This window comes from Streptomyces sp. NPDC032472 (assembly GCF_040636955.1).
In the GTDB taxonomy this organism is placed as follows: domain Bacteria; phylum Actinomycetota; class Actinomycetes; order Streptomycetales; family Streptomycetaceae; genus Streptomyces.
This window is the reverse complement of record NZ_JBEZVK010000041.1, coordinates 1-44,436: the sequence shown is the minus strand read 5'-3', so window position 1 is coordinate 44,436 and position 44,436 is coordinate 1. Positions and strand designations below refer to the sequence as shown.

Here is a 44,436-nt window from a genome sequence, read left to right as displayed (position 1 = left end):
CCTGCGCCTCCCGGTCCGCCCGGGGCGCCGTCGATGGGGCGTGGGCTGGACCATGCCGCGACGATGCTGGCGGGTCCGGCCGTGACGGGTCAGCCTCCGGCTCCTCCCGGTCCGCCCGGTGCGCCTGGTGGTAGCGGTGCGGGTCAGCCGCCTGCGCCTCCCGGTCCGCCCGGGGCGCCGTCGATGGGGCGTGGGCTGGACCATGCCGCGACGATGCTGGCGGGTCCGGCCGTGACGGGTCAGCCCCCGGCTCCTCCCGGTCCGCCCGGGGCTCCGGGTGCGGGTCAGCCGCCTGCGCCTCCCGGCCCTCCCGGGGGCCCCGGCACGCCGCCGCACGGGCTGGACCACGCCGCGACGATGCTGGCCGGTCCCGCCGTGGTCGGCGCGGCCCCCGCGCCTCCCGGCCCGCCGCCCGGTGGCCCGCAGCCCGCGGCGCCCGCCGGTGTGCCCACCGTCGGACCCGGCTACCAGGCCGTCCTGCGCTACCGCGGACACGACGGCTCCGAGCAGCAGATCATCCGCCGCTCGGCGCCCGGCACCCCGCACCCGGAGTGGCAGATCCTGCACGAGCTGCGCGCCATGAACGTGCCGCCGCAGCAGGTCCTGGAGCTGCACACCGAGCTGGAGTCGTGTGAACTGCCCGGCGGCTACTGCGCCCGGATGATCCGGGAGACCTGGCCGCAGGTCCGGATCACCAGCGTGGCCCCGTACGGCAAGGACCACGCGGGCCGTCAGGCGGGCATGCAGCACCTGCTCACCCACCAGGGCGAGCTGCACCAGGTGGCCGACGCGCCGCCGCGCCCCGCCCCCGTACGGGCGCCGCTGCCGCAGGTGCCGCTGCAGCCGGCGATTCCGCTGGACGCGATCGGTGCGGAGCTGGCCGGGGCCTTCGGGCCGCAGGGCGTGTTCCGCTTCGACCAGCGGGCGGTATCCCGGCAGGGTGTGCCGGAGATCGTGGCGCAGACCCTGGTGTGGGCGGGCCTGCCGGCGGACTTCGGGCCGTTCTTCTGGGCGCAGGCCGTGCCGGGCCAGCCGGTGCCGACGCTGGCCGAGCTGGCCGCGCAGCGGCAGGTGCAGCCGGCGTCCGACGCGGGCTCGTACCTCGTGATCGGCAGCGACTTCGGCAAGGCGCTGTGCGTGCAGTACGGGACGGCGCACATCGTGGCCGTGCCGGTCGAGGGCGGTCCGGGCGGGGCGCCCGTACCGCCGCAGTTCGTGAACTCGAGCCTGCCGCAGTTCGCCCGGTCGATCGCGATGCTGGGTCATATGTGGCGGCTGCGCCAGCATCTGACGCCGGAGCAGGCCGGCCGGTGGACCGTCGATTTCCAGGCGAATCTGGCCGGTCTCGACAGTGCCGCGCTGGCCTCGCCGGAGAGCTGGTGGTCGGTGCTGTTGGAGCAGATGTGGGACGGACTGCTCTGATCGGATGATCGGATCATGGCCGGGTCGGGGCCCTCGTGCGGGGTCCCGGCCCGGCCATTGCGGCTTCTGCCCGCACATCACGCATCCTTGACAGGAATCCCCGCGAGAGAGGCGCTCCCAGGATGGCTGCACGCATGTCACCTCACGGACAGGGTTTCGCGATCGTGCGAGGTCGCGCCTACCGGGTGGAAGAGGTCGACCGGTACCTCGCCCGGCTCTCCGGCAGCCGCGACGAGGCGTGGGAGCGGGTCGCGCGGCTGACCGTCCTGGCCAAGCAGATGGAGGCCGAGGCCGCCCGGCTCCGCGAGGTGGTGGCCTCGCTGGCCCCGCAGCAGTACGAGGAGCTCAGCGAACGCGCCCGGCGGATCCTGCTGCTCGCCCAGGAGGAGGCCGAGGCGCTGCGCGGCGAGGCCCGGGCCGATGCGGCCGACGCCGTCGCCGCCGCCGAGGCGCACGCCGACCGGGTCGCCGAACTGGCCCGGCAGGACGCGCAGGCCGTGCGCGAGCAGACCGAAGTCCGGGCCCGGCAGGGGCTGCTGCGGGCGGAGCGCGAGGCGGACGGGCTGCGGGCGGCGGCGCGCGAGGACGCCGAGGGGTGGCGGGCCGAGGGGGAGGCCGCGCTCGCCGAGGCGCGGCGGCGGACGCAGGCGCTGCTGGCGGAGCACGAGCAGGAGCGGGTGGAGCGGTGGGATGCCGCCGGGCGGGAGCTCGCGCAGCGCACCGCCGAGCTGGAGGCGCGCCTCGCCGAGCAGGAGCGGCTCGCCGAGAGCCGCCTCGCGCAGGCGCGCCGCGGGTTCGCGGAGGCGGAGGAGGCCGCGCGGCACGGGCAGGAGGATGCCGAGGCGCAGGCCGCGGAGCTGTTGGCGCAGGCGCGGGTGCGGGAGGAGAGGGTGGGGCGGGAGACCGAGCGGGTGCTGCGGGAGCACGAGGCCGCGCAGGAGGAGATGCGGGCCCACATGGCCCACGTCCGCTCCAGCCTGGCCGCCCTGACGGGCCGCCCGGCCCCGGCCGAGGGCTAGCGCGCCTGCACCGCCGCTGCGGGGGCTCCGCCCCCGTGCCCCCGCGCCTCAAACGTCGGCGGGGCTGGAAGTGGCCCCGGCCGAGGGGGCGAGCCGGGGGCTCCGGCCGGGCTGTTGGTCTGCGGCGCCGTTGCGGGGGCGCTGCCCCCGTGCCCCCGCGCCTCAAACGCCTGCGGGGCTGGAAGTGGCCCCGGCCGGGCTGGGGCATCTCGAACGCCGGCGGTTGGGGGTGGGCGGTGGCCGGGGGCGGGCGAACGTGAGGTCAGGGGAGCTTCGTGAGGAGGAACTTGGAGATCAGGGGGGCGATGGACGGGAGGTGGGTTTCGAGGGCGAAGTGGCCTGCGCCCTCGAAGACGTGGACCTCGGCGCCGGGGGCGTCGCGCCGGTACGCCTCGGCCCCGGCCGGGGTGAAGAAGGGGTCGCCTGCGCCCCAGACGACCAGGACGGGGACGCCGGAGGCGCGGAGCCAGGCCTGCCAGGCCGGGTAGTGGCCGAAGTTGGAGGCGTAGTCGAAGGCAAGGTCCGCCTGCGCGTCCGCACGCCCCGGCAGCCCCAGGTAGTGCAGATCGAGCGTCCAGTTGGCGGGATCGATCAGGGAGGTGTCGGCGACGCCCGTCTCGTACTGGAAGCGGGTGCCGGCTTCGGTGAAGAGGCCGCGGACCCTTTCCTCCGCGCCGGGCTCGCTGCGCCGCAGGCCGGCGAACTCGCGGGCGGCGTCTGAGAGGCCCTCCTCGTAGGCGTTGCCGTTCTGGACGATGAGGCCCGTCACGCGGTCGGGCCGGCGGGCGGCGAGCCGTAGACCGATCGGGGCGCCGAAGTCGAAGGCGTAGAGCGCGTACCGGTCCAGTCCGAGGGCGTCGGTGAAGCCCTCCAGGACGTCCGCGAGCCGGTCGAAGGAGTACGTGAACCCGGCCGGGGCCTGTGTACGGCCGAAGCCGGGGTGGTCGGGGGCGATCAGGCGGTACGGGGTGTCGCCGAGGGCGTCCATCAGGCGGGTGAACTGGTGGGAGGAGGTCGGGAAGCCGTGTAGGAGGAGCAGGACCGGCCCGTCGGCCGGGCCGCTCTCCCGGTAGGCGACCGAGACCCCGTCGACGTCGATGGTGAGATGCCTCATCACATGCCTCCAGTCCCGTTGTTTCCATTAGTCTCACCCAGCCGTTGCTAACGGGTCAAGGGCCTGGCGTAGCATTAGCGGCATGACAGTGACGTTTCCGCTCACCGGGGAACCGCTGGCCCTGGACCTGCTCAACACCCGGCCGGCGGGCGGGGATCTGATCGCGGATCCCGCGGGGCTCGCGGCCTGGCTGGAGGTGCAGGCCGGGCGGCTGCAGCCGGTGGAGGTGGGCGCGGCCGAGGTCGCGGCCGTGCGGGCCGTACGGGAGGCGGCCGGGGCCGCGCTCGCGGCCGTACGGGTCGGGACGCGACCCCCTGCGGATGCGCTGCGCGCGCTGAACCAGGCCGCGGCGGGCGCCCCCGCCCACCGCGAGCTCGACTCCGCCCTGACGGTGGCCGTGCGGAGGACGGGGTCCCCGGCCCGGCGGCTGGCCGCGGAACTGGCCGAGGCCGCGATGGACCTGCTGGCCGACCCGCGGGTCGGGGAGGTGCGGGAATGCGAGGGCGCGGACTGCGTCCTGCTGTTCCTCCCGGCCCACCCCCGCCGCCGCTGGTGCGTGGCCTCGGCCTGCGGCAACCGCGCCCGCGTCGCCCGCTACTACGCCCGCCACAAGCCCTGAGGCCCGGCCCCGCGGCCCCTTCCCGACGGGGCGTCCGCCGAGGTTTCGCTCGGGCTGTGGAGCGAATCGCCCCCGCCCCCGGCACGGCCCCCCGCCGAAGCCGCCGGCCACCCCCCAGCCCCGCCGGCGTTTGAGGCGCAGGGGTTCGGGGGCAGCGCCCCCGCAACGGCGCCGCAGGTGGGCAGCCCGGGCGGAGCCGGCGGCGCCGCAGGGGGACAGCCCGGGGCGAAGCCTCCGGTCAGGCGGAGCCCGTCGGGTGGGCCGGGGCCGGGGCTGCGGGCGCGGTCGGGGGCGCCGCCGGGGTGTAGTGGAACGGGTCGCTGCGCAGGCCGCGGGCGGTGACGACCACCGTGAAGGCGGCGGGGCCCCCCGTCGGCAGGGCCGCGGTCAGGGCCCCCGACGCCGGGTCCGGCTGCGTCGGGAGGGCGACGGCGTCGACCTCGACCCGCGCATCCCCCGCGAACCCCCCACCCCGCACGGTGACGACCCCGTCGGCCACGGTCACGCCGGTGACCACCGGATTGGCCCGGGTGGCCATCTTGTTCACCAGGTACGCGCCGGCCGGAGCCCCCGTCAGCGCCCAGATCTCCTCCGGCAGCCGCGGCAGCCCGCCGCCCACGTCCGAGAGGAAGAACAGCACCACGTACAGCAGGGTGACCGCGCTCAGCGCGACGTACTGGAGGTCGACGAGGTCGGTGCGCCCGCTGTCGTTCGCGATGAGCTCCCGCAGCGGCCGCTGCCCGGAGCCGGTCGGCGGTGCGGCCGGCTTGGCGAGGCTGCCGTTCTCCAGCCGGATCCCGACCACCGCCTTGGCGGCGATCAGGGCGACGTACGGGCCGCCGAGCAGCGGCAGGTACACGGTGGTCAGGGAGGACAGCGGGCCCGGGTCGCCGGTGAAGTAGCGGATGCCGCCGCCCGCAGTCAGCCCGTACAGCAGGATCGTGGTCAGCAGCCACACCAGGATCACGGTCCAGGCCAGCGCGAGCGTGGTGGAGGTGGACAGGCGGCCGTCGCGGCCGGTGACCAGGCCCGGCCGGCGGCGCAGCCGTGCGGCGATCGGCCCGGCCATGGCGGCCAGCAGGGCCAGTGCTAAGAGTGCGGAAGCCATCTCGTCCCCCCGGAGCGGTTTCCTGGTCCCGATGCGGACCCGGACCCATGAGGTGTACTCCGCTGGCGGGGGTCATGACAAGTTGCCGGGGCGGGTGCCGCCCACCCCGCCGCGGTCTAGCCCTCCCGCTGCTCCGGCAGGACCGGGAACCGCCGCGGCGCCACCACCAGCAGCACCAGCAGCGCCACGACCGCCGCGGCCCCGGCGCACAGGAAGATGTGGTCGACGGCGGCGGCGACGGCCTGCCGCAGCCGGTCGGCGGCGGCCTGCGGCAGCAGCCCGGGCCGGTCGAGAGCCTCGGAGACCTCGTCGAGGCCGGCCGGCAGCCCGGGCACGGGGGAGCGCTCCAGCCGGGCGGCGACGGTGGCGTTGGCGACGGCTCCCAGCAGCGCGGCGCCCAGGCTCTGCCCGACCTGACGGCAGAACAGCACCGAGGCGGTGGTCGTACCCCGCTCGGCCCAGCCCACGGTGGACTGCACCCCGACGATCAGCGGCAGCTGGAACAGGCCGAGGGCCGCGCCGAGCAGCAGCATGACCAGCGTCGGCTGCCAGGCCCGGCCGGGGTAGGGCAGGAAGGCGAAGGAGAACAGGACCAGGGCGGCGAGGCCGATGCCGAGGACGGCGCAGTCGCGGAAGCCGATGCGCCGGTAGACGTGCTGGCTCAGGGCGGCGGAGACCGGCCAGCTCAGCGTCATCGCGGACATGACGAGCCCGGCGCTGACCGGGCCGAGCCCGAGCACGGACTGCGCGTACGTCGGCACGAACACCATCGGGGCGACCATGAGCAGCCCGAGCGCGCCCAGGGCGAGGTTGACGGCGGCGATGGTGCGCCGGTGCCACACCCAGCCGGGCAGGATCGGTTCCGCAGCCCGGCGTTCGATGCGGACGACGGCGGCGGCGAGGGCGGCCCCGGCGGCGAACAGCCCGAGGGAGGGCGGGGACAGCCAGGGCCAGGCGACGCCGCCCTGGACGAGGGCGAAGAGCAGGATGCCGCCGCAGGCGAAGATGCCGAGGGCGCCCGCCCAGTCGACGGGCCCGCGGCGGCCGCGGGAGCGGACGGGCTCGACGAGGTGGCGGCCGACGAGCCAGAGGGCGAGGGCGGCGGGCGGCAGGTTGACGAGGAAGATCCAGCGCCAGTCGGCGTACGCGGCGAGCAGTCCGCCGAGGGCGGGCCCGGCGACGGCGGAGGCGGCCCACACGGAGGACATCCGGGCCTGGATCCTGGGCCGGTCCTTGAGTGGGTAGAGGTCGGCGGCCAGGGTCTGGACGGTGCTCTGCAGGGCGCCGCCGCCGAGGCCCTGGACGATCCGGAAGGCGATCAGTGCGGCCATGTTCCAGGCGACGGTGCACAGGAGCGAGCCGACGAGGAAGAGGGCGATGCCGAAGAGGAGGACGGGCTTGCGGCCGAGGGTGTCGGACAGCTTGCCGTAGACGGGGAGGGTGACGGTGACGGCGAGGAGGTAGCCGGCGAAGAGCCAGGAGAAGACGGAGAAGCCGCCGAGGTCGCCGACGATCTGGGGGACGGCGGTGGAGACGATGGATCCGTCGAGGGCGACGAGCGCCATGCTCAGCATGAGCGCGGCGACCACTGCGGTACGAGGGCGACCGCCCCCGGCGGTGTCCCGGGCACCGGTGGCGCCCTCGACCGACCGGGCCCCGCCGCGGCCCGCCCCGCCGTCGCGGCCCGCGGGCCCGCCCGCCCTGCCTGCGGAGCCGTCCGCCGCGTCCGCCCCGTCCACCTCACCGGCCCCGCCCGCCCGGCCGGGATTGGCGGAAATCCTGCTCGCGGGTATGCCGTCGCCGCCGTCCGCGGCGGTGTCCCCGGCGTGGTCGTCGGTGCTCTCCTCCGTACCCACCAAGATCCTTTCACCGTGCACGCATCTCCGCGGAACACCTTCTCACCACGGCCTATCCGGCGGTACCCCCATCTCATATCCCCCAAAGGGTGGAGAACCCCTAGGGGTTGCTCCTCACCAGGGCCCAGGGTCCATTCGTCCCGGCGGAGGAGGAGAGCGGCCCGGAGTTGTCCTTAACTGGTTCCTACGTACGGGGGAGGGGTTGGTCCCCGGCGTACGCCACTTACGGCACCACGCACACGAACGAGGGGAAGCACGTGACAACGGCTATGACCGAAACCAGGCACGGGGGTACTGGAGGCGCAGCCGTCGCGGCCCGGGCACGTCAGGTCGTCAAGGCCTACGGCTCCGGCGAGACGCGCGTGGTGGCCCTCGACCACGTGGACGTGGACATCATGCGCGGCCAGTTCACCGCGATCATGGGCCCGTCGGGCTCCGGCAAGTCCACGCTGATGCACTGTCTGGCCGGCCTGGACACGGTGACCGGCGGCACGATCCACCTGGACGACACCGAGATCACCGGGCTGAAGGACAAGAAGCTCACCCAGCTGCGCCGCGACCGGATCGGCTTCATCTTCCAGGCGTTCAACCTGCTGCCGACGCTGAACGCCCTGGAGAACATCACGCTGCCGATGGACATAGCCGGGCGCAAGGCCGACCCCGAGTGGCTGAACCGGGTCGTGGAGACCGTCGGCCTCGCCGGCCGCCTCAAGCACCGGCCGACCCAGCTCTCCGGCGGCCAGCAGCAGCGCGTGGCGGTGGCCCGCGCCCTCGCGGCCCGCCCGCAGATCATCTTCGGTGACGAGCCGACCGGAAACCTGGACTCCCGGGCCGGCGCCGAGGTCCTCGGCTTCCTGCGCCGCTCGGTCGACGAGCTCGGCCAGACCATCGTGATGGTCACGCACGACCCGGTGGCGGCCTCGTACGCGGACCGCGTGATCTTCCTGGCCGACGGCCGGATCGTCGACGAGATGCGCGCGCCCAGCGCCGACCAGGTGCTGGACCGGATGAAGGACTTCGACGCGCGCGGGCGGACCTCGTGAGCGCCAACACCGTACTGAAGACCTCGCGGCGCAACTTCGTCGCGCACAAGGGGCGGATGGTGCTGTCGGCCATCGCCGTCATGCTGTCGGTGGCCTTCGTCTGCGGCACCCTCGTGTTCACGGACACGATGAACACGACGTTCGACAAGCTGTTCGCCGTCACCGGCTCCGACGTCACGGTCAGCCCCAAGCAGGCCGAGGACGAAGGGGAGAACCCCGACCGCGGCCGGCCGGAGGTGCTCCAGGCCTCCGTCGTCGAGCAGGTCAAGAAGGCCCAGGGCGTCAAGTCCGCCGAGGGCGGCGTCGTCTCGCTTTCCGTCACGGTGGTCAACGCCAAGAACGAGAACATGGGCTCGAGCACGGGCGCCCCGACGGTCGCGGGCAACTGGAACGACAACGAGCTCAAGTCGATGAAGATCACCTCGGGTGCGGCCCCGCACGGCCCCGCCGAGATCATGGTCGACGCCGACACCGCCGCCAAGCACCACCTGAAGCTGGGCGACGAGCTGCGCACGATCGCCGCCACCGGCGACATCCGCGCGAAGATCAGCGGTATCGCCACCTTCACCGTCACCAACCCCGGCGCGGCGATCGTCTACTTCGACACGCCCACCGCGCAGGAGAAGCTGCTCGGCGGCCCGAACCTGTTCACGCACGTCAGCGTCACCGCGCAGGACGGCGTCAGCAACGACCAGCTGAAGAAGAACATCGCCACGGCGGTCGGCGCGGACACCTACAAGCTGCAGACCGCCAAGGAGTCCGCGGACGCCAACCGCAAGGACGTCGGCTCCTTCCTGAAGGTCATGAAGTGGGTGATGCTCGGCTTCGCCGGGATCGCCTTCCTCGTCGGCATCTTCCTCATCTTCAACACGTTCTCCATGCTGGTCGCCCAGCGCACCCGCGAGATCGGCCTGATGCGCGCCATCGGCGCCGACCGCGGCCAGATCCTGAACTCGGTGATCGTCGAGGCCCTGCTGCTGGGCGTCGTCGGCTCGGTCCTCGGCATCGGTGCGGGCATCGGCCTGGCCGTCGGGCTGATGGGGCTCATGGGCCAGATGGGCATGCACCTGTCCACCGATGACCTGACCGTCGTGTGGACCACGCCCGTCGCCGGCCTCGTCCTCGGCATCGCCGTCACCCTCGTCTCCGCGTACGTCCCGGCGCGCCGGGCCGGCAAGGTCTCCCCGATGGCCGCCCTGCGCGAGGCGGGCACCCCGGGCGACAAGAAGGCCGGCCGGGTCCGGGCCGCCATCGGCCTGGTCCTCACCGCGATCGGCGGCGCCGCGCTGTTCGGCGCCGCGGGCGCCGACCAGGCCGGGCCGGGCGCGGGCCTGCTGGCCCTGGGCGTGCTGTTCACCCTGATCGGCTTCGTGGTGATCGGCCCGCTGCTCGCCGCCGTCGTCGTCCGGGTGCTCTCCGGTGTGGTGCTGCGGCCCTTCGGGTCCGTCGGCCGCCTGGCCGAGCGCAACGCGCTGCGCAACCCGCGCCGCACCGGCGCCACGGCCGCCGCGCTGATGATCGGCCTCGCGCTGGTCGCCTGCCTGTCGGTGGTCGGCTCCTCGATGGTGGCCTCCGCCACCGACGAGCTCGACAAGTCGGTCGGCGCGGACTACATCGTCCAGTCCCAGAACGGCCAGCCGATCGTGCCGCAGGCCGAGCAGGCGATGCGCGCCTCCAAGGGCCTGGACCACGTCACCGCCTACCGCATCCTGGGTGCGAAGGTCACCGCCCCCGACGGCTCCGTCAAGGAAGTGCGGATCAGCGCCACCGACCCGGGCTACGTCCAGGACGTGCGGCGCAAGACCACCGCCGGCGACTACGCGGCGGCGTACGGCAGCGGCGCCATGTCGGTGGGCTCCGACTACGCCAAGGAGCACAACGTCAAGGTCGGCGACGAGCTGACGGTCGCCTTCACCGAGGGCAAGCCGGCGAAGCTGAAGGTCGCCGCCATCACCTCCGACGAGGGCGGCATCGACAAGGGCGCCATGTACGTGGCGGCCAAGACGGTCGAGCAGTACGTGCCCGCCGACCGGATGTCGCAGCCCATCATGCTGCTGGGCAAGGCCGCGGACGGGCAGTCCGAGGCCGCGTACACCGCGCTGAAGTCGGCGCTGGCCGAGTACCCGCAGTACCAGGTGCGCAACCAGACCGACTACAAGAAGGCCCTCAAGGACCAGGTCGGCCAGCTGCTGAACATGGTCTACGGCCTCCTCGGCCTCGCGATCATCGTGGCGGTCCTGGGCGTCGTGAACACCCTGGCCCTCTCGGTGGTCGAGCGGACCCGCGAGATCGGCCTGATGCGCGCCATCGGCCTCTCCCGCCGCCAGCTGCGCCGCATGATCCGCCTGGAGTCGGTGGTCATCGCCCTCTTCGGCGCCCTCCTCGGCCTCGGCCTGGGCATGGGCTGGGGTGCCACCGCCCACCAGCTGCTCGCCCTGCAGGGGATGAAGGTGCTGGAGATCCCGTGGTCCACGATCGTCTCGGTCTTCATCGGATCGGCCTTCGTGGGTCTGTTCGCCGCACTGGTCCCGGCCTTCCGGGCGGGGCGGATGAACGTACTGAACGCGATCGCGAGCGAGTAGGGGCACCGGCTCCGGCGGTCGTGACGGGGGAGCGCAGGCCCCGGCAGCCCACACGGGCGGCCGGGGCCTGCGCCGCGTCGTAGCCGCGTCGTATACGGGGCCTGCCGGGCCGCGCGGCGCCGCGGCGCCGCGTGTCGCGCTGCGGCCCGTACGGGAGGTGGCGGGCGCGGGTGCGGGCGTAGGGTGGGAACCCCCGGCCCGCACGCGTGTCGGGCCCTTCGCGTTGCCCCCTCACCGGACGGAAAGCCTCCTTCATGAGCCTGCACGGACTGCTCGACGCCGTCACCCGGGACCCCGCCCTCGCCGAGGCGGTCACCGCGGCCGGGGACGGCAACCGCATGCACGTGGACCTCGTCGGCCCGCCCGCCGCGCGCCCCTTCGCGATCGCCGCGCTGGCCGCCCGTACCGGCCGGACCGTCCTCGCGGTCACCGCCACCGGGCGGGAGGCCGAGGACCTGGCGGCCGCGCTCAGGTCGTTCCTGCCGCCGGACGAGGTGGCGGAGTTCCCCTCCTGGGAGACGCTGCCGCACGAGCGGCTCTCGCCGCGCAGCGACACCATGGGCCGCCGCCTGGCCGTACTGCGCCGGCTGGTCCACCCGAGCAAGGACGACCCGGCCGCAGGCCCGGTCTCCGTGGTGGTGGCGCCGATCCGCTCCGTGCTCCAGCCGCAGGTCAAGGGGCTCGCCGACCTGGTGCCCGTGAGCCTGCGCCAGGGCGGCAGCGCCGACCTCGGCGAGGTCGTCGAGGCGCTTTCGGCCGCCGCGTACGCCCGGGTGGAGCTGGTGGAGAAGCGCGGCGAGTTCGCCGTGCGCGGCGGCATCCTCGACGTGTTCCCGCCGACCGAGGAGCACCCGCTGCGCATCGAGTTCTGGGGCGACGAGGTCGAGGAGATCCGCTACTTCAAGGTCGCCGACCAGCGTTCCCTGGAGGTCGCCGAGCACGGCCTGTGGGCTCCGCCCTGCCGCGAGCTGCTGCTGACGCCCGAGGTCCGCGAGCGGGCCGCCGCCCTGGCCGAGGTCCACCCCGAGCTCGGCGAACTCCTCGGGAAGATCGCCGAGGGGATCGCGGTGGAGGGCATGGAGTCCCTCGCCCCGGTCCTGGTCGACGACATGGAACTGCTGATCGACGTCCTGCCGGCCGGGTCCATGGCCGTGGTGTGCGACCCGGAGCGCGTCCGCACCCGGGCCGCCGACCTGGTGGCCACCAGCCAGGAGTTCCTCATGGCCTCCTGGGCGGCCACCGCGGGCGGCGGCGAGGCCCCCATCGACGTCGGCGCGGCCTCCCTGCGCGGTATCGCCGACGTCCGCGACCGGGCGCGCGAGCTCGGCATGATGTGGTGGTCGGTGTCCCCGTTCGCCGCCGACGAGGAGGTGGGCGCGGACACGTTGAAGCTCGGCATGCACGCCCCGGAGGCCTACCGCGGCGACACCGCCCGCGCGCTGGCCGACACCAAGGGCTGGCTCGCCGACGGCTGGCGCACCGTCTACCTCACCGAGGGCCACGGCCCGGCCGCCCGCACCGTCGAGGTGCTCGGCGGCGAGGGCATCGCCGCCCGCCTGGAGGCCGGCCTCGCCACCCTGGCGCCCCACGTCGTCCACGTGGCCTGCGGCTCCCTCGGCAACGGCTTCGTCGACCCGGCCCTGCGCATCGCCGTCCTCACCGAGACCGACCTGACCGGCCAGCGCACCGCCAGCAAGGACCTGGGGCGGATGCCGACCCGGCGCCGCAAGTCCATCGACCCCCTCACCCTGGAGGTCGGCGACTACATCGTCCACGAGCAGCACGGCGTCGGCCGCTACATCGAGATGGTGCAGCGCACCGTGCAGGGCGCGACCCGCGAGTACCTCCTGGTCGAGTACGCCCCCGCCAAGCGCGGCCAGCCCGGCGACCGGCTCTACATCCCCACCGACCAGCTGGAGCAGGTCACCAAGTACGTGGGCGGCGAGGCCCCGACGCTGCACCGGCTCGGGGGCGCCGACTGGACCAAGACCAAGGCCCGCGCCAAGAAGGCGGTCAAGGAGATCGCCGCCGACCTGATCAAGCTGTACAGCGCGCGCATGGCGGCGCCCGGCCACTCCTTCGGCCCGGACACGCCCTGGCAGCGCGAACTGGAGGACGCCTTCCCGTACGCGGAGACGCCCGACCAGCTCACCACGATCGCCGAGGTCAAGGAGGACATGGAGAAGACCGTGCCCATGGACCGCCTGATCTGCGGCGACGTCGGCTACGGCAAGACCGAGATCGCGGTGCGGGCGGCCTTCAAGGCGGTGCAGGACGGCAAGCAGGTGGCCGTCCTGGTCCCCACCACCCTCCTCGTGCAGCAGCACTTCGGGACTTTCTCCGAGCGCTACAGCCAGTTCCCGGTGAACGTGAAGGCGCTGTCGCGCTTCCAGAGCGACACCGAGGCCAAGGCCACCCTGGAGGGGCTGAAGGAGGGCGCGGTCGACGTGGTCATCGGCACGCACCGGCTCTTCTCGCAGGAGACCAAGTTCAAGGACCTGGGCCTGGTCATCGTCGACGAGGAGCAGCGGTTCGGCGTCGAGCACAAGGAGCAGCTGAAGAAGCTGCGGGCCAACGTCGACGTGCTGACCATGTCCGCGACGCCGATCCCGCGCACCCTGGAGATGGCGGTGACCGGCATCCGCGAGATGTCGACCATCACCACCCCGCCGGAGGAGCGCCACCCGGTGCTCACCTTCGTCGGCCCGTACGAGGAGAAGCAGATCGGCGCGGCCATCCGGCGGGAGCTGCTGCGCGAGGGCCAGTGCTTCTACATCCACAACCGGGTCGAGTCCATCGACCGGGCGGCGGCGCGGCTGCGCGAGATCGTGCCCGAGGCGCGGATCGCGACGGCCCACGGCCAGATGTCGGAACAGGCCCTGGAGCAGGTGGTCGTGGACTTCTGGGAGAAGAAGTTCGACGTCCTGGTCTCCACCACGATCGTCGAGTCCGGCATCGACATCTCCAACGCCAACACCCTCATCGTGGAGCGCGGCGACAACTTCGGCCTCTCCCAGCTGCACCAGCTGCGCGGCCGCGTCGGACGCGGCCGCGAGCGCGGGTACGCGTACTTCCTGTACCCGCCGGAGAAGCCGCTGACCGAGACCGCCCACGAGCGCCTGGCCACCATCGCCCAGCACACCGAGATGGGCGCGGGCATGTACGTGGCGATGAAGGACCTGGAGATCCGCGGCGCGGGCAACCTGCTCGGCGGCGAGCAGTCCGGCCACATCGCGGGCGTCGGCTTCGACCTGTACATCCGGATGGTCGGCGAGGCGGTGGCCGACTACCGGGCCGCGGTCGAGGGCGGGGCGGAGGAGGAGCCGCCGCTGGAGGTGAAGATCGAGCTGCCGGTCGACGCGCACGTCCCGCACGACTACGCGCCCGGCGAGCGGCTGCGCCTGCAGGCGTACCGGTCGATCGCGTCGGCGAACTCCGAGGAGGACGTCAAGGCCGTACGGGAGGAGCTCACCGACCGCTACGGCAAGCTGCCGGAGCCGGTGGAGAACCTGCTGCTGGTGGCGGGCCTGCGGATGCTGGCGCGGGCGTGCGGGGTCGGCGACATCACCCTGCAGGGGCCGAACGTCCGCTTCGGGCCGGTGGAGTTGCGCGAGTCGCAGGAGCTGCGCCTCAAGCGCCTGTACCCGGGCTCGGTGCTCAAGCCGGCCACCTCTCAGGTGCTGATCCCGCGGCCGAAGACGGCCCGGGTGGGCGGCAAGCCGCTGGTCGGCCGGGAACTGCTGGCCTGGACGGGCGAGTTCCTGACCACGATCCTCGGCTCGTGAGCTCGTGAGCTCGTGAGCTCGTGAGCTCGTGAGCTCGTGAGCTCGTGAGCTCGTGAATGCCTCGGCAGGGAGCCGGTTTCTTCGGCTCCCGGCCGGGGCGGCGGTCAGAGCGGAATCGACATCTCCGGAGGCTTCGGGAGCCTGTTGTGCGGTGTGGGGGGCACCACGGTGTACGACACCCTGTCGTACACCGTGCCGGTCTGCTGGTAACGCTCGAGCAGGCTGGGCGCGGTCCCCGTCAGCAGGACCCGGTCGGTGATCCTGGCGCCGTTCGCGTCCGTGGAGGTGAAGACGGCCACCGGCCGGCCGTCGGACCAGGTGTCCGGCTCCCGCCGGATGTCGGTGCGGTCCATGGAGTACGCCTTCGCCGGGGCGCCGCCCGCCGTGCACAGCTCGATGAGGCGTGCGGTCGAGGGCTCGTCGGCGGGCAGGGCGACCCACCGGTCCGCCGCACGGTCCACCGCCCGCTTCGCGGCGTCGGCCGGCCGGTCCTTGAAGTGGTCCTCCAGGAAGCCCCTGTCGGCCTTGAGCAGAAGCGACCCGTCGTACAGGTACATTTCCGCCGCGCTGGCCAGGATGGTCGTGACGCTGCCCTCGCAGGTTCCGTCGCCGACCGTCAGATAGGCCTCGAACTTCCGCCCGCCGACGGTCGCGGACACCAAGGACTGCTTGGTGCCGGCCCGCTGCGTCTCCTCGTACGCACGGCGCAGGACCGCCGCGGGGTCCTGGCCCGCGAGCCGGTCGGCGGTCGCGGTGGGGGACGGCGCGGCGGTCGCCGCCGGGATGCCGCCCCTCCGGACAGAGGCGCGCAGGCCGCGGTGGTGAGGAGGACCGCGCCGGCGAGTGCGGCAGCGGCGGCGGACGTGGTGGTGCGCATGCGAAAGGCCCCGGGGAACTGGTGTTCCCGGGAGCCTGGCGGCCGGTGCGCGAGGGCGCGTCGGGGTTTGCGCGCGCCGGTGCGGTACGTCTGTGCGGCGAGCCTGCAACGGTTGCGCGGATCCCCTCGATGGCGGCCGGAAACGCTGTATACCCTCAGACCCTGAACTTCTTCGACACGGTCCGTCAGGAGCAGCGATGCACGGCCCCGGCCTTCCGCCGCAGCATGGCCCCCAGCCCAGTTCCGGGGGTGTGGTGGCACTGCGCGTGCTGTTCGCCCTGCTGCCCGTCCTGAGCTGCGGCTTCCTGGGGTGGGCCACGATGCTGCGGCTCGCGATCGTCACCCGCAAGTCCGCCGACTGGATCCTGCTGGCGGTCAACTTCGCGCTGACCGTCGCCTGGATCGCGCTGATCGGCGCCGACCCGACCCCGAACACCGACGGCTGGCAGGGCAACACCGGCGCCTTCGGCACCATCCTGACCGGCGTCGCGACCTGCGTGTACTTCCTGGTGGCCGATATCCGCCACTACGAGAGGAAGGCGGCGGCCCGGACCGCGGCCTGGTACCCGGGGCAGCCCGCCCCGTACGTGCCGCCGCAGGCGCAGGCCGCCGGCCCGGCGTACGGCTACCCGCAGCCGCAGGTCCAGCCGCAGGTCCAACCCCAGCCGCAGCCGCAGACGCCCGCCCATGGCCCGGTCACCCCGCCGCGGATCGGCCAGGTCCGCGCCGAGCTCGACGAACTGAGCGAGCTGCTGCGCCAGCAGACCCCGCCCCAGAACCCGAGCCCGAACCAGAACCCCAACGGTGAGGGCACGGGTCGGTGAGCGACGACGGCCGGATCATCGGCGAGCGCTACCGGCTGGCCTCCCTGCTGGGCCAGGGCGGCATGGGCCAGGTGTGGACCGCGTACGACCAGCGCCTGGACCGACGCGTCGCCGTCAAGCTGCTGCGCCCCGACAAGGTGGCCGGCCCCGGCTCCGTCGCCGACGAGCTGCGCCGCCGCTTCGTGCGCGAGTGCCGGGTCACCGCCCAGGTCGACCACCCGGGCCTGGTCACCGTCCACGACGCGGGCAGCGACGGCGACGAGCTGTTCCTCGTCATGGGCTACGTCGAGGGCACCAACCTCGCCGACCACCTCGCCGCCCACGACCCCTACCCGTGGCCGTGGGCCGTGTCGGTGGTGGCGCAGTTGTGCGGGGTGCTGTCGGCCGTGCACGCGGTGCCGATCGTGCACCGCGACCTCAAGCCGCGGAACGTGATGGTCCGCCCCGACGGCACCGTCCTGGTCCTCGACCTCGGCGTCGCCTCGGTGATGGACACCGACACCACCCGCCTCACCAGCACCGGCTCCCCGATCGGCAGCCCCGCGTACATGGCGCCCGAGCAGGCCATGGGCGGCGCGGTGGGCCCGTACACCGACCTGTACGCGCTCGGCGTGCTGCTGTACGAACTGCTCTCCGGCAACGTGCCCTTCGCCGGCTCCACCGCGCTCGGCGTGCTCCACCGCCACCTGTACGAGCCGCCGGTGCCCGTGCGCCGGGTGCGCCCGGAGATCCCGCACCAGCTGGAGGCGACCCTGCTCCACCTGCTGGCCAAGGACCCGCAGGACCGGCCCTCCTCAGCCCAGCAGGTGTACGAGGCCCTCGTCCCGCTGCTGCCCAAGCAGGGCGCGGGCACCCCGGCGGCCTCCCTCGACCCCACCCGCCCGTTCCTGCGCCCGCACGCGCCCTGGCCGGACCGGGCCGCCGCCATCCCGCCGCAGCCGACCGCGCCGCCGTCCCGGCCGGACATCCCGGCCGCCGTGGACGAGGCCCGCAAGCTCCTCGACCAGGGCCGTCTGACCCAGGCGGTGGACATCCTCGGCGGCATCCTGCCCGCCGCGGCCGCCCAGCACGGCGAGCACTCCACCATCGTCCGCAGCCTGCGCAAGCAGTACGCCGCCACGCTCATGGACGACGGCCAGTACCGCCGTGCCCTGCCGGAACTGCACCGCCTCGCCGAGGAGTTCCCGGCCGGCGACCCGCAGTCCCTGCGGTTCCGCTACGACGCGGCGCAGTGCCTGGAGCAGCTCGGCGAGCCGGCCGCGGCGCTGGCCGAGTACCGCGCGCTGCTGCCGCTCTTCGAGAACCACTACGCGAACCCGGACCCGGGCCTGCCGCTGGAGGTCCGCCGCCGGATCGCGCAGCTGCTGCTCTCCCTCGGCGACCGCCCCGCGGCTCACGACACGCTGGCGCGCCTGCTCTTCGACGCCGAGCGCGTCCACGGCCCCGGCCACCCCTTCTCCGCTGAGGTGCGCCGCACCCTCCAGTGGCTCAGCCGCGTCCACTGACGCCGCCGCAGCTCCCGTACCGCCACCAGCAGCAGCGCGCCCGCCGCGGCTGCCGCGCCCGGCAGCAGGCCCGGTGGGCGGAAGGTGCAGGCCACGGTGCGGGTGGCGGGGGTCACCGGGGTGGCGACCAGGCCCAGGTAGGCCGTGGCGGGGCGGCCGTTGCAGCTCCAGCCGGCGATCGCGGGCGCGGCGAGGACCGCCGTGCCCGAGCTGCCCGGCGGGAGGGCGGCGCTGACCGACGAGGCCCCGACCCGCACCGAGGCCGCATCCGGGGCCGCCGCGCGCAGGGCCGCCACCGCCGCGTCGAGGCGGCCGCGGTCGAGGCAGGACAGCTCCCGGCGGGGCGGCGCGGGGCCGTCGAGGAGCAGGGCGGAGGATGCGCCGCGGGAGACACCGAGCGGCTGGAGGGCGGCCCGGTTGCGCGGCGGGTTGCCGTTCAGCCGGAAGGCGGGCCCGTCGGCGAGGCGGGCGGTCGCGTTGTACTCCGGGGCCCACAGGAAGGCCTCCGTGCCCGCGCGGCAGACCCCGGGCGCGACCGGGTCCTCGTACACGCGCGCGCCCAGCAGGAGTTCCTGGTTGGCGAAGGGCGGGCCGTCGCCGTAGGAGGGGGCCGGGCCTGAGGGGCCTGAGGGACTTGCGGGGCCTGCGGGGCGCAGGGTGATCAGGGGCAGGGGGCGGCTTCGGGTGACCGTGCCGTCCGGCTGCAGGCGGGCGCCGACCGCGAAGAGGGCGTCGGTGACCGGGTTGTCGATGCTCTGCACGTTGCGGCCGCGCGAGGTCCAGCCGGCGCCGAGGGCGACCATCGTCCGCGTGTACACGTCCGGGGTGTGGCTGCTGTAGTACGCGCCGCCCTCCCCGCCCAGCAGCAGCGGATCGTTGCCCGACAGGGCCGGGCGGCTCGGGTCGGTGCGGTACGCCGGCCAGCCCTCGGCCCCCGCCAGGGCCGCGGCCCGCGCGGTGTGGGCGGCCCCCCAGGACGGGTAGTCGTCCAGGCCGCCCAGCTTGCCGCGGTGGCCGAAGGCCGTGGTCGCCGCCGCCTGCCCGGCCAGCACCACGGCCAGCAGGGCCGCCGCCGGGAGCGCGAGCCGTCGCCGGGCCGGCCCCGGGCCGAGCGTCCACCAGGCCGCGCCGGCCAGGACGAGCCCGCCGCCGAACAGCGCGAACCCCCAGGCGGTGGCCAGCGGGCTGCCGCCCGCCGCGAGGCCCGCCGCGCCCAGCAGGGCCGCGCCGGCCGCGAGGGCCCGCGGCCCGGGCACCCCGTGGGTGAGGGCGGCCCACGCCGCGATGACGGCCACGCCCGCCAGGACGAAGGTCTGCCGGTACGGGCTGCCGTTCGGGGTGGCGAAGAGGTGCCAGGCCAGGTGGGACGGCGTCCACTGGAAGGACAGCAGCACGGCCGCGGTCAGCCCGCTCCACGCCAGCCGGGTGCGCGGCGGCACGGCCCGGTGGAACGGCAGCGCCGCCACCAGCAGCAGGGTCCCGGTCCCGACGAACAGCGCCGGGGAGGAGAAGGAGTACGTGCCGGGCAGCATCCGCGCGAACACGTCCGCCCAGGGCGCCGGCCGGAACTCCCGGGTCCACCCCGGGTAGGCCTGCCGGGAGCTGAGGAAGAGCGGCACCAGCACCGGCGCGGACACGGCGATGCCCAGCAGCACCGCCCCGGCCGCCCGGGCCGCCGCGCCGACCCGCTCCCGTACCGGCCGCCGCTGCAGCACCAGCCGTACCAGCAGCACCAGCGCCGCCCCCAGGGTGGCCATGTACGCGGTGTAGAAGTTCGCCGTCCAGCAGACCGCCGCAACCAGGACGGCGGCGGTGAACCGGCGCCCGCGCAGCGCCCATTCGCCCGTCAGGCACAGCAGCGGGAAGGCGATCAGCCCGTCCAGCCACATCGGGTTGTACGAGGCCTCGATCACCGACCAGCCGCACAGCGCGTACGAGGCCCCCAGCAGCCCCGCCGCCCACCACCGCCCGCGGGCCTGCGTGCGCAGCAGCCAGGCCATCGCCGCCGCCGCGGCCGCGGTCTTGAGCACGGAGACCACGTACACCGCGAGGTCGATGTCCTGACGCGGGAACAGGGCGACGAGCGGGGCGAACGGGCTGGTCAGATAGGTGCCGAGGTCGGGCAGGAAGCTGGTGCCGTAGCCGGACTGCCAGTTGAGCAGCAGCCCGCCGCGGGCCCGCCCGTGCAGCAGGTCCCACAGGTGGGCGTGGAAGGGGACGAACTGGTTGCCGAGGTCGTTGACGCTGCGGTGCCGGTGTCCGTACGGGAACACGCGCGCGGCCGCGTCCCCCGAGCAGACGGCCGCGGCCGTGACCAGGGCGGCGAGCACCGAGGCCGCCAGGCTCGCACGGCGCGGGGAACGGCCCGGCAGGCGGATCGGGGAGCGGCGCGGCGGACGGGGCGGGGCGGGCCGCGGCGACGGGGGAGGTGGGGTGCGCGCCGGGAGGGGCGGCAGCGCGGCCGGCGACGGGTGCGGTGTCGACATGGTGGGCCGACCTTGGCAGCGCCGGTGGACCGGGCGGTGGCCGCCGGGTGAACACGTACCCCAACACCCCGGGAATCGTTGGTCGAACCGGTGGCCCGTACCACCCTGACTGCATACCATCGATCACCGCACGGCCTTTGTGCACCGACGCACAATCTCCCGGCCCTGGAGGCTCCTTTGCACCGTCGCACAGCGCTCTCCGTCTCCGCCGCCCTGCTCGTGGCGGCCCCCCTGCTGTCCGCCTGCTCGGGCCAGGCCCGCCCGGGCACCGCGGCCGTCGTCGGCGGCGAGCGGATCACCACCTCCGCCCTCCAGGCCCAGGTCAACGACGTCCGCACCGCGCAGAACCGCACCGGGCAGTCCGCCGCCCAGCTCATCCAGGCCTCGCCCGGCCTGGAGCGGGTCAAGCTCAACAAGATGATCCAGACCGCCGTGCTGGAGCGCGCCGCCAAGGACGCGGGCGTGGTCGTCAGCCCGCGCGAGGTCGGGGAGTTCCGCAAGGCCCAGCTGGAGAAGGCCGGCGGCCCCGACAAGCTGGAGGCCGCCGCCCTGGAGCAGGCCCACCTGGCCCCCGGCCAGCTGGAGGCCGACGCCCGCTTCAAGCTGCTGCGCGACAAGCTCTTCGAGCACTACGGCAGCCAGGACAAGGCCCTGGAGAAGCTCGCGGCCGCGGCGAAGGCCCTGCACATCGAGGTCAACCCCCGCTACGGGGCCTGGGACGCGCAGCAGATCGTCCTCGGGGACCAGGAGACGCCGTGGATCGCCCAGCGGACCCGGCCCGAGCAGGTACCCGCCGGAGCCTGAGGCGCGCCGCCGGAGGTAGGTTCGGAGGGTGAACGCCCACGCCGCCGAACCCGCCCGCCCCTCCGGCCCCGTCTCCGGTCCGGTCTCCGGCCCCGTCTCCGGTCCGGCCTCCGGCCCGGCCGACGAGGACGCCGTCGGCCGGATCGTCCTGCTCACCGCCAGCCACCGGGTCGCCCCCGGCCTGCTGTCCTGGCCGGCCTGGCAGACCCTGCACGCCGCGGACCGGGTGCTGTGCGCCGACCCCGGCCACCCGCAGCTGCCGTACCTGCGGGAGGCCGGCGTCGAGGTGGACCTGGAGGCCCCGGACGCGCACGCCCTCGTCGACGCCTGCGCGGGCGGCCGCACCGTCGTGGTCATCCCGTCCGGCGAGGGCGACCAGCGGCTCACCGACGGCCTGGCCCGGCTCGCCGGCTCCGGCCGCGTCGCCATGCCCGACCTCGAGCTGCTGCCCGGCTCGTACGACCTGCCCGGCGCCCGGCTGCTCGACCTGGTCCAGGTGATGGACCGGGTCCGCCGGGAATGCCCGTGGACCTCCCGCCAGACCCACCGCGGACTGGTGAAGTACGCCATCGAGGAGGCGTACGAGCTGGTCGAGGCCATCGAGGACGGCGACCGGGAGGAGCTGCGCGAGGAGCTGGGCGACGTCCTGCTCCAGGTGGTCTTCCACGCGCGGATCGCCGAGGAGGACACCGACGAGCCGTTCTCCGTCGACGACGTGGCCGGCAGCCTCGTCGAGAAGCTGATCCGCCGCCACCCGCACGTCTTCGGCGACGCCGAGGCGCAGACCGCGGAGGACGTCAGCGCGCACTGGCAGCGCACCAAGGCGGTGGAGAAGCAGCGCGCCTCGGTCACCGACGGGATCCCGCTGGGCCAGCCCGGCCTCGCGCTCGCGGCCAAGCTGGCCGGCCGGGCCCGCGCGGGCGGGCTCGCCGTGGAGCTGCCGGGCGGCGAGGGCATCGGGTACGAGCTGCTGCGGCTGGCGGCGCGGGCCGAGGCCGAGGGCGTCGACCCGGAGACCGCCCTGCGCGCCGCGGCCCGCACCTACCGCGACGCGATCCGCGCCGCGGAGGGCGTCGAGGCGTAGCCGCCGCACGGACGAGGCCGCCGCCCGGCCGGCCCGCCCCGCCGCCGGGCGGCAGGGTGGGCCGCCGCGCGGAGCCTCTCCCCGCCCCGCCCTTTCACCGTTTCCCGGGGCTTCGCGCCGGGCCCCGCCGTGGGCGGCGGGCCCGGTGGACGGCGTCCCGCGCTCACCCGTCCCGCGCTCGGCCGCCCGCGTTCAGCCGTTCCGCGGTGCGCGGCCGGAGGGGTTGAGCCAGTGCGGGTCCGGGCGGTGCAGGAACCACTCGCCGAAGCCCAGGGGCCGGCCGTCCGGGCCGTGGCCGGTGCCGTCGGCGGGTACGGAGTCGTGGAAGATCCGGGCGGGGCGGGCGCCGAGCTCCTGCAGGACGTGCGCGGTCTCGCCGACGAACGCCGGCGGCCCGCTGAGGTAGACGTCCTGGTCGGGCCACAGGCCCCGGTTGCCCATCGCGGTCGCGAGCCGGGCGGTGGCCTCGTTGCGGTGCTGCCCGGGTGCGGGCGTGATGTAGGTGACGGCGAGCCGGCGGAAGGCGGCCGCGTACTCCTCGATCAGCGGCCGGTCGTACAGGTGCGCGGCGTCGCGGGCGACGACGAAGAGCCGCACGTCCAGGTCGGGCGGATGCGCGGCGAGCTGCTCCAGCAGGGCCCGGATCGGCGCCCAGCCGGTGCCGGCGGCGATGAGGCTGACCGGGCGGTCGTCGCGGCGCAGCGTCAGTGCGCCGCCGGCGGCGCCGATCCGCAGGACCTCGCCGGGCCCGGCCTCGCGGACCAGAGCGGTGCTGAGCCGGCCGCGCTCGATGCGGCTGACGTGCAGGTCCAGGGTGCCGTCGGGGCGCGGGGCGTTGCCGATGGAGTAGGTGCGCCAGGTCCGCGGGACCCGCTCGCTGCTCACGCTCGTGTACTGGCCCGGTAGATAGGGGAAGGGGGCGTGGGGCCGCAGGGTCAGCACGCCTATGTCCTGCCCGTACCGCAGGTGGCGCACGATCTCCGCGTCCCACCAGGGCGGGTCCTGGCTCGCGGCGGCGCCGGCCGTCATCGCGTCGGCTATCGCCTGGTACGCCTCCGACCAGGCCTTTTCCACCTCGGGGGTCCAGGCGCTGCCGGATGCCTCGGCGAGGGCGGCGAGCAGGCTGGCGCCGACGGCGGCGTAGTGCTCGGGGCCGGCGAGGAACTTGCGGTGGTCGCGGCCGAGGTCGTGGAGGTAGGAGGCCAGGCCCTCGTGCTCGAGGTGGGCGATCACGTGGGTCAGGGAGGCGAAGAGCCGGTCCCGCTGGCGCTGCATGTCCTCGGCGGAGGTCGGGAAGAGCGCGCGGATCGCGGGGTTGTGCCAGAAGAGGTGGGAGTAGAAGTACTTGACCGCGTGCTCGGCCCGTCTCTCCACCACCGCGAAACTGCTTTTCAAGATCCTCACATCCACAGGACCGAAAGTAGGAGCGGCGGCCACCGCGGCGTCAAGTGACGGCCGATCTGCGGACAGCCGTGGCGAACCCCCCATAAGGGGTGCGGCGTGCCGCCCGGGATACGGTCGACCCGTGCACGAGCCGACCCCCGCCGCCCCCGAAGACGCCGCCGCCTCCGCTGCCGCAGACGCCTCGGCCGCCCCGGCCGCCCCGGCCCCGACCCTGTTCGACTGGGAGTTCGCGACCGACCCCTATCCCGCGTACGCCTGGCTGCGCGAGCACGCCCCCGTGCACCGCACCCGGCTCCCCAGCGGGGTCGAGGCCTGGCTGGTGACCCGGTACGCCGATGCCCGCCAGGCCCTCGCCGACCAGCGGCTCAGCAAGAACCCGGCGCACCACGCGGAGCCGGCGCACGCCAAGGGCAAGACCGGGATCCCGGGGGAGCGCAAGGCGGAGCTGATGACGCACCTGCTGAACATCGACCCACCGGACCACACCCGGCTGCGGCGCCTGGTGTCGAAGGCGTTCACGCCGCGCAGGGTGGCGGAGTTCACGCCGCGGGTGCAGGAGCTGACCGACCACCTCATCGACGGCTTCGCCGGGCGGGGCGAGGCGGACCTCATCCACGAGTTCGCCTTCCCGCTGCCCATCTACGCCATCTGCGAGATGCTCGGCGTGCCGCGCGAGGACCAGGACGACTTCCGCGACTGGGCCGGGATGATGATCCGCCACGGCGGCGGCCCGCGCGGCGGAGTGGCCCGTTCCGTCAAGCAGATGCGGACGTACCTCGGTGAACTCATCCTCCGCAAAAGGGATGATCTGGGCGATGATCTGATCTCGGACCTGATCCGGGCGAGCGACCACGGCGACCACCTCACCGAGGCCGAGGCCACGGCCATGGCGTTCATCCTGCTCTTCGCGGGTTTCGAGACCACCGTGAACCTCATCGGCAACGGCGTCCACTCCCTCTTCATGAACCCCGGGCAACGCGCGCGGCTGCAGGCCTCCCTCGCCGCCGGGGAGCGCGGGCTGCTCCAGACCGGGGTGGAGGAGCTGCTGCGCTACGACGGCCCCGTCGAGCTCGCCACCTGGCGCTTCGCCACCCGGCCGCTGACGCTCGGCGGACAGGACATCGCGGTCGGCGACCCGGTGCTGGTGGTCCTCGCCGCCGCCGACCGGGACCCGGCGCGGTTCGCCGACCCCGACACCCTGGACCTCGGACGCGCCGACAACCAGCACCTCGGGTACGGCCACGGGATCCACTACTGCCTGGGCGCTCCGCTCGCCCGACTCGAAGGACAGACGGCGCTTGCGACTTTGCTGACGCGTCTGCCGGATCTGGAACTCGCCGTTCCGTCAACTGACCTGCGTTGGCGCGGGGGTCTGATCATGCGTGGCCTGCGCACGCTTCCCGTGCGCTTCACACCCCGAAACAACTGAACGTTTTCTGAGAGAAAGTCAACTCCTTGCTCAACTTGTGACAATCGTTCGAAGGGGGCTAGGTTCTGCCGTTACCCAGCCGTTATGCGAAAGGTGCAGCACATGCGTTCCGGGAACGGCCGCCACAGACGCCCCCGCCAGGTACCCGCGATTGTCGTCACCGCCGGAGTCACGGGCTCCGCGCTGGCCCTGCCACTGCTCGCCGCCACCGGCGCGAGCGCGGCCGACGCCTCGACGTGGGACAAGGTCGCCGAGTGCGAGAGCGGAGGCACCTGGAGCGCCAACACCGGCAGCGGTGCGTACGGCGGGCTGGCCTTCACCCAGGAGCAGTGGCAGAACGCGGGAGGCCTGGAGTTCGCCGAGCGCCCCGACCTCGCCAGCCGGTCCCAGCAGATCGCCGTCGCCGACCGCATGCTCGGCGCCCAGGGCCCCGAGGCATGGCAGAACTGCGCGGCCTCGGCCGGGCTGACCAAGGACGCCCCCGCGGCGGACGTGGACCCGGGCGCCACCGGCAAGCACCGCGCCGTCGGCGCCACCCCGAGCCGCCCGGACGACAAGGTCCCGGCCGGCCGCAACGGGGAGCGGGCCACCGACTTCGGCGCCCCGACGCCCGGACCCACCTTCACCCTCCCGCCCGCGCCGCAGGCCCCCGTCAGCGACCTGCCCGTCATGCCCGACCCGGACCTGCCGTCCCCGACGCCGCTGCCGGGCACCCCGAGCACCGACCCGGGCGCCCCGACGGCCCCGACGGCGCCCACCGCGCCCGGTACGGCGCCCACGGCCCCGGTGAACCCGGCGGACCCCACCGCCCCGGTGAACCCGGGCGCACCCACGGCCCCGGGTGCCACCCCCTCCGCCCCGTCGGCCGCGCCCACCCCGGGCGCCTCCGCCGACCCGGCCGCCATACCGGACACCACCGCCACCGGCAAGCACCGTGGCGCCCCCGCCGCGGAGGGCGCGGCCCCCTCGTACACCGTGAAGGAGGGCGACAGCCTCGCCACCATCGCGGACGCCAAGGGGGTCAAGGGCGGCTGGAGCGCCCTGTACCAGGCCAACGAGCAGGTCATCGGCGGCGACGCCAACCTGATCAAGCCGGGCCAGAACCTGGATCTAAGCCAGAAATAACGGCACTTCGGGCACCCGGAAAGAGTTGAATGTCCGGTTCGTTCAAATGAGACATGTGTCTCTTCCGGTCAACTGGCGTGTCCTGTCCGTAACCTTGGGCAAACCACCCGCTCACCTGCGCAAACACCCTTGCGGAGAGCGCAAGTAGGGGCCCTCCCCCGCCGAAGTTCCTCGGTTGAACATCGGCGGGGGACCTGTCTACCTTCTGAATCGCCCGCCACCGCGGGCCCCTTCGACCGCATCGCCGAGTCCTGCCGGCGGCCGGGGGAACACACGTCGCGTCAAGCGCCGAAGGCAGGAGCGGGGGAACCAACGAAGGCGCCGGGAAGGACCGTTGGAAGACGGTCACGAACGGCTAGGGGTGAAGACGCGCCACGTGCGCGGCCGGGCAACTCATCCGCCCGAACCCGACAGCTCACCTCGCAGGCGTCGGTGAGGAGAACTCCATGCTGCTTTCCGGCAAGGGCAAGCACCGCCGCGCCACGGCCATCGAGCGGACCACCCGTATCGTCACGCTCGCCGGCGTCGCCGGTGTCGCCGTCGCGGCCCCGCTGATGACCGCGGGCTCCGCGTCCGCCGCCACCGCCTCCGAGTGGGACCGCGTCGCGCAGTGCGAGTCCGGCGGCAACTGGTCCATCAACACGGGCAACGGCTACTACGGCGGCCTGCAGTTCTCCGCCTCCACCTGGGCCGCCTACGGCGGCAAGACCTACGCCGCGCAGGCCAACCAGGCCTCCAAGTCGCAGCAGATAGCCATCGCGGAGAAGGTCCTCAAGGGCCAGGGCAAGGGCGCCTGGCCGGTCTGCGGCAAGGGCCTGTCGAACTCCTCGTACTCCGGCGGCGGCTCGAGCGACACCCCGAAGCAGACGCCGAAGACCGAGACGAAGAAGACCGAGACCAAGAAGGCCGAGACGCCGAAGACGCAGCCGAAGAAGGAGACGCCGCGCGCCGAGGCGCCGGTGACCCGCTCCGAGCGCGGCGACTCCTCGGTCATCAAGACCGGCAACGGCTCCTACGAGGTCAAGTCCGGCGACACCCTGGGCTCCATCGCCGAGGCCAACGGCGTCAAGGGCGGCTGGCAGAAGCTGTTCGAGCTGAACAAGGACATCGTCTCGGACGCCGACCTGATCTACCCGGGCCAGATGCTGAAGCTCAGCTGAATTCCCCGGCAACTCTCGCGCGTGCCGTGACAGCACGCACACCCCCCACCGCCCGGCGCGTATCCCCCCACGCGCCGGGCGGCGGTGCGTCCGGCCCGCGCAGCGACCGTACGACAGGCCGGTAGCGGCTGGGCAGCGGCCGACAGGGCCCGACAGCCCCGTAATCAAGGGGCCTATGTCCCGGAAGCGGGGTATTCGGGCCCTTTTTCGTCCCAGGACCCGGGCGGTCGGCTGGCCGACTGCCCGGAGGCGGTTAGGCTCTAGGCGGCAAGGCCATCCCACGGCCGTACCCGCCACCGCACACCCAGCGTCACATCCCAGAAGGAGATGCTCGTGCCGTCCATCGACGTCGTCGTAGCCCGGGAAATCCTGGACTCCCGAGGCAACCCCACGGTCGAGGTCGAGGTGGGCCTCGACGACGGCAGCACCGGCCGTGCTGCCGTTCCGTCCGGCGCCTCCACCGGTGCCTTCGAGGCCATTGAGCTCCGCGACGGCGACCCCAACCGCTACATGGGCAAGGGCGTGGAGAAGGCCGTCCTCGCGGTCATCGAGCAGATCGGCCCGGAGCTCGTCGGCTACGACGCCACCGAGCAGCGCCTGATCGACCAGGCCATGTTCGACCTGGACGCCACCGACAACAAGGGCTCGCTCGGCGCCAACGCCATCCTCGGCGTCTCCCTGGCCGTGGCCCACGCCGCCTCCGAGGCCTCGGACCTGCCGCTCTTCCGCTACCTCGGCGGCCCGAACGCGCACCTGCTGCCCGTTCCGATGATGAACATCCTCAACGGCGGCTCGCACGCCGACTCCAACGTGGACATCCAGGAGTTCATGATCGCGCCGATCGGCGCGGAGTCCTTCTCCGAGGCCCTGCGCTGGGGCACCGAGGTCTACCACACCCTCAAGTCCGTGCTGAAGGGCAAGGGCCTGTCCACCGGTCTGGGCGACGAGGGCGGCTTCGCCCCGAACCTCGGCTCCAACCGCGAGGCCCTGGACCTCATCCTCGAGGCCATCAAGCAGGCCGGCTACACCCCCGGCAAGGACATCGCTCTCGCGCTCGACGTCGCCGCGTCCGAGTTCTACAAGGACGGCAAGTACAACTTCGAGGGCCAGGCCCGCTCGGCCGCCGAGATGACCGAGTACTACGAGGAGCTCGTCTCCGCGTACCCGCTGGTCTCCATCGAGGACCCGCTGTTCGAGGACGACTGGGCCGGCTGGAAGGTCATCACCGAGAAGCTCGGCGCCAAGGTCCAGCTCGTCGGTGACGACCTGTTCGTCACCAACCCGGAGCGCCTGGCCCGCGGCATCGAGGAGGGCACCGCCAACGCCCTGCTCGTGAAGGTCAACCAGATCGGCTCGCTGACCGAGACCCTTGACGCCGTCGAGCTCGCCCAGCGCAACGGCTTCAAGTGCATGATGTCGCACCGCTCCGGCGAGACCGAGGACGTCACCATCGCCGACCTCGCCGTCGCCACCAACTGCGGCCAGATCAAGACCGGCGCCCCGGCCCGTTCCGAGCGCGTCGCCAAGTACAACCAGCTGCTGCGCATCGAGGAGATCCTCGACGACGCCGCGGTGTACGCGGGCCGCAGCGCGTTCCCGCGCTTCAAGGGCTGACGGTCCCTGAGCCTCCGTACGTCCCCGCACTCGGTCCCGTACCGTGTGCGGGGACGTATTGCGTAGTACGGACAGAGGGGAGGCGGGAGCAATGGCCGGGAACCGGGATCGGTTCTCCACCTTCTCCACCGCGACCAGGCTCAAGCAGCTCGGCGAGCGGACCGCCGCCCACGTCTACCGCTCGCAGAGCCGCCGCCAGGTCCGCCGCAGCCGGCTCACCGGCCGGGCCGCCCTGCTCGTGCTCGTCCTCTGTACGCTGGTCGTCGCCCTGGCGTACCCGATGCGCCAGTACGTCTCCCAGCGCTCGGAGATCGCGGAGCAGCAGCGGGCCGCCGCGGCGGCGAGCAAGCGCCTCGAACGCCTGCGCGACGAGAAGGCCCGCTGGCAGGACAACGCCTACGCGGAGCAGCAGGCGCGCAAACACCTGCACTTCGTGCGGCCGGGCGAGATCGGCTACATCATGAACGACCCCGGCGCCGAGGCGGCGGAGCACCGCCGCACCGGCCAGGCCGGATCCGACCGGCCCTGGTACTCCAACGTCTGGGACGGCGTGGACAAGGCCGACCGCCCCGGCGACTGAGCCGCGACCGACCACCAGCAGCACCCATCCACGAGAACGAAGAGACTCCTTCCAGGCATGCAGACGCCCCCGCCCCAGACCGAACGGACCGAGCCGACCGACGCGGACATCGAGGCGTTCGAGCAGCAGCTCGGACGCCCGCCGCGCGGGCTGCGCGCCATCGCCCACCGCTGCCCGTGCGGTCAGCCGGACGTGGTGGAGACCGCCCCCCGCCTCCCCGACGGCACGCCGTTCCCCACCCTCTACTACCTGACCTGCCCGCGCGCGGCCTCCGCGATCGGCACGCTCGAGGCCAACGGCGTGATGAAGGAGATGCAGGCCCGGCTCGCCGAGGACCCCGAGCTCGCCGCCGCCTACCGGGCCGCGCACGAGGACTACATCCGGCGCCGCGACGCCATCGAGGTGCTCCAGGGCTTCCCGAGCGCCGGCGGCATGCCGGACCGGGTCAAGTGCCTGCACGTGCTGGTCGGCCACTCGCTGGCCGCCGGCCCGGGCGTGAACCCGTTCGGCGACGAGGCCCTGGCCATGCTGCCCGAGTGGTGGGCCAAGGGCCCGTGCGTCACCCCGTGCGGGGAGAAGAAGGACGGGGACGCGCAGAAGGAAGCGCAGAAGGAAGCGGAGGGGGACGCATGACCCGGGTCGCCGGCATCGACTGCGGTACGAACTCCATCCGCCTCCTCGTCGCGGACTGCGACCCTGCCACCGGCGAGCTGGTCGAGCTGGACCGGCGGATGACGATCGTCCGCCTCGGCCAGGGCGTGGACAAGACCGGCCGGCTGGCCCCGGAGGCGCTGGAGCGCACCTTCGCGGCCTGCCGCGAGTACGCGGAGGTCATCAAGGAGCTCGGCGCCGAGCGGCTGCGCTTCGTGGCCACCTCGGCCTCCCGCGACGCCGAGAACCGCGACGAGTTCGTCCGCGGTGTCGTCGACATCCTGGGCGTCGAGCCCGAGGTGATCTCCGGCGACCAGGAGGCCGAGTTCTCCTTCACCGGCGCCACCAAGGAGCTGGTGGGCACGGACCACATGGACAAGCCGTTCCTGGTGGTGGACATCGGCGGCGGCTCCACCGAGTTCGTCGTCGGCGAGGAGCACGTCCGGGCCGCCCGCTCGGTCGACGTGGGCTGCGTCCGGATGACCGAGCGCCACCTGGTCGTCGACGGCGTGGTCACCGACCCGCCGACCGAGGCGCAGGTCGCCGCCATACGGGCCGACATCGAGGCGGCCCTGGACCTGGCCGAGCAGACGGTGCCGCTGCGCGAGGCCCGCACCCTGGTCGGCCTGGCCGGCTCGGTGACCACCATCGCCGGGATCGCGCTCGACCTGCCGGAGTACCTCTCCTCGGAGATCCACCACTCCCGGATCCCGTATGCGCAGGTCCGCGAGATCACCGAGCGGATGCTGACCACGACCCACGCCGAGCGCGCCGCCATCCCGGTCCTGCACCCGGGCCGGGTCGACGTGATCGGCGCCGGCGCCCTGGTCCTCCTCGCGATCATGGACCGCATCGGCGCCGAGGAGGTCGTGGTCTCGGAGCACGACATCCTGGACGGCATCGCGATCAAGACCGCGGAAGAGGTCGAGACCGACAAGCAGCGGTCCTGACCTGCTGAGGCGGCGCTTCGATGAGCCGATCGGAGCGTCGCCCCCGTGTTTCAGATGTTGCGGTGGACGTCGCGGCGGTCACCGACCTTGACGACGAGGATGACGAGCTCGCCATCGAGTACCTGGTAGGCGATCCGGTAGCTGCCGACCCGAAGCCGGTAGAGGCCGGAGGGCCCGGTCAGCTTCTTGATGTCTGCGTCCTCGCGGAAGGGATCGTCACCCAGAGTGGTGAGCGCGGCGAGGATGCGCATCGCGGCCGGTTTGTCGATCGCACGAAGCTGCCGTTGCGCCGAGGTGGTGAACCGGAAGGCGTACTTCACGCCGCGCCATCACCCCGCTCGCTGAACAGGTCGGCCAGCAGCTCGGCCATGGTCACGGTCGGGCCGCCTTCGGCAAGGACTGCCTCAGCCTCGCGTGCGAGCAGTTCGTCGGCCGCCTCTTCGAGGGCGTTGAAGTCCGCGATGGGCACCAGAGCGGCCACTGGGGCGCCGTTTCGCGTGATGACGGTCGGTGCGCCCTGTTCGGCACGGTTGATGTGGTCCGCGAGGTGGGCGCGGGCTTCGCGCACGGTCACTGCGTTCTCACTCATGTCGGCAGTGTACGCGGTGGAGTGTACACGCGCCGCCGGGGCGGCAACGGCGTGTGGGTTCACCGGAGATGGTGGACGGCATCGCCTGGTCCGTCGCCTGACGAGGACCCGGAGACACTTCCGCACGGCTGTGGAGCCCGTGACCGGAGGGTTGTGGGGGTCGGGGAGGGGCTGGAGGAACCTTTCTGGGGGTCTTTCGGCCCTCTCCCCGAAGAAAGTTCGTGAAGTTCTTCACAAGGAAAAGAGGCCTACGGGGCCAAGTCGGAGGCCCTTCGGGGTCTTTCGGGGACCCGCAGGCCCGTTTTGTTCGTGCGTTCGTGTGATTCACGGAGGGGGCGGGGCCGGGCCGGTAGGTATCGACGAACCCGGTGGTCTACTCCGGTTTCAAGCCTGGAGGCCAGTTCAGAACGGGTGAACAACGAGTCCCGTTACACCGTGGTTCCCGTTTCGCGCCATGACCTCCGTCACGTGGGCCGCGCAGTGTAGCAGAGGCCCCGACGGTTCTTGTGAAGGGGCTCACGAGCATCACCCCTGAGGGTGCTGGATACTCGTTCCATGAGCACCACGGAGCGTCCCAGGATCCTCGTTGTAGGAGGTGGGTACGTAGGCCTGTACGCAGCCAAGCGCATCATGAAGAAGATGCGCTACGGCGAGGCGACCGTCACGGTCGTCGACCCGCGCTCGTACATGACCTACCAGCCCTTCCTCCCCGAAGTGGCCGCAGGCAGCATCTCGCCGCGGCACGTCGTCGTCCCGCTGCGACGCGTGCTGCCCAAGGCTGAGGTTCTCACCGGCCGGGTCACCACCATCGACCAGGACCGCAAGGTCGCCGTCGTCACGCCGCTGGTCGGCGAGGCGTACGAGCTGCCCTTCGACTACCTGGTGATCGCGCTCGGCGCCATCTCCCGCACCTTCCCGATCCCCGGCCTCGCCGAGCAGGGCATCGGCATGAAGGGCGTCGAGGAGGGCATCGGCCTGCGCAACCACGTCCTCGAGCAGCTCGACAAGGCCGAGTCCACGACGGACGAGAACGTCCGCCGCAAGGCCCTCACCTTCGTCTTCATCGGCGGCGGCTTCGCCGGCGCCGAGACGATCGGCGAGGTCGAGGACATGGCCCGCGACGCCGCGAAGTACTACTCCACGATCAAGCGCGAGGACATGCGCTTCATCCTGGTCGACGCGGCCGACAAGATCCTCCCCGAGGTCGGGCCCAAGCTCGGCACCTGGGGCAAGGAGCACCTCGAGTCCCGCGGCATCGAGATCTACCTCGGCACCTCGATGGACTCCTGCGTCGACGGCCACGTCGTGCTGAAGAACGGCCTCGAGGTCGACTCCAACACGATCGTGTGGACCGCGGGCGTCAAGCCCAACCCGGCGCTGGCCCGCTACGGCCTGCCGCTCGGCCCGCGCGGCCACGTCGACACCGCCCCGACCCTCCAGGTCCAGGGCACCGACTACATCTGGGCCGCCGGCGACAACGCCCAGGTCCCGGACGTCGCCGCCCGCAAGGCCGGCGTCGAGAACGCCTGGTGCCCGCCGAACGCCCAGCACGCGCTGCGCCAGGCCAAGGTCCTCGGCGACAACGTGGTCTCCGGCATGCGGGGCTTCCCGCAGAAGGAGTACTCGCACGCCAACAAGGGTGCGGTGGCGGGCCTCGGCCTCCACAAGGGCGTGGCGATGATCGTCATGGGCAAGATGAAGATCAAGCTCAAGGGCCGCCTCGCGTGGTACATGCACCGCGGCTACCACGGCATGGCCATGCCGACCTGGAACCGTAAGATCCGCGTCTTCGCGGACTGGACCCTCGGCATGTTCCTCAAGCGCGAGGTCGTCTCCCTCGGTGCTCTGGAGACCCCGCGCGAGGAGTTCTACGAGGCCGCCAAGCCGGCCCCGGCTCCGGCCGCCGCGGCCGCGCCCGCCGAGAAGGCCAAGGCCTCCTGACCCGGGCCTGACCGACCGGCACGCAGTACGCCCCGAAGGGGCCGCCCGCCATCCGTGGTGCGGGCGGCCCCTTCGGCGTTCCCGGGCGGCGGCCGGCGGGGGTTCCTCCCCGCCCCGGCCGGCGGCTCCTCCTCCCGCAGATTGGCCGGGGACGGATCTGGGTAGTCCGTTGCGCCGGATCGTTTCAGGAGGTGCCGAGATGACCGACGCCGCGCCGCGGCTGGCCGCTGTGGCCGAGACCCTGCTGGGCGCCCCGCTGCCCGTCCGGATCCGGGCCTGGGACGGCAGTGAGGCCGGGCCGCCCACCGGCCCCGTGCTGGTGCTGGCCCACCGGCGCGCCCTGCGCCGGATGCTGTGGCGGCCGGGTGAACTGGGCCTGGCCCGCGCCTGGGTGGCCGGGGACCTCACCGTCGACGGGGACCTGTACGCCCTACTGGACCGGATCTCCGGCCTGCTGTGGGACCGCGGGTCCGACAGCCACGGCCCCGATCCCCGACCCGACCCCCGCCCCGGCTCCACCGGCCTCGCCAAGCTCGCCGCCCTGCGCCCGCACCTGCACGCGCGCGCCCCCGGCGCCTCCGGGACCGCCGCGCTGCTGCGCGACCCCGCCGCGCGGGCCGCCGTACGCGAGCTCGTCGCGCTGGCCCGGCCGCTGCCGCCGCCCGCGCCGCCCGCCGAGGAGGCCGTCCGCCGCGGCGGCCCCATGCACACGCGCAGCCGTGACAGGCAGGCGATCAGCCACCACTACGACGTGGGCAACGAGTTCTACGAGCGGGTCCTCGGCCCGTCGATGGTGTACTCCTGCGCCTACTGGAGCCCCGGCGGCACCCTGGAGGAGGCCCAGCGCGACAAACTCGACCTGGTCTGCCGCAAGCTGGGCCTCGCGCCGGGCGCCCGGCTCCTCGACGTCGGCTGCGGCTGGGGCTCCATGGCGCTGCACGCCGCCCGCGAGTACGGGGCGAGGGTGACCGGCATCACGCTCTCGCGCGAGCAGGCGGCGTACGCCCTCAAGCAGGCCGCGGAGGAGGGACTGGCCGACCGGGTCGAGATCCGCGTCCAGGACTACCGGGACGTCAAGGACGGTCCGTACGACGCGATTTCGTCCATCGGGATGGCCGAACACGTCGGCGCGGACCGCTACCGCGAGTACGCCCGTCTCCTGTACGGGCTGCTGCGGCCCGGCGGCCGGCTGCTGAACCACCAGATCGCCCGCCGACCCGAGCCGGACGAAGAGGCCTACCGCATCGACGAGTTCATCGACGCCTACGTCTTCCCCGACGGCGAGCTCTCGCCGCTCGGCACGACCGTCGGCGAGCTGGAGCGGGCCGGGTTCGAGGTCCGCGACGTGGAGGCGCTGCGCGAGCACTACGCGCTGACCCTGCGGGCCTGGGTGGAGCGGCTGGAGGAGCACTGGGAGGACGCCGTACGGCTGACCTCGCCCGGGCGGGCCCGGGTGTGGCTGCTGTACATGGCCGCCTCGGCGCTGGGCTTCGAGCGCGGCCGCCTCGGCGTCAACCAGATCCTCGCCGTCCGGCCCGGGCAGGGCGGGGCGTCGGACCTGCCGCTGCGGCTGCGCACCTGGGGCGCGTAGCCCCCTGGGGCGCGCGCGTGCGCGCACAGGGAAGGGCCCCGGGGCTGCCCCGGGGCCCTTCCCTGCTTCCCGCGTATCTCCCGTGTCCCCGTACTACTCGGTCTTGATGGCCGTCAGCATGTTCAGCCTCGCCGCGCTGCGCGCCGGCCACAGGGCGGCCAGGACGCCGACCACGGCGGCCAGCAGCAGGAAGACGCCGATCCGGTCGAACGGGATCACCAGCTCGTAGTTCGGGATCGAGGCCTTGAAGGTGCGGCCCAGCGCCCAGGCGAGGAAGGTGCCGAGGCCGACGCCGAGCACCGCGCCGAAGAGGGAGATGACCACGGCCTCCAGGCGGATCATGTTCTTGACCCGGCCCCGGTCGAGGCCGACCGCGCGGAGCATGCCGATCTCCTGGGTCCGCTCGAAGACCGACATCGCGAGGGTGTTGACGACGCCGAGCACCGAGATGACCAGGGCCATGCCGAGCAGGCCGTACATCAGGTTCAGCATCGTGCTGATGATGCCGCCCATCTCGTTGCGGATGTCCTGCTTGTCCTCGATCTTGATGGCGGGGTTGTCGCCGAGGGCGTCGATGACCTTCTGCTCGTTGGCCTGGGACTCGCCGCCCGCCATCTTCACGAAGACCTGGCGGATCTGCGGCTTCTCACCGGTCTCGACCGGGATCTGCCGGGCGTCCAGGACGTACGGGGAGACCAGCTCGCTCTCCTCGAAGATCGCGGCGACCTTCAGGGACTTCTTGGCGCCGCCGTCGAAGGAGGCCTCGACCGTGCTGCCGACCGACAGGCCGGCCTTCTTCGCGGTCTTGTCGGCGACGGCGACCTGGCCCTGGGCGAGGCCGGCGACGGAGCCGCTGACCACCTTGAAGTTGACCACCTTGTCCAGGGCGGCCGGGTTCACGCCGGAGGCGGAGTGGAAGGTGCCGTCGGCGCCCTTGAAGTACGCGGACTGCTGGGCTGAGACGGCCGAGACGCCGGGGGTCTTCTCCAGCGCGGTCAGGACCGAGGGGTCCAGGTCGCCGCCGCCGGCCATGGAGAGCATGTAGTCGGCGCGGATCTGGTCCGTGGTGGAGCGGTCGACGGCCTTGCCGACGGTCACGCCGAGCACCGTCAGGCCGGTGACCAGGGTGAGGCCGATGGTCAGCATGCCGGCGGTGACACCGGTGCGGCGCGGGTTGCGGACCGCGTTGCGGGCGGCCAGGTTGCCGGCGACGCCGAAGACGCGGGTCAGCAGCGGCCGTACGACGGCGATCAGCGGGCGCGACAGCATCGGGATCAGCACGGCCACGCCGATGAGGGTGAAGAACGCACCGCCGCCGATGATCCAGCGGCCGGTCTCGCCGCCCTTCGAGGAGCCCATCAGGATCAGGCCGAAGCCGATCGCGGTCAGTACGCCGCCGAAGCTGTTCAGCACCACCAGGGACTTGGCGCTCTGCGGCAGGTGCGCGCTGCCCATGGCCGCGACCGGCGGGATCTTGGCGGTGCGCCGGGCGGGCAGCCAGGCGGCGAGCACGGTGACGACCAGGCCGACGACGAGCGCGGTGATCACGGCGGCGGGGGAGACGACCAGGGGGCCGGCCGGGATCTTGGCCCCGAAGCCGTCCATGGCGGAGCGCAGGGCGACGGCGAGGGCCACGCCGAGGCCGAGGCCGAGGACGGAGGCGACGACGCCGACGAGCAGGGACTCGCTCAGGACCGAGCGGCGGACCTGGCTGCGGGTGGCGCCGACGGCGCGCAGCAGGGCCAGTTCCTTGGTGCGCTGGGCGACCAGCATGGTGAAGGTGTTGTAGATGAGGAAGATGCTGACGAAGAGCGCGATGAAGCCGAAGCCGAGCAGGCCGGTCTTCATGCCGTCCATGCCCTTCTCGATGTCCTTGGCGTTGCGCTCGGCCAGGGCGGCGCCGGTCTCGGCCTTGGCGTGCTTGCCGACGACCGGGGTGACCTCGGCGAGCAGCTTCGCGGCGTCGGCGCCGGGCTTGGCGGCGACGGCGAGTTCGGAGTAGTAGCCGGGGGCGAGGTAGAGCTCCTGGGCGACCTTGGCCTCGAAGAGCACGAGCGAGCCGCCGGCGTTGACCGCGCCGTCCTCGGTGCCGAAGACACCGGTGAGGGTGTACTCCTTGACCGGGCCGTTGGTGGCCACGCGGACCTTGTCGCCGATGGAGTAGCCGCCGGTCTTGGCGGAGGCCTTGTCCAGGGCGATCTCGTCGGCCTTCGCCGGGCCGTGGCCGGCGGTGAAGGCGTAGCGGGGGTCCTTGCCGTCCTTGACGGGGGCGAAGTTGGCGCCCTGGTTGGCCCAGCCGGTGCCGATCAGCTTGCCGCGCCGGTCGGGGACGCCGGCGAAGCCGGAGACCCGGCCGGCGACGGAGTCGACCCCGTTCAGCCGGGCGACCTTGTCGAGGGTCTGCTGGCTGATGCCGGGCTCGCCCTCCTCCTTCGTCCCGTCCTCGGTGCGGCCGGGACCGAACTGGGTGACGGAGACGGCGACCCCGTCGTAGCTCTTGCGGGACTGGTCGGACAGCGCCTTGCTGACGGTGTCGGTGAAGACGAACGTGCCGGAGACGAAGGCGACGCCGAGCATGACGGCGAGGACCGTCATCAGCAGCCTGGCCTTGTGCGCGAGCACGTTGCGCAGGGCGGTACGGAACATGGGAATCCAGAAGTCGTGGTGGTCCGCCGGGTCGGCGGGGCGCGGGGCGGTCTACGGTTCGGCGCGGCCGAGGTCAGGGCCTCAGCTGGTGCGGCCCTTGGCGTCGAAGGCCTTCATGCGGTCGAGCACCCCGTCGGCGCTGGGGCGGAGCATCTCGTCGACGATGCGGCCGTCGGCGAGGAAGATGACGCGGTCGGCGTAGGAGGCGGCCACGGGGTCGTGGGTGACCATGACGACGGTCTGGCCGAGCTCGCGCACGGAGTTGCGCAGGAAGCCGAGGACCTCCGCGCCCGAGCGGGAGTCGAGGTTTCCGGTGGGCTCGTCACCGAAGATGATCTCGGGGCGGGAGGCCAGGGCGCGCGCGACGGCCACGCGCTGCTGCTGGCCGCCGGAGAGCTGGGTGGGGCGGTGGCCGAGGCGGCCGGAGAGGCCGACCATCTCGATGACGGTGTCGAGCCACTGCCGGTCGGGCTTGCGGCCGGCGATGTCCATCGGGAGGGTGATGTTCTCCAGGGCCGTGAGGGTCGGCAGCAGGTTGAACGCCTGGAAGATGAAGCCGATCTTGTCGCGGCGCAGCTGGGTCAGCTGCTTGTCCTTCAGGCTGCCGAGCTCGGTGTCGCCGATGCGGACCGAGCCGGAGGAGAAGGTGTCCAGGCCGGCGACGCAGTGCATGAGCGTGGACTTGCCGGAACCGGAGGGGCCCATGATCGCGGTGAACTGGCCCTGGCCGAAGTCCACGGACACGTTGTCGAGGGCGACCACCTGGGTCTCGCCCTGGCCGTACACCTTGGAGAGGCCGGTGGCCCGGGCGGCCACGGCCTGGGCGGTGTGCGGGGCGTAGTTCATGGTGGTCACGGGGGGACTCCTCGGGCTGCGGACGGCCACTGCGGTCTGCGGATCGGCGGGACCCTTCCATCGTCACCGCGCCCACCGGGGCGGGGGATCAGCCGAGGTGCCCGTTCGTCGGCCCACTGGAGTCTGACCGCGGGGCGGTGCGCATACGCCTCTGGTATGACACCGCCCCGGAGAAGGGGTGGGGGCCGGGCGGGGCGGACCGGGGGTGTCCCGGGGTGGCGGACAGGGTGGCGGGCGGGGTGGCGCGGGCCATCGAAATCCCGTCATTCCCGTTTCGGGGGTGATCGCCGCCGACAGGGTGCCGACCGTGCCTTCTCGTCCCTGACGGTCCCTCAATCGCCAATAAAATCAGACAACATCGGATCCAGGACCCGCCCCCGACCTGGGCCTTCCCGATAGGCTCGACATAGCGTCCAGTGCTTTTCCACGGGAGCCGCCACGCCCTGCCCGGATGGTGGAATGCAGACACGGCGAGCTTAAACCTCGCTGGCCTTCAGGTCGTGCCGGTTCAAGTCCGGCTCCGGGCACTCTTCACCACGGCCGATCTGCCTGGGGACCCAGGGAGTTCGGCCTTCTCCGTGTCTGCGCCCGGTGTCTGCTCCCGGTGTCGCTTCCGGTGTCGCTTCCGGTGTCTGCTCCTCGCGCCTGCTCCCGCCGAACGTCCTTGACCTCAAGCGAGGTTGAGTTCCTAACGTCGCTCCCTGTCGCCCCGCACGGCAGCGGGCGCACCGGAACGGACGAAAGGCACCGGTCATGGAGTACACGCACGACGACGCGGGACTGCTCCGGCAGCCCATCGGCTACTGGAGCTGGGCCGCCTACAAGGCCGTCGTCGGCCGCACCCGCACCGCCCTCGCCGGGATCGGCACCACCCAGCCGCAGTGGTGGGTCCTCGCCCAGGTCGCCGGCGCCGACACCGGCCGGCCGCGCGCCGAGGTGTCCCGGATGCTGCGCAACTACCTCGACACCGGCGCCGAGGCCATGGAGGAGGAGATCGACACGACGGTCTCCCGCGGGTGGATCACCGAGGACGCCGCCGGGAACCTCGCCATCACCGCCGCGGGCCGGGCCTTCTTCGACGAGGCCGCCGCCCTCCAGCGCGACCTGTGGACCGAGCGGCACGAGGGCATCTCCGACGAGGAGTACCTGACCACCCTCAAGGTGCTCCAGCGCTTCATCCACAACACCGGCGGACAGGCCTGGCACCACTAGGGCCCGTCGGCGGATCATGGCCGGGTCAGTCCGGCCCTCGGCGCGCCCGTCGATTACCCCCTGCGCTTCCGCCGGGGTTCTCCTAAGATCCTCCTCCAGCAGTAGGGTGCTTTTTTTGCTAACCCATTACCCTTGACGCAAGGCCGCGCCCGGTGGCCATGGAGGAGTGAGATGAGGAGCAGTAACCCGGTCTTCTCGCGACGGGGGTTCAGCCGCGACAACGGTGCCTACGCGGGCTTCGACGCGCAGTACCAGCAGGCCGGGGCCAACCCGTACGCGACGAATCCTTACGCCACCGCCCCGGACACCGGGATGCCGCAGGCTCCGGCGCGCGCCGGTGTGATGACGATCGACGACGTCGTGAGCCGTACGGCCATGACGCTCGGCACCGTCATCCTGACCGCGACGCTCGCCTGGATCGCCCTGCCCGTCGACCCGGCCAACATCAACAAGTCGTACGGCATCGCGGTCGCCGCCGCGCTCGTCGCGATGGTCCTGGGCCTCGTCCAGACCTTCAAGCGCAAGGCCTCCCCGGCGATCATCCTCGCCTACGCGGCCTTCGAGGGCCTCTTCCTCGGCGTCATCAGCTCGGCGACCAGCACCTACATCGGCGCCGGCGTCGTCGTCCAGGCCGTGCTCGGCACCATGTGCGTCTTCGCCGCGGTGCTGTTCGCGTACAAGATGCGCTGGATCCGCGTCACGCGCCGCTTCTACGGCTTCGTGATGGCCGCCGCCATGGGCTTCATGCTGCTCATGGTCGCGAACCTGCTGTTCTCGCTCTTCGCGGGCGGTGACGGCCTCGGCTTCCGCAGCGGCGGCCTCGGCATCCTGTTCGGCGTCATCGGCGTGGTCCTCGGCGCCGCCTTCCTCGCCCTGGACTTCAAGCAGGTCGAGGACGGCGTCACCTACGGCGCCCCGCGCGAGGAGGCCTGGCTGGCGGCCTTCGGCCTCACGATGACCCTCGTGTGGATCTACCTGGAGCTGCTGCGCCTGTTCCAGATCCTCTCCGGCGACGACTAGTCCCCGGCCGAGTCAGGGGAAGGCCCCGCGAGCACACCGCTCGCGGGGCCTTCCCGCGTTCGTGGACGGGTACGGATCGGGGGCAGGTGTCGGGGGCAGGGGTCGGGGTCGGAACAGGGCGCGGGGTGTGCGCGTGTGGGGGGCGGGCTCAGCCGAACTTGCGGGCGGCCCTGCGCAGGTCGTACTCGTGGATGATCGCCTTGGCCTGGCCGTACGACAGCTCGTGCGCGCCGCGCAGCCAGCTGACCTTCTCCTCGAACCGGATGAGGGAGGGGCCCTCGTCCACGGTGCGGAGCCAGTCGGCGAGGTCACGACCGGTGGTCAGGGGGATTCTGTCGATCATGTTGCGGTGCGTCTGCTCCGAGAACTCTACGGACATGGGCGCCTCCGGAGGTATCGCCGTGCTGTTCTCTTCACGTCACCGTGCCGGAGAGTTCGCCCGTTGGCAATGGTGCCGGGGCGGCGCGTAAGGTCGGCCGGGTGCTCGATACCTCACCCCTGACTGCCGTCGTGGAGCGTTTCGCCGACCGGCTGCGGGCCATGCCGCAGAGCCGTCTCCAGCAGGGTGCCGCCGCCGAGGCGCTCCAGCTGGCCCGGGAGCTGTCGGCGCGAGCGCAGCGGCTGGAATCGCCCCCGGGGGCGGCTCCGGCGCGCACCATGCCCGACGCGGGGGTCTTCGTCGTCGGGGACCAGGTCGCGGTCGCCGGAGCCGACCTCGCCGAGGCGCTGCGCGCCGCGGACGCCACGGCCGCCCCGGACACGGCGACGGCCCCGTCCGAGATGCTGGACGAGGCCGTGGCGCTGGTGGAGCAGGCGGAAGTCAGAGCGACGCGATGACGCGGTCCGCGAGGATGTAGACGTTGTTGTCGGGGTCCTGGGCGTCCCCGCCGCAGGAGAACGTCAGCGCGTACGCACCCGAGATGCCCGAGCCGCCCAGCAGGACCGGCGCGGTGCCCGAGCGCAGGGCCTCTGCGAGGCGCTCCGCGGTCTCCCGGTGGCCCGGCGTCATGCACAGCGTGGTGCCGTCGGTGAAGACGTAGACGTCGAGCGTGCCCAGCGGTCCGGGGCGGACGTCCGCGAGGGCCGTACGGGCCTCCGCGAGCTCCTCCAGCCGGCTCACCGTGCGCTCGTGGTCCACCCCGGCGGGGGCGGACTGGGCCGGAACGAAGTCGGGGTGCGACGGGTGGCGCCGGCGGGCCGCGGCCAGCTCGGGGGAGTCCTCGGGGTACTCGTCGGCGACCTCCTCGCCGAGCACCGGCTCCAGACCCACCAGGTCCGCCTGCCGGGGCAGGAAGACGGCCGGGCCGTCCTCGCCCATGCCGGGCAGCCCGCCCAACAGGGACGGGGCGTCGGCGGCGTCGCGGGCCTCCTGGGCCGCCCAGAAGGCGCGCGCCTCGGCCAGCTCGCGCTCGCGCTCCTCGGCGAGGGCCTCGGCCACGGCGGCCCGTATCTCGGCGGCGGGGGATTCGACGGCGTGGCGGGCGTGCGGGACGCTCGCACCGCGGAACTGGGCCGGCACGGCCAGCTCACCGCGCAGGGCCGTCACCTGCTTGCGGAGGCCGTGGACGGCGTGCAGCGCAGCAGCGCCCACGGCCGCGGCTACGGCCGTGGTCAGCAGCAGGACTAGAGACATGGCGCTCACTGACTAACTCCTGATTTGACTCGATCCCCCGACTTCCTACATCAGAGTGTCCTGACCTGGGAATGGCGTGCAGTGCATTACGTCACGAAATGGACAGGGCTTTCGTCACACAGGCGGCCAGTGTGACGGCCTTGACCTGGGAAAACAACAATCCCCCAGGACAAAGGTCACATCCTGGGGGAGATTCGGTCACAGGTCGGCCGCGGGGGGATTGGATCCGGTGCCGGCAGGGCCGCAAGGGATCGCGCGGATCCCTTGCGGCACACGGCCCCCGGGCCCGGGACGGACCCGGCGCGGGCTCAGCTCAGGCGCTCGTTTCCTCGGTCGCGCTGGGCTTCGCCTCCGCTGCGGGCAGGTGCCGCCCTCGTACCTCGGGCGACCCCTACCCTCCGCTGCGGCTCAGCTCAGGCGCTCGATGACCATCGCCATGCCCTGGCCGCCGCCGACGCACATCGTCTCGAGGCCGAACTGCTTGTCGTGGAACTGGAGGCTGTTGATCAGGGTGCCGGTGATGCGGGCACCGGTCATCCCGAACGGGTGACCGACGGCGATGGCACCGCCGTTGACGTTCAGCTTCTCCAGCGGGATCTCCAGGTCCCGGTAGGACGGGATGACCTGGGCCGCGAAGGCCTCGTTGATCTCGAACAGGTCGATGTCGCCGACGGTCAGGCCCGCGCGCTTCAGGGCCTGCTTGGACGCCTCGACCGGGCCGAGGCCCATGATCTCGGGGGACAGGGCGGTCACGCCCGTGGAGACGATCCGGGCCAGCGGGGTCAGGCCCAGCTCCCGCGCCTTGGTGTCGCTCATGATGACCAGCGCGGCGGCGCCGTCGTTCAGCGGGCAGCAGTTGCCGGCCGTGACCATGCCGTCGGGGCGGAAGACGGGCTTCAGGCCCGAGACGCCCTCCAGCGTGACGCCGGCGCGCGGGCCGTCGTCGGTGGAGACGACCGTGCCGTCCGGGGTGGTGATCGGGGTGATCTCGCGGGCCCAGAAGCCGTTCTTGATGGCCTGCTCGGCCAGGTTCTGGGAGCGGACGCCGAACTCGTCCATGTCCTGGCGGGTCACGCCCTTGAGGCGGGCCAGGTTCTCGGCCGTCTGGCCCATCGCGATGTACGCGTCCGGGATCAGGCCGTCCTCGCGCGGGTCGTGCCAGGTGGAGCCCTCGGACTGCGCCACCTCGGCGGTGCGGGCCTCGGCGTCGGCGAACAGCGGGTTGTGCGTCTCGGGCAGGCCGTCGGAGGTGCCCTTGACGGAGCGGGAGACGGTCTCGACACCCGCGGAGATGAACACGTCGCCCTCACCCGCCTTGATGGCGTGCAGCGCCATGCGGGAGGTCTGGAGGGAGGAGGAGCAGTAGCGGGTGATGGTGGTGCCGGGCAGGTAGTCCATGCCCATCTGCACCGCGACGATACGGGCCAGGTTGTGGCCCTGCTCGCCGCCGGGCAGGCCGCAGCCGAGCATCAGGTCGTCGATCTCGCGCGGGTCCAGACCGGGGACCTTCGCCAGGGCGGCCTGGATGACCGTGGCGGTCAGGTCGTCCGGGCGGACGTCCTTGAGGGACCCCTTGAAGGCGCGGCCGATGGGGGACCGGGCGGCGGAAACGATGACGGCTTCGGGCATCGGGGCTCCAAGGATGAGGCGGCGTTACGGACCGCAAGCGAAGTTACCGGCCCGTACGGTCGAGGTCACCGCCTGAACGATGTGACCCCGATCGCTCCCACCCCAGCCTGCCACCGCTCCCGCCTCCTGCAGCCCCCGCCGCTCCCCTCCGGCTCCCGCCGACGCCTGCGGCTGGGGTCCGGCAACTTCAGCCTCGCCGGCGTTTGAGGCGCGGGTCCGGGCGGAGCCCGGTGCCCGGCGGAGCCGGGTTTCCCAGGGGCGCCGCCGCCAGCCCCCGCG

At 73.0% G+C, this 44,436-nt stretch carries 35 protein-coding genes, 1 tRNA gene and 1 riboswitch; of the genes, 23 read left to right on the top strand and 13 right to left on the bottom strand.

The features are described 5' to 3' along the window. Together AB0F11_RS25525 and AB0F11_RS25520 are read left to right on the top strand one after the other, a co-directional pair. Positions 1-1,422: SUKH-4 family immunity protein (locus AB0F11_RS25525; protein ID WP_362178016.1), on the top strand; the 1,422-nt coding region annotated here is incomplete at its 5' end. A 134-nt stretch (positions 1,423-1,556) separates the two neighbouring features. Next, the gene (locus AB0F11_RS25520; RefSeq protein ID WP_362178013.1) at positions 1,557-2,441 is read left to right on the top strand and encodes a cellulose-binding protein; all 885 of its coding nucleotides are present in this window, start codon (positions 1,557-1,559) and stop codon (positions 2,439-2,441) included. Between the two features lie 262 nt (positions 2,442-2,703). Here the strand turns inward: AB0F11_RS25520 and AB0F11_RS25515 are convergent, their stop codons facing one another. After that, the gene (locus tag AB0F11_RS25515) at positions 2,704-3,555 is read right to left on the bottom strand and encodes an alpha/beta hydrolase (RefSeq protein ID WP_362178010.1); all 852 of its coding nucleotides are present in this window, start codon (positions 3,553-3,555) and stop codon (positions 2,704-2,706) included. A gap of 82 nt (positions 3,556-3,637) precedes the next feature. Here AB0F11_RS25515 and AB0F11_RS25510 point away from each other — a divergent pair, with 82 nt between their 5' ends. Then, complete coding sequence (locus AB0F11_RS25510; RefSeq protein ID WP_362178007.1) at positions 3,638-4,174, top strand: CGNR zinc finger domain-containing protein; 537 nt, start codon at positions 3,638-3,640, stop codon at positions 4,172-4,174. A gap of 238 nt (positions 4,175-4,412) precedes the next feature. On the opposite strand, the gene AB0F11_RS25505 is transcribed toward AB0F11_RS25510, so the two are convergent. Both AB0F11_RS25505 and AB0F11_RS25500 read right to left on the bottom strand, forming a co-directional pair. After that, positions 4,413-5,282, bottom strand: a complete 870-nt coding sequence (locus tag AB0F11_RS25505) for a hypothetical protein (protein WP_362178005.1) — start codon at positions 5,280-5,282, stop codon at positions 4,413-4,415. A gap of 116 nt (positions 5,283-5,398) precedes the next feature. Continuing rightward, positions 5,399-7,141, bottom strand: coding sequence for an MDR family MFS transporter (locus AB0F11_RS25500; RefSeq protein ID WP_362178002.1), 1,743 nt, complete (start codon positions 7,139-7,141; stop codon positions 5,399-5,401). A 254-nt stretch (positions 7,142-7,395) separates the two neighbouring features. On the opposite strand from AB0F11_RS25500, the gene AB0F11_RS25495 reads away from it, so the two are divergent. The 3 genes from AB0F11_RS25495 (at position 7,396) to mfd (ending at position 14,548) form a co-directional block, all read left to right on the top strand. Continuing rightward, complete coding sequence (locus AB0F11_RS25495) at positions 7,396-8,181, top strand: ABC transporter ATP-binding protein (protein WP_362177999.1); 786 nt, start codon at positions 7,396-7,398, stop codon at positions 8,179-8,181. Between the two features lie 56 nt (positions 8,182-8,237). After that, positions 8,238-10,763: an FtsX-like permease family protein gene (locus AB0F11_RS25490; RefSeq protein ID WP_362178074.1), complete on the top strand. Its 2,526-nt coding sequence runs from the start codon at positions 8,238-8,240 to the stop codon at positions 10,761-10,763. Positions 10,764-11,017: 254 nt separating this feature from the next. Beyond that, positions 11,018-14,548, top strand: coding sequence for a transcription-repair coupling factor (mfd, locus tag AB0F11_RS25485; RefSeq protein ID WP_362177996.1), 3,531 nt, complete (start codon positions 11,018-11,020; stop codon positions 14,546-14,548). Positions 14,549-14,652: 104 nt separating this feature from the next. Here the strand turns inward: mfd and AB0F11_RS25480 are convergent, their stop codons facing one another. Further along, complete coding sequence (locus AB0F11_RS25480; RefSeq protein ID WP_362177993.1) at positions 14,653-15,207, bottom strand: hypothetical protein; 555 nt, start codon at positions 15,205-15,207, stop codon at positions 14,653-14,655. A 472-nt stretch (positions 15,208-15,679) separates the two neighbouring features. Here AB0F11_RS25480 and AB0F11_RS25475 point away from each other — a divergent pair, with 472 nt between their 5' ends. Together AB0F11_RS25475 and AB0F11_RS25470 are read left to right on the top strand one after the other, a co-directional pair. Beyond that, on the top strand, positions 15,680-16,249 hold the full coding sequence (locus tag AB0F11_RS25475) for a hypothetical protein (RefSeq protein WP_362177991.1): 570 nt from the start codon (positions 15,680-15,682) through the stop codon (positions 16,247-16,249). Then, positions 16,246-17,754 carry a serine/threonine-protein kinase gene (locus tag AB0F11_RS25470; protein WP_362177988.1) on the top strand — a complete coding sequence of 503 codons (1,509 nt, stop codon included), beginning with the start codon at positions 16,246-16,248 and terminating at the stop codon, positions 17,752-17,754. Before AB0F11_RS25475 ends, AB0F11_RS25470 begins: the two co-directional genes overlap by 4 nt. Here AB0F11_RS25470 and AB0F11_RS25465 read toward each other — a convergent pair. Next, positions 17,643-20,240 carry a YfhO family protein gene (locus AB0F11_RS25465; protein WP_362177986.1) on the bottom strand — a complete coding sequence of 866 codons (2,598 nt, stop codon included), beginning with the start codon at positions 20,238-20,240 and terminating at the stop codon, positions 17,643-17,645. The genes AB0F11_RS25470 and AB0F11_RS25465 overlap by 112 nt on opposite strands. A 177-nt stretch (positions 20,241-20,417) precedes the next feature. Between AB0F11_RS25465 and AB0F11_RS25460 the strand changes: the two genes are divergently transcribed. Further along, the gene (locus tag AB0F11_RS25460; RefSeq protein ID WP_362177983.1) at positions 20,418-21,044 is read left to right on the top strand and encodes a SurA N-terminal domain-containing protein; all 627 of its coding nucleotides are present in this window, start codon (positions 20,418-20,420) and stop codon (positions 21,042-21,044) included. Positions 21,045-21,072: 28 nt separating this feature from the next. Then, positions 21,073-22,128 (top strand): nucleoside triphosphate pyrophosphohydrolase, encoded by a 1,056-nt coding sequence (locus tag AB0F11_RS25455; RefSeq protein ID WP_362177980.1) that lies wholly within the window; start codon positions 21,073-21,075, stop codon positions 22,126-22,128. Between the two features lie 192 nt (positions 22,129-22,320). On the opposite strand, the gene AB0F11_RS25450 is transcribed toward AB0F11_RS25455, so the two are convergent. Continuing rightward, complete coding sequence (locus AB0F11_RS25450) at positions 22,321-23,505, bottom strand: globin domain-containing protein (RefSeq protein ID WP_362177978.1); 1,185 nt, start codon at positions 23,503-23,505, stop codon at positions 22,321-22,323. A gap of 238 nt (positions 23,506-23,743) precedes the next feature. Between AB0F11_RS25450 and AB0F11_RS25445 the strand changes: the two genes are divergently transcribed. The 7 genes from AB0F11_RS25445 (at position 23,744) to AB0F11_RS25415 (ending at position 31,041) form a co-directional block, all read left to right on the top strand. Continuing rightward, positions 23,744-24,961 (top strand): cytochrome P450, encoded by a 1,218-nt coding sequence (locus AB0F11_RS25445; protein WP_362178071.1) that lies wholly within the window; start codon positions 23,744-23,746, stop codon positions 24,959-24,961. A gap of 102 nt (positions 24,962-25,063) precedes the next feature. Continuing rightward, entirely contained in the window at positions 25,064-26,086 is a 1,023-nt protein-coding gene (locus AB0F11_RS25440) for a transglycosylase family protein (RefSeq protein ID WP_362177975.1), read from the top strand. 276 nt (positions 26,087-26,362) lie between these two features. Then, a riboswitch (cyclic di-AMP (ydaO/yuaA leader) is annotated at positions 26,363-26,530 on the top strand. Positions 26,531-26,532: 2 nt separating this feature from the next. Then, positions 26,533-27,246, top strand: a complete 714-nt coding sequence (locus AB0F11_RS25435; protein ID WP_362177972.1) for a transglycosylase family protein — start codon at positions 26,533-26,535, stop codon at positions 27,244-27,246. A 327-nt stretch (positions 27,247-27,573) separates the two neighbouring features. Continuing rightward, positions 27,574-28,860, top strand: a complete 1,287-nt coding sequence (gene eno, locus AB0F11_RS25430) for a phosphopyruvate hydratase (protein WP_361904132.1) — start codon at positions 27,574-27,576, stop codon at positions 28,858-28,860. 91 nt (positions 28,861-28,951) lie between these two features. Continuing rightward, entirely contained in the window at positions 28,952-29,440 is a 489-nt protein-coding gene (locus AB0F11_RS25425) for a septum formation initiator family protein (protein WP_362177969.1), read from the top strand. Between the two features lie 57 nt (positions 29,441-29,497). Next, positions 29,498-30,073, top strand: coding sequence for a DUF501 domain-containing protein (locus tag AB0F11_RS25420; protein WP_362177966.1), 576 nt, complete (start codon positions 29,498-29,500; stop codon positions 30,071-30,073). Further along, on the top strand, positions 30,070-31,041 hold the full coding sequence (locus AB0F11_RS25415) for a Ppx/GppA phosphatase family protein (RefSeq protein ID WP_362177964.1): 972 nt from the start codon (positions 30,070-30,072) through the stop codon (positions 31,039-31,041). The genes AB0F11_RS25420 and AB0F11_RS25415 overlap by 4 nt, the downstream gene beginning before the upstream one ends. Positions 31,042-31,091: 50 nt before the next feature. Here the strand turns inward: AB0F11_RS25415 and AB0F11_RS25410 are convergent, their stop codons facing one another. Together AB0F11_RS25410 and AB0F11_RS25405 are read right to left on the bottom strand one after the other, a co-directional pair. Continuing rightward, the gene (locus AB0F11_RS25410; RefSeq protein WP_362177961.1) at positions 31,092-31,361 is read right to left on the bottom strand and encodes a type II toxin-antitoxin system RelE/ParE family toxin; all 270 of its coding nucleotides are present in this window, start codon (positions 31,359-31,361) and stop codon (positions 31,092-31,094) included. Further along, positions 31,358-31,630: a type II toxin-antitoxin system Phd/YefM family antitoxin gene (locus AB0F11_RS25405; RefSeq protein ID WP_179175601.1), complete on the bottom strand. Its 273-nt coding sequence runs from the start codon at positions 31,628-31,630 to the stop codon at positions 31,358-31,360. Before AB0F11_RS25405 ends, AB0F11_RS25410 begins: the two co-directional genes overlap by 4 nt. 555 nt (positions 31,631-32,185) lie before the next feature. On the opposite strand from AB0F11_RS25405, the gene AB0F11_RS25400 reads away from it, so the two are divergent. Continuing rightward, on the top strand, positions 32,186-33,571 hold the full coding sequence (locus AB0F11_RS25400) for an NAD(P)/FAD-dependent oxidoreductase (RefSeq protein ID WP_361904118.1): 1,386 nt from the start codon (positions 32,186-32,188) through the stop codon (positions 33,569-33,571). Between the two features lie 199 nt (positions 33,572-33,770). Beyond that, on the top strand, positions 33,771-35,162 hold the full coding sequence (locus tag AB0F11_RS25395; RefSeq protein WP_362177958.1) for a cyclopropane-fatty-acyl-phospholipid synthase family protein: 1,392 nt from the start codon (positions 33,771-33,773) through the stop codon (positions 35,160-35,162). Positions 35,163-35,255: 93 nt separating this feature from the next. On the opposite strand, the gene AB0F11_RS25390 is transcribed toward AB0F11_RS25395, so the two are convergent. Both AB0F11_RS25390 and AB0F11_RS25385 read right to left on the bottom strand, forming a co-directional pair. Further along, positions 35,256-37,808, bottom strand: a complete 2,553-nt coding sequence (locus tag AB0F11_RS25390; RefSeq protein WP_362177955.1) for an FtsX-like permease family protein — start codon at positions 37,806-37,808, stop codon at positions 35,256-35,258. Between the two features lie 81 nt (positions 37,809-37,889). Continuing rightward, positions 37,890-38,654 (bottom strand): ABC transporter ATP-binding protein, encoded by a 765-nt coding sequence (locus AB0F11_RS25385; protein WP_362178069.1) that lies wholly within the window; start codon positions 38,652-38,654, stop codon positions 37,890-37,892. A 454-nt stretch (positions 38,655-39,108) separates the two neighbouring features. Between AB0F11_RS25385 and AB0F11_RS25380 the strand changes: the two genes are divergently transcribed. The 3 genes from AB0F11_RS25380 (at position 39,109) to AB0F11_RS25370 (ending at position 40,895) form a co-directional block, all read left to right on the top strand. Beyond that, positions 39,109-39,190, top strand: a tRNA-Leu gene (locus AB0F11_RS25380). A gap of 226 nt (positions 39,191-39,416) precedes the next feature. Beyond that, positions 39,417-39,875 (top strand): MarR family transcriptional regulator, encoded by a 459-nt coding sequence (locus tag AB0F11_RS25375; RefSeq protein ID WP_362177952.1) that lies wholly within the window; start codon positions 39,417-39,419, stop codon positions 39,873-39,875. A gap of 171 nt (positions 39,876-40,046) precedes the next feature. Beyond that, positions 40,047-40,895: a Bax inhibitor-1/YccA family protein gene (locus tag AB0F11_RS25370; protein ID WP_362177949.1), complete on the top strand. Its 849-nt coding sequence runs from the start codon at positions 40,047-40,049 to the stop codon at positions 40,893-40,895. A gap of 148 nt (positions 40,896-41,043) precedes the next feature. Here AB0F11_RS25370 and AB0F11_RS25365 read toward each other — a convergent pair whose 3' ends face one another. Next, on the bottom strand, positions 41,044-41,274 hold the full coding sequence (locus AB0F11_RS25365) for a DUF4287 domain-containing protein (protein WP_361904103.1): 231 nt from the start codon (positions 41,272-41,274) through the stop codon (positions 41,044-41,046). A gap of 101 nt (positions 41,275-41,375) precedes the next feature. Between AB0F11_RS25365 and AB0F11_RS25360 the strand changes: the two genes are divergently transcribed. Beyond that, a complete protein-coding gene (locus AB0F11_RS25360; RefSeq protein ID WP_362177946.1) occupies positions 41,376-41,732 on the top strand; it encodes a hypothetical protein in 357 nt (118 codons plus the stop codon). Here AB0F11_RS25360 and AB0F11_RS25355 read toward each other — a convergent pair. Then, positions 41,716-42,528: a hypothetical protein gene (locus AB0F11_RS25355; RefSeq protein WP_362178066.1), complete on the bottom strand. Its 813-nt coding sequence runs from the start codon at positions 42,526-42,528 to the stop codon at positions 41,716-41,718. The two genes, AB0F11_RS25360 and AB0F11_RS25355, sit on opposite strands and share 17 nt — an antisense overlap. Positions 42,529-42,936: 408 nt before the next feature. Then, on the bottom strand, positions 42,937-44,157 hold the full coding sequence (locus tag AB0F11_RS25350) for an acetyl-CoA C-acetyltransferase (protein ID WP_362177943.1): 1,221 nt from the start codon (positions 44,155-44,157) through the stop codon (positions 42,937-42,939). Positions 44,158-44,436: the final 279 nt, after the last annotated feature.

Bases quoted from the DNA above. Each gene is read 5' to 3' on its own strand.
- AB0F11_RS25520 (WP_362178013.1), top strand. From the start codon at position 1,557: ATGTCACCTCACGGACAGGGTTTCGCGATCGTGCGAGGTCGCGCCTAC.
- AB0F11_RS25515 (WP_362178010.1), bottom strand. From the start codon at position 3,555: ATGAGGCATCTCACCATCGACGTCGACGGGGTCTCGGTCGCCTACCGG.
- AB0F11_RS25510 (WP_362178007.1), top strand. From the start codon at position 3,638: ATGACAGTGACGTTTCCGCTCACCGGGGAACCGCTGGCCCTGGACCTG.
- AB0F11_RS25505 (WP_362178005.1), bottom strand. From the start codon at position 5,282: ATGGCTTCCGCACTCTTAGCACTGGCCCTGCTGGCCGCCATGGCCGGG.
- AB0F11_RS25490 (WP_362178074.1), top strand. From the start codon at position 8,238: ATGGTGCTGTCGGCCATCGCCGTCATGCTGTCGGTGGCCTTCGTCTGC.
- mfd (WP_362177996.1), top strand. From the start codon at position 11,018: ATGAGCCTGCACGGACTGCTCGACGCCGTCACCCGGGACCCCGCCCTC.
- AB0F11_RS25465 (WP_362177986.1), bottom strand. From the start codon at position 20,240: ATGTCGACACCGCACCCGTCGCCGGCCGCGCTGCCGCCCCTCCCGGCG.
- AB0F11_RS25440 (WP_362177975.1), top strand. From the start codon at position 25,064: ATGCGTTCCGGGAACGGCCGCCACAGACGCCCCCGCCAGGTACCCGCG.
- AB0F11_RS25435 (WP_362177972.1), top strand. From the start codon at position 26,533: ATGCTGCTTTCCGGCAAGGGCAAGCACCGCCGCGCCACGGCCATCGAG.
- eno (WP_361904132.1), top strand. From the start codon at position 27,574: ATGCTCGTGCCGTCCATCGACGTCGTCGTAGCCCGGGAAATCCTGGAC.
- AB0F11_RS25425 (WP_362177969.1), top strand. From the start codon at position 28,952: ATGGCCGGGAACCGGGATCGGTTCTCCACCTTCTCCACCGCGACCAGG.
- AB0F11_RS25420 (WP_362177966.1), top strand. From the start codon at position 29,498: ATGCAGACGCCCCCGCCCCAGACCGAACGGACCGAGCCGACCGACGCG.
- AB0F11_RS25415 (WP_362177964.1), top strand. From the start codon at position 30,070: ATGACCCGGGTCGCCGGCATCGACTGCGGTACGAACTCCATCCGCCTC.
- AB0F11_RS25405 (WP_179175601.1), bottom strand. From the start codon at position 31,630: ATGAGTGAGAACGCAGTGACCGTGCGCGAAGCCCGCGCCCACCTCGCG.
- AB0F11_RS25400 (WP_361904118.1), top strand. From the start codon at position 32,186: ATGAGCACCACGGAGCGTCCCAGGATCCTCGTTGTAGGAGGTGGGTAC.
- AB0F11_RS25395 (WP_362177958.1), top strand. From the start codon at position 33,771: ATGACCGACGCCGCGCCGCGGCTGGCCGCTGTGGCCGAGACCCTGCTG.
- AB0F11_RS25390 (WP_362177955.1), bottom strand. From the start codon at position 37,808: ATGTTCCGTACCGCCCTGCGCAACGTGCTCGCGCACAAGGCCAGGCTG.
- AB0F11_RS25385 (WP_362178069.1), bottom strand. From the start codon at position 38,654: ATGAACTACGCCCCGCACACCGCCCAGGCCGTGGCCGCCCGGGCCACC.
- AB0F11_RS25375 (WP_362177952.1), top strand. From the start codon at position 39,417: ATGGAGTACACGCACGACGACGCGGGACTGCTCCGGCAGCCCATCGGC.
- AB0F11_RS25370 (WP_362177949.1), top strand. From the start codon at position 40,047: ATGAGGAGCAGTAACCCGGTCTTCTCGCGACGGGGGTTCAGCCGCGAC.
- AB0F11_RS25365 (WP_361904103.1), bottom strand. From the start codon at position 41,274: ATGTCCGTAGAGTTCTCGGAGCAGACGCACCGCAACATGATCGACAGA.
- AB0F11_RS25355 (WP_362178066.1), bottom strand. From the start codon at position 42,528: ATGTCTCTAGTCCTGCTGCTGACCACGGCCGTAGCCGCGGCCGTGGGC.
- AB0F11_RS25350 (WP_362177943.1), bottom strand. From the start codon at position 44,157: ATGCCCGAAGCCGTCATCGTTTCCGCCGCCCGGTCCCCCATCGGCCGC.